Here is a 57,232-nt window from a genome sequence, read left to right as displayed (position 1 = left end):
GACGCCGCCACTTACGGCAGCGGCGCGTGGCTGGCCGCGAACCTGTACGACTCCGCCGCGCGCTGGTGCGTGCCGGTGTTCGTGATGGTCAGCGGCGCCCTGCTGCTGGATCCCGCCCGCCCGCAGGACATCCGCAATTTCTACAGCCGCCGCGTGGCGCGCATCCTGGCGCCGCTGGCCTTCTGGACGCTGTTCTACCTGGCCTGGCGCACCACGCTGGACTGGTGGGACGACGGGCGGCTGGACGTCTCGTTCTGGCCGCGCAAGGTGGCCGAAGGCGCCCCGTACTACCACCTGTGGTACCTGTACATGATCGTGGGCTTGTACCTGTTCGCGCCGCTGGTACGCATTCTGTATGCGCGCAGCAGCGTCCACAGCCGCAGGCTGCTGGTGGTCGGCATCCTGGGCGTGGCCATCCTGGACGCGCTGTACCGGCAGGCGCTGGGCATCAGCAGCGGCTTCTTCCTGACGTGGTCCCTGCCCTACCTGGGTTATTTCATGGCCGGCCGCATGATCTTCGACGGCGAACTGCGCCTGCCCCGTGCCGGCCTGGTGGCGCTGGCTTGCATCGCCGTGACCGCGGCAGGTGTGCACGTGCTGTCGCAGACGGGGGCGCTCAACCTGTACTTCTATGACTACTTCAGCCTGACCGTGCCGCTGATGTCGCTGGCCGCGTTCCAGTGGATCGTGAACTCGCGGCGCATCCCGGCACTGCCCTGGCTGGCGCCGCTGACGTTCGGCGTGTATCTCATCCACCCCGTGTTCCTGGACGTGGCGCAGCGCGCCGGCCTGTATACGGCGGGAACGGCCCAGGCGTGGCAGTTGCCGGTGATGGCCGCGGCGGTGTTCGCGCTGTCGGCGTCGCTCAGTTGGCTGCTGCGCAGGCACGCCGTGACGCGGTCGCTCGTTTGAAAAAACCCTGAAGTTTCATGACACTGTCATGAAATGAGTACGGGCGGCGCCCTCTCAATTCGGGTACACTCTAGGGTTTGGTATCGGCCAGTCCGATTTTTCTTCGCGCCAGGTAAGCAGCACGGCACGGGCGAAGCGAGACATATCTACCAAGATCCTCCCGCTAGACCTCATGGCAAACCCCGGCATCCACGTATCACGTGGCCGAGGGGTTCCATACGCCGCGTCGCGAGACCTGGCTTTTTGATCCGAGCGGAGGGAATCATGACCGACGTTGGTCGGATGGCACATGTCGTGCCAGCTCGCACCCAGCTTCCAGTCAATGCCTACTTTGACGAAGCCCGCTTTGCGCGCGAGCAAGAACTCATCTTCAAGCAGTCCGCCTTGTATGTCGGCCACGAGAAACTCGTGCCCGAAGTGGGCGACTTTCGCACGTTGGTCCAGGAGAATGGAGGCCGCGCGCTGGTTCGCAACCAGCAAGGCGTCGAACTCATCTCAAATGTCTGCCGCCATCGCCAGGCATTGATGCTTGGCGGCGCCGCGGGCAATGTCAGCGGCAACGTGAACACCCACGGCAGCCTGAAGGGCACGGGGGGCAACATCGTCTGCCCCCTGCACCGCTGGACGTACAACGATCGCGGCGAACTGCTGGGCGCGCCGCAGTTCGAGGCCACGCCCTGCATGAATTTGCAGCGCTTCCGCCTGCGCGATTGCCATGGGCTGCTGTTCGAAGGTCCGCGCGACCCCTCGGCCGACCTGGCACCGCTGTTCGCGCGGCCCGAGTTCGACTTCGGCGACTACGTGCTCGACCACGTCGAAGTGCACCAGTGCAACTACAACTGGAAGACGTTCATCGAGGTGTACCTCGAGGACTATCACGTGGGGCCGTTCCACCCGGGCCTGGGCCGCTTCGTCACGTGCGACGACCTGAGCTGGGAATTCGCCGAGCAGTACAGCATGCAGCGCGTGGGCGTGCACCAGGCCCTGGCGCAGCCGGGTTCGGACGTGTACCGCCAGTGGCACGATCGCCTGCTGGACTTCCGCGCGGGCCGCGCGCCGGATTTCGGCGCGGTGTGGGTCACGTATTTCCCGACGCACATGATCGAGCTGTATCCGCACGTGCTGGTGCTGTCGACGCTCTATCCCAAGAGCCCGCAGGAAACGGTGAACGTGGTTGAGTTCTACTACCCCGAGGAAATCGTGGCGTTCGAGCGCGAGTTCGTCGAGGCGCAGCGGGCCGCGTACATGGAAACGGCGATCGAGGATGACGAGATCGCGGAACGCATGGATGCGGGGCGCAGGGCGTTGATGGAACGCGGGACCACCGAGGCGGGGCCGTACCAGTCGCCGATGGAAGACGGGATGCAGCATTTCCACGAGTGGTATCGGGGAGTGATGGGAGAGGACGCTTCCGAGTGACGGCGGACGTTGTGTGTTGACGAATCGTTCGTTGTAGGGCGTCCTTGGCCAGGGGCCGTGCCCGCGCCGGCCAAGTCGGTCGGCTCGGGCGCGCCACCAGGCGCCCGAGCCGAACGACTTGGCCGGCGCGACCCCGCATGACTGCCCGCGGCGGCTCAAGAACTCGAACCACCGCATCACAGAACGAGAAAATGCCCGAGAGGATCAGGACCATCACTAACGTGATACCTCAATCACCTCGGGCATCAACCAACTCCAACGTCAGCCAAGCACGCCAGCTACGGCATTCTCACCAATCGCCAAGCCCACCGTCATCCCGACGCCGGAGTGCATCACCGCCACCGTCGTCTGCGCATCGGCTTGAAGCACCGAGAACGGCGCCGGTCCATGCGCCCCGTACACCCCCTGCCAGCGCTCGACCACCTTCAACCGGCACGCCAGCGCCTGCGAGGCCAGGTCCAGCATCATGTCGTCGACCGCCTCCGCGTTGAACGGCGAGGCGTCCACGCCGTACGCGTGCGAGTCGCCCACGATCAACTCTCCATACGGCGTGGGGCTGATCAGCAGGTGGATGCCGTGCGCGAGCAGCTCGGGATGCCGTTCCTGCAACGTCGCGCGCAGCGCCTGGGCCGACGGCAGGTCCGACCAGGCGCCGTAGTGCACGCACGACAGGCCCGTCAGCAACGGGCGGTCCAGATCGAAGGCATGCGTCTCGAAGCGCACGCGCAGCATCTGCAGGCGCGAGACCTCGAGCGCAAGCGGCGCGAACAACTCGGGATACAGCGTCAGATAGTCGTGGCCGGGGCACACGAAGACGTGCCGGGCGCGCAGCGTGCCGGCCGAGGTGTGGACCTCGCCGCCCGCCGCCGCGCGCGCCAGCGTGGCGGTCTCGAACTGCACGCCCAGGTCGTTGGCCAGGTAGGCCGTAATGGTGGGCAGCGTCTCGCGCGAGTACACCTGCAGGTCGTCCAGGCCGCGCAGCGCGGCGCGGTGATGGCCTAGGCGGCCGCCGAACAGGCCGGCCAGTTCGCGGCCCGTCAGCATCTCGGCGCGATAGCCTTCGGCGTCGTGGCGCGTGGCCATGAACTCCTGCAGCACGTCCTCTTCCTGCGCCGTGCGCGCCACCACCAGGCTGCCGTTGGCGCGCACGTGGAAGCCCGCACGGCCGGCCAGTTGCAGCCACAGCTCGCGCGCCTGGCGGGCGTGCTCGGCCATCAGCCCCGGCGCCTGGCCGGTCACCAGCACCTGGCCGAAATTGCGCACGGTGGCGCCGTGCGCCTGACGGCTGCGTTCCACCACGGCCACCGACAGGCCGCGGCGCGCCGCGGCCCAGGCATGGGCGACGCCGAGAATCCCGGCGCCGACCACCACTACGTCATACGTCTTCATTTTTTCTTGGGCTCGGATTTGCCGTCGTAGCGCTTCGTCCACTCGGCCAGGATCTTGTCGCGGTTGGAGGCCGCCCACACGAAGTCGTTCTTGATCATGCGGCTGCCCAGGTCCGCCGGCAGGTTGGGATTGGAGGTGGCCACCGACGGGATAGCCAGCACGGCGAAGTTGGTCTTGTACAGCTCGTTGGCTTCGCGGCTGGCGGAGAAGTCGGCCAGCTTTCTGGCGGCGTCCATATTCTTCGTGCCCTTGACGATGGCGGTGGCTTCGACTTCCCAGCCCAGTCCTTCGGACGGGAACACGGGCTCGATCGGCGCGCCGTCGGCCTTCAGCTTGGCGGCGCGGTAGTCGAACGACACGCCGATGGGGAACTCGCCGGCGGCGGCCATGTTGCAGGGCTTGGAGCCCGAATGCGTGTAGCTGCCGATGTTCTTGTGCAGGGCGTCCATGAAGGCCCAGCCCTTGTCCTCGCCGAAGATCTGCAGCCAGGCGCTGACATCCAGGAAGCCCGTGCCCGACGAGGCTGGATTAGGCATGACGATCTTGCCGGCGTACACCGGCTTGGTCAGGTCCTGCCACGAGGCGGGCATGGGCAGGTTCTGTTTCTTGGCCTCGATGGTGTTCACGCACACGGCCGCGGCGAAGGCGTCCATGCCGACCCACGACGGCGTGGCGGCCGCGTCGCGCATCTTGGCGTCGATCTGGTCCAGGCCCCTGGGCGCGTAGGGTTCCAGCATGCCTTCCTTGGCCATCAGGCCCAGCGACGTGCCGGCCAGGCCCCAGATGACGTCGGCCTTGGGGTTGTTCTTCTCGGCCAGCAGCTTGGCCGTGACGATGCCGGTGGAGTCGCGCACCCACTGGATCTTGATGTCGGGATTGGCTTTCTCGAAGGCGGTTTGGTAGGCCCTGATCTGGTCGGCTTCCAGCGCGGTGTAGACGGTGAGCGTGGTGTCGGCGGCCGCGGCGCCGCTGAGGCCGGCCAGCGCCAAGGCCGCCAGCGTGAGGGAATATCGCTTCATGAGGTGACTCCTGCGTAGGGTTGTTGTAGGTGCGGCGAAAACGTGTTCAGCCCGTCGGCTTGCGTACCACCGCGCGGCAGGCCGCCGCGCGCGGGCGCCGGGAAGGCATCGCGCCAGTAAGGCGGCCGGTGTCGGCCCGGCCGCCCGGCGTCGATGCGGCCAAAAGACCTCAGCACTGCTGCGGCCGTTCGCCGGCCGCCAGGCGTGCCGCGATCTGCTCCAGCACGGCGGGCAGCTCGGTGACGGTGTCGATCAAGTAGTGCGGCGCGGCGCGCGTCAGCTCGGCGCGGGCACGCAGGCGCGCGGCCTCGTGGCCCGCATCGTCCAGCGCCTGGTATTCGTCCAGCGACAGGCCGGCGGCGTTGCCGGACAGCAGCAGGCCCACGGTCCACATGCCGGCGCGCCGGCCTTCTTCGATGCCGGGCGCGGTGTCGTCGACCTTCACGCAGCCGGCCACGTCGGCCAGGCCCATCAGCACCACGTTGCGCAGCGCCATGCCGGGCGCGGGCCGCGCGCGCGGCACGTCGTCGCTGGCGACCACGCAGTCGGGACGGATGCCTTCGGGTTCGGCGCGCTCGCGCACGTGGCGCATCACGACCTCGGGATAGCCCGAGCAGGAGCCCAGTTTCAGGCCTTGCGCGCGCAGCGTGCGCAGCACGTCGGCCGCGCCGGGAATGGGCGCCGAGTACTGCGCCACCTTGGCCACCTGCATGGGCAGGAAGCGTTCGTAGATGGCGGTGACGTCGTCGTCGGTGGGCGTGCGGCCGAAGCGCTCGCGATACTGGCCGGCGATGCCCGGGTCGTTGCACAGCGTGCGGATGTGGTCCCACTTGCCCATGCCCATGGGGCCGCGCGCTTCCTGCAGCGTGACCGTCATGCCGAATTGGGCGAAGGCGTCGACGAACACGCGGGTGGGCGCGAACGAACCGAAGTCCACCAGGGTGCCGGCCCAGTCGAAGATCACCGCCTCTAGGCGGACGGGCAATTGCGTTTGCGTCATGGTGCGAGACATCCCATCAGGAAAGAGCCGGACGGCGCCAGGCCTGGGTGCGCGCCACCAGCGCGCGGCTGGCCAGGTGCAGCAGCAAGGCGGCCATGGCCGAGGTGGCCATGATCACCGTGCACATGGCGGCGGCCGGTCCGATGAAGCCCGCGTCATCCATGTTCAGCACGGCCACGGAGGCCAGCACGGTTTGCGGGCTGTAGAGAAACACCACGGCCGACACGGTGGTCATGGCCGAGATGAAGAGATAGCGCGCGGTGTCGATCACGGCGGGCAGGCACATCGGCAGCGTCACGCGCAGGAACGTGATGGGCGCGGGCACTTTCAGCGAAGCCGAGGCGGCCTCGAACTCCGGATCGAGCGCGTTCAGCGCGGTGGTCGCCGTCAGGTGCGCGCTGGTGTAGAAGTGCACGATGGAGCAAGCCACCAGCAGCGCCATCGTGCCGTACAGCGGCGCCAGCGGATTGGCCGGATGGTTGAAGAAGAAGATGTAGCCCAGCCCCAGCACCAGGCCGGGTACGGCCATGGGCGTGAGCGCCAGCGCGCGGGTGGCGCCGCGCAGCGCCTGCGCGGGGCGACGGCGCGCGGGCAGCTTCTCCAGCAGCCAGGCGCCCGTGAACACCAGCGCGGTGCCCACCACGGCGGTCCAGCAGGCCAGCCGCACGCTGTTGCGCCATGCCAGCCAACCGCCGCCATCCATGTTGTCGAAGTCGTACGAACGCAGCGCCAACGTCAGGTTGTACGGCCACATCTTCACGAACGAGGCCCACACCGCCACGCCGACGATGCCGACGATGAACAGCGCCAGCACGGCCAGCAGGCCCAGGAAAATCGCGTCGCGGCCGGGATTGCGGCCCGGTGCGTAGGGCTGGGCGCGGCCGCTCAAGGCGGCGCCGGCACGGGTCCGCAGATGGCGGTCGCACAGGAAGGTCAGCGCGGCCGGCACCAGCAACAGGATGCCGATGGCGGCGCCCTTGGCGAAGTTCTGCTGCCCCAACACGGCCTTGTAGGCTTCCATGGCCAGCACGTTGTAGTCGCCGCCCACCACCTTGGGCACGCCGAAGTCGGTGACGGTCAGCGTGAACACCAGGCAGCAGGCCGAGAACACGGCGTAGCGCGTGCCGGGCAGCGTCACCGTCATGAAGGTGCGCAGCGGGCCGGCGCCCATGGCCCGCGCCGCGTCGTACAACCGGCCGTCGGCCAGGCTCAGGCCCGTCAGCAGGATCATCAGCGCGTGCGGGAAGGTGTAGAACGCCTCGCCCACGACGATGCCCCAGAAGCCGTAGATGGTCTGGCCGCCCGACAGCGCCTTCAGCAGGCCTTGGTTGCCCAGCAGGTAGATGAGCGCGATGCCGGGCAGCAGCGACGGCGCCAGCAGCGGAAGCAGCGCCGCCAGCCGCAACGCGCCCTTGCCCGGGATACGCGAGCGCGCCAGGCCATAGGCGTACGCATAGGCGCTGGGCACCACCAGCAGCACGGTGGTGGCGCCCACCGCCAGGCTGCGGCCGACCATGCCCAGGAAAGCGGCGTCGCCGACGATCTTGGCGATCAGCGCCACGCCATCGCCATCGCCGCCGAACGCGCGGACCAGGATCGCGGCCAGCGGCAGGGCCAGGAACAGGACCAGCAGCAGCGCGTAGAGCGACTGCCCTGCGGGCGCGCCCAGGTGCGAGGCCCAGGCGGGCAGCGGACGGCGGGCGGGGATCGCGGGCTGGCCGTGTCCGGGGCCGGCGCCCGAGGAACCGGCGGTGACCGCACGTCTCGCGGGCGATGCAGATGCGTAGCCCGTCGCGGGTGCGGATGCGTGTAGGGACGCGGCCCCGGCTCCCCCTTGCGATTCAAGCGTAGGCACGTAGCGCATCCCGAGGCAGCTCCACCCAGCAACGGCCGGCGGCGTGGGCGCCCAGCAGGGCATCCCCGGTTTCACTGGAAACGATGGACTGCAGGGTCGTGCCCGGCATGCCTTCGGGCTGCAACGACATCCGATAGCCGCGCCCCAGGAACACGCCGTCCAGCACCTCGGCCAGCAGCGCGTTGGCCGCCCCGTCGGGCCGCGCCGTGCTGACGCGCACGGCCTCGGGCCGCAGGAACAGCCGGCCCGCCGCGTCGCCCAGCGGACGGTCGACGGCCAGCACGTGCCGGCCCACGCGGGCCCGGTGCGCCTCGATGCGCTCGTAGGGCAGCCAGTTGGCCTCGCCCACGAAATCGGCGATGAAGGCCGAGGCGGGCGTGCGATAGAGTTCGCGCGGCGTGCCGACCTGCTCGATCACGCCTGCGTTCATCACGGCGATGCGGTCGGCCATCACCATGGCCTCTTCCTGGTCGTGCGTGACCATCAGCGTGGTGATGGACAGGCGGCGCTGCAAGGCGCGCAGCTCGGTGCGCAGGTGGTCCCGCACGCGGGCGTCCAGCGCCGACATGGGTTCGTCCAGCAGCAGCAGCGAGGGCGAAGGGGCCAGCGCGCGGGCCAGCGCCACGCGCTGCTGCTGGCCGCCCGAGATCTGGCCGGGGTACTTCGCGGCGATGCCGGCCAGGCCGACCATCTCGAGCATGTCGGCCACGCGCGCGGCCACCCGGGCGCGCTGGCCCAGTCGGCCGCCCAAGCCGTAGGCCACGTTCTGCGCCACCGTCAGGTTGGGAAACAGCGCGTAGGACTGGAACAGGATGCCGTAGTCGCGCGCCTGCGGCGGCGCGCGGGAGATGTCGCGCCCGCCGAGCACGATGGCGCCGCTGTCCTGCTGCTCGAGCCCCGCGATGGCGCGCAGCAACGTGGTCTTGCCGCAGCCCGACGGCCCCAGCAGGCACACGAGCTCGCCCGCCTGGATGTCCAGCGACACGTCGGACAACGCGCGATGCGGCCCGTAGTGCTTGACGAGATTGCGCACCGAAAGGAACGCCTGCTCGGGAAGTGCCATGGCGTGTCTCCTTCGGGTCTGACCAGGTACCCCGCCAGTATCGGAGGCGCGCATGCACCATTTATTACACTTCTCGAAAATGCAGTAATGAAAACATCAAGGAATTTTGGTGAACTGGCCGGTCCTCGATTTTTCGTGAAGGCGTCGCGTACCGTGCTGGTCGCCGAACTCAAATCCTTCTATGCCGTGGCGCGCTGCGGCACCGTCACCAAGGCCGCCGCCCAGCTGGGCGTCAGCCAACCCACCGTCACCGCCCAGTTGCGCCAGCTGGAATCGCGCTATGGCCTGGAACTGTTCCATCGCCAGGGCCGCGGCCTGCACCTGTCCGAGGCCGGCCGCCGGCTGATGCCCCAGGTCGAGAAGCTGGTGCAGCAGGAAACCGAGATCGAGTTCCGCCTGCGCGATGCCAGCGACCTGCGCGAAGGCCACCTGCGCATCGGCGCCACCGGCCCCTACTACATCATGGAGACCGTGCAGCGCTACAACCAGCGCTATCCGGGCGTGGACCTGGTGCTGACCATCGGCAACTCGCACTCCATGCTGCAGGCGCTGCAGGATTACCGCATCGAAGTGGCCACTTCGTCCTACCTGATGCAGGACGCGCACCTTTACCGCCGCCAGATCGCCAGCGATCCGCTACGCATCGTGATGCACCGCAGCCACCCGCTGGCTGGCCGCGCCCAGGCCAGCCTGCACGACGTCGCGCAATATACCTTGCTGTTACGGGAACCTGGCTCCATGACTCGGCAACTAACGGAACAGGCTTTGCAGGAAGCGGGGGTCGCCCCCAAGCGGGTGCTGGAGATCGGCAGCCGCGAATCCATCCGCCAGGCCGTCCTGTTCAACCTCGGGATCAGCCTGATTCCGAGCCGCGAGATTCCGGCGCATACTGAACTGGCCACTTTGGCCGTGGCGGACGCTGAAATCCTGATGCACGAGTATCTCTATTGCCTGCGCGAGCGGCAGCCCGCGCAGCTGATTGCCCGCTTCCTGGAGATGGCCCCTGCCGCCGCGGGAAGCCCGGGCTGAAAGGAGTGATCATGGCCCTGAGCCTGAGCGACATCGAACGGATTTTCCTCGAGCGCGGCCACCGCGCCTACGACGGCGAGCCGGTCAGCCACCTGCGGCACGCGCTGCAGACGGCAACCCTGGCCGAGCAGAACGGCGCCAGCCCGGAGCTGGTGACGGCCTGTCTGCTGCACGACCTGGGCCACCTGCTGGCCGACCATCCCGCCACGCCCACCCTGGCGGGCATCGACGACAAGCACCAGTATTTCGTGCTGCCGTTCCTGCGCGGACTGTTCGGCGGCGGCGTGCTCGAACCCATCCGCCTGCACGTCGAAGCCAAGCGGTATCTCAGCTTCGTCGAGCCGGGCTACCTGCAGCTGCTGTCCGAGGATTCGCGCCGCAGCCTGGCGCTGCAGGGCGGCAGCTTCGACGCCATGCAGGCGACCGACTTCGCCGCCCTGCCCGGCGCGCCGGACGCCATCCGGCTGCGCCGCTGGGACGACATGGCCAAGTCGCCCACCATGTCCACCGGCTCGCTGGACTACTTCCTGGGCGTGGCCGAAGGCATCTCGCGCGTGGCGGTGGCGTCCCGTTAGGCGCTCAGCCCTTGGCCACCGGCCGGGCGGGATCCGCCACCCACTCGCTCCACGAGCCGGGATACAGGCGCGAACCGCCCAGGCCCGCCATTTCCATGGCCAGCAGATTGTGGCAGGCCGAAATGCCCGAGCCGCACTGGTGCACGATGGATCCGGGCGCGCGGCCGGCCAGCAGGGTCTCGAATTCGACGCGCAGCTGCGCGGGCGCCTTGAACCGGCCGTCGGCCTCCAGGTTCTCGCTGTTGGGACGGTTCAGCGCCCCCGGAATGTGGCCGGCGACTGGATCGATGGGCTCGACCTCGCCGCGATAGCGGTTGGCCGCGCGGGCATCAAGCAGCGAGAAATCGGGCTGCTCGATATTGGCCAGCACGGCCTGCACGTCCACCGCGCCCACCAGTTGACGCCCCGCCTTCGCATCCGGCAACGGCGCCAGCGGCGCGGCGGGACCCGCCTGCACCGGCAGGCCGGCGGCGTTCCAGGCCTGCCATCCGCCATCCAGCACCACCACGTGCTCGTGCCCGATCCAGCGCAGCATCCACCACAGATGCGCGGCGAAGGTGCCGCCGCTGGCGTCATACGCCACTACCAGGGTATCTGGACGCACGCCGTGCGCCGCCATCAGGCCGGCGAATCGATCCCGGTCGGGCAGCGGGTGGCGGCCGTTGCGGCCGGTCTTCGCGGCGCACAGCTCGGTCTCGTGGTCCAGGAAGCGCGCGCCCGGAACGTGGCCGGGTTCGAAGGCGCGGCGGCCGGCGGTGGCGTCCATCAGGTCGTGCCGGACGTCGAAGATGCGCAGTTCGCCGCTGTCGGCGTCGCCGGCCTCTACACGCGCGGCCAGTTCAGTCACCGAGATCAGGGGGGTGGTCATGGAAGTACTCCAAGGAAGGGCTGCCGGAAGCCTGGCGATCAGGCCCGCATGGGAACAGTGTATCCACATCGCGCAGCGGCGCGGTCGCGATCGGCCGATCCGGGACCGCCGCCAAGCCGCCCCGCCGCCTTGCGGGGCAGGCAGCGTCCGAGCCCTTACCGCGCCGAGGCCGGCTCGCGCATCGTGCGCCAGACCGACAGCAGGCCCGCGCAGATGATCATGCCGATGCCCGTCCAGGCGAAGCCGTCGAGCACGTCGCCCCAGAATCCCATGCCGATCAGCGCGGCGAAGATGATAGTGGTGTATTGCAGCGCCGCCGTCAGCAGCGCCGAGCCGTGGCCGAAGGCGCGCGTCAGCGCCAACTGGCCGAACAGGCCCGCGGTGCCCACGCCGATCAGCGAGAGGTAGCCGGTCAGGTCGGCGTGCCCCCAGCCGCCGACGCCCAGGCCGACGAAGCTGCTGACGCACACCCCCACCGAGAAGAACAGCACGGTACGCCACTCGGGCTCGCCGATGCGGCCCAGCTGGCGGATCTGCATCATGGCCACGGCGGACATGGCGCCGGCCACCAGGCCGGCCAGCGCGGCCATCCATTGGTCTTCCCCGATGCTGGGCCGCAGCACGGCGATGACGCCGAAGAACCCCACGGCCACTGCCGCGATGCGCACGGGATCGCGCTGAGCGCCGCCCCACCCCAGCATCCAGCAGGCGATGAACAGGGGCGCGGTGTAGTTCAGGCTGGTGGCGGTGGCCAGCGGCAGGTGGGATACGGCGAAGAAACCCAGCCACATGGACGAGACGCCCGCCACGTTGCGCCACAGGTGCAGGCGCCAACTGGTGGGCAGGATGGACTGGCGACCGGCCCGGGCCCAGATCAGCAGCAGGACCACCGAGGGCAGGCCGCGAAAGAGAATCACCTGGGGCAGCGTGGCGCCGTGGTCGACACCCAGCTTCACGAACGACCCCATGATGGCGAACATCGCGGACGCCAACAACATCCAAAGTGCCTGCATGGGGCCAACCGCCGGGGAATATTGAAATAAGGGAAAGCGATACTATACTCCCCCTCGAAAGGCCAGCCCCTGTACGCCAGGGTTCCGCGGGGAACCCGGCGCCAGGGAGGCCGTCAAACCAGGTCATACCGCTCGCAGAGGAATACAAGAAACATGAAGCGCATTTTCCTGTTCGTCATCACCAACCTCGCAGTCATGGTCGTGCTGTCGGCCACGCTGCGTATCCTGGGGGTCGATCGCTACATCACCGCCCAGGGCATCAACATGCAGGCGCTGCTGGTGTTCTCGGTGGTGGTCGGCTTCACGGGCGCCATCATCTCGCTGCTCATCAGCAAGCCCATGGCCAAGTGGAGCACCGGCGCGCGGGTCATCGATCCCAACGCGCCCGCCAACCACCGCGAGGCCTGGCTGGTGGAAACCGTGCACCAGTTGGCCGACCGCGCCGGCATCGGCCGTCCCGAAGTGGCCATCTACGAGGGCGAGGCCAACGCGTTCGCCACCGGCGCCTTCAAGAACGACTCCCTGGTCGCCGTGTCCACCGGCCTGCTGGACAGCATGACCGAAGAGGAAGTGGCCGCGGTGCTGGGCCACGAGGTCGCCCACATCGCCAACGGCGACATGGTCACGCTCACCCTGATCCAGGGCGTGGTCAACACGTTCGTGGTGTTCCTGGCGCGCCTGGTGGGCTATTTCATCGACAAGGCGGTCTTCAAGAACGAGCGCGGCGTGGGCCCCGGCTACTACATCACCGTGCTGGTCTGTGAAATCATCTTCGGCATCCTGGCCTCGGTCATCGTGGCCTGGTTCTCGCGCCAGCGCGAATACCGCGCCGACGCGGGCTCGGCCCACCTGATGGGTTCGCGCGAACCGATGATCCGCGCGCTGGCCCGCCTTGGCGGGCTGGAGCCGGGCGATCTGCCCAAGTCCTTCCAGGCCTCGGGCATCGCCGGCAAGGGTGGCATCGCCGCGCTGTTCGCGTCGCACCCGCCCATCCAGAACCGCATCGCGGCGCTGCAGGGCCGCATGGGCTGATACGCCCGGCATGCGCTGGCCGCCTGCGCGGCCAGCGCATGCCATCGAAAAGCTTGCTGAAAAAGAACGGGCCGGACTGCGCAACGCAGTCCGGCCCGATGCTTTTGCGGCGCGCTGCAAGCGGCGCGCTGCAAGCGGGCCCGCGGCGGCGCATGCCACCGCCGCGGATCACGCCGTAGGGATCAACCCAGCGTCAGCACGGTGGCGCCGGTGGTCTTGCGCGCGGCCAGCGCGGCCTGCGCGTCGCCCGCCTGCTCCAGCGTGTAACGCTGGTCGATGCGGACCTTGATCTTCTTCTTGGTGACCAGGCCGAACATCTCGTCGGCAGCGGCCTTCAGCTTCTCCGGCGTGTTGACGTGCAGGCCCAGCGACGGGCGCGTCAGGTACAGGCAGCCCTTCTGGTTGAGCTGGCCCACGTTCACGCCCGTGACCGGGCCCGAGGCATTGCCGAAGCTGACCATCAGGCCGCGCGGCTCCAGGCAGTCCAGCGAGGTTTCCCAGGTGTCCTTGCCCACGCCGTCGTACACCACCGGCACTTTCTTGCCCTTGGTCAGCTCCAGCACGCGCTCGACGACGTTTTCGTGCGAATAGTCGATGGTCTCCCAGGCGCCGTTGGCGCGGGCCAGCTCGGCCTTCTCGGGGCTGGACACCGTGCCGATCAGCTTCACGCCCAGCGCCTTCGCCCATTGGCAGGCGATCAGGCCCACGCCGCCGGCGGCCGCGTGGAACAGGATGGTCTCGCCGCCCTGCAGGCGGTAGGTCTGGCGGAACAGGTACTGCACCGTCAGGCCCTTGAGCATCAGCGCCGCGGCATCGTCGAACTCGACGCCGCGCGGCAGCTTGACGACCTGCGCGGCCGGCACGTTGCGGGCCTCGGCATAGGCGCCCAGCGGGCTCTGGCCGTACGCCACGCGATCGCCCACCTTCAGGTGGCCCACCTCGGCGCCGACGGCCTCGACCACGCCGGCGGCCTCGAAGCCCAGGCCGTGCGGCAGCGGATGCGGATACAGGCCGGTGCGGTAGTAGATGTCGATGAAGTTCAGGCCGACCGCGTGCTGGCGGATGGTGACTTCATTGGGCGCCGGCGCCGGCACCTCGACCTCGGCGACCTTCAGGACTTCCGGTCCGCCGTGCTGTTCGATACGGATTGCCTTGACGAGCTTGCTGGCCATGCCGGCCTCCTTTCTTGTTCAATGAGTGTAAGCATCGAAGCGCGCGGCCGGCCCGAGGGGACCACGCGCGAAAAAAACAGACCTAGCCCACGCGCCGGCTGCGGCCCGACAGCACGAGCACGCCGCCCAGCACCAGCACCGTGCCGGCCAACTGCCACAGCGTGATGGGCTCGTCCAGGAACCAGGCCGCCAGGAACAGCACGGACACCGGCCCCAGCATGCCCAGCAGCGCCGCCGTGGGCGCGCCGATGAGCACCACGCCCCACATCAGCATGAACACCGGCACCACCGTGTTGAGGGTGGCGTGGATGATGGAATAGCCGTAGACGCCGGCGGGCTGGGAGAACAGCAGCGAGACGGGATGCACCACCGCGAACTGCACCAGGCAGGCCACGCACGACACCGTCATGGCATAGGCCACCAGCCGGGTGGCGCCGACGCGCTTGACGATCTCGCCCGAGCTGATCAGGTAGACAGCATAGCTGAGGGCCGAGAGGAAAACGAAGAAAGACCCTGTCACGACATCGGACCCGGCGTTCTGGCCCAGGTCGTGCGCGAACACCAGCACCACGCCCAGGTACGACAGCCCCATCGCGATCCACTGGCGCCGCAGCACGGGACGCTTGAACCATGCCGCCGACAGCAGCACCACCATCGAGGGCGACAGGAACAGTATCAGCCGCTCCAGCCCCGCCGACACGTAGCGCAGGCCGATGAAGTCCATGAAGCTGGAGAAGTAGTAGCCCAACAGGCCCAGCAGGCAGATCTTCAGGCGCTCGCGCACGGTCAGCAGCGGCAGCTCGCCGCGCGTGGCCCGGCGCGATTGCCACCACGCGATGGCGGCGAAGAACGGCAGCGCGAACAGCATGCGGAAGGCGATCAACGTGACGGCGTCGATGCCGTAGCGGTAGGTCAGCTTGACGACGATCGCCTTGCCCGCGAACAGGATCGCGCCCAGCGACGCCAGCAGGAAACCCGCCAGCCGCTGCGTGGAAGGGGTGCGCAGGAAGCGGGCGGGCACGGACTCGGCGGATGGATTCATGCGATCATTTTATAGTTTGCCCGCCCGCTCGCCGCGCGCGGGGCGCCATCTTTTCGCCGATGCGGACCATGCGCCGCGCCGCGCGCCGCCTCGCCAAGACAGTCTTCCGCCGCCGCCTCCTCCATGACCGCCCACCGCTCCGCCCTGATCCAGATCCACTTCGCCGCCGTGCTGTTCGGCCTGACCGGCGTGTTCGGCGAATTGATCCACGCCAGCGCCAGCGTCATCACGCTGGGCCGGGCGCTGTTCGCCGTGGTGGCGCTGGCCTTCTTCGCGCGCCTGCAGCGACGCCGGCTGCTCAGCCCGCTGGCGCCGGCGCAACTGACGGGACTGATCCTGGCCGGCCTGCTGCTGGCCGCCCACTGGGTCACGTTCTTCATCTCGGTCAAGGTGGGCGGCATCGCCATCGCCACGCTGGGCTTCGCCAGCTTCCCGGCCTTCATCACGCTGCTGGAGGGCCTGGTGTTCCGCGAAAAGGTGCGCGCGGCGGAATGGGCCGTGCTGGCTCTGGTCACGGCCGGGCTGGTGCTGGTCACGCCCTCGTTCGACCTGGCCGACCAGGGCACGGTGGGCCTGGCCTGGGGCCTGCTGTCCGGCCTGTGCTTCGCCCTGCTGGCCCTGATGAACCGGCGCTCGGCCGCCGGCATCGACGCCATGCAGGTGGCCTGCTGCCAGAACATCGTGGTGGCGCTGGCGCTGCTGCCCGCCGCGGCCGTGCACCTGCCGACCGTCAGCGCCCTGGACTGGATGTGGCTGGCGCTGCTGGGCGTATTCTGCACGGGCCTGTCGCACTATCTGTTCGTGTCCAGCCTGACGCGCCTGAACGCGCGCAGCGCCGGCCTGGTGATCGCGCTGGAACCCGTCTACGCCATCGCCTTCGCCTGGGTGCTGTTCGGCCAGCAGCCCACCGTGCGCATGATCGCGGGCGGCGTGCTGATCGTGGCGGCCATCGTGTGGTCGGGGCTGAGGAAGCCGGCCCACTGACTGCCGGTGTGGCTTGGGGCGCAAACCCCTGCATTTACAGTAGTTGCCTAGTCAGATATATTGGCGACCATCATGACCGAATCCCGCTCCCCTTCCGACGGCGTCCAGCACTACCGCAGCGACAGCCAGAACCTCAGCGACGACAACACCGGCTTTCTCATCAAGCAGGTGTTCCACTCGATGAACCGCATGCTCGACCAGGAAATGGCGCCGCTGGAGCTCACGGCCATGCAATGGCGGCCCCTGGCCCTGCTGTGCAAGGGCCGCGCCGACACGCCGGCCGAGCTGGCCCGCCTCAACGGCGTGGACACCGGCGCCATGACCCGCACGCTTGACCGCCTCGAGGCCAAGGGCCTGGTGCGCCGCACCCGCAGCCTGGAAGACCGGCGCGTCATCCGCATCGAACTGACGGACAGCGGCAAGGAAAAGGGCCGGCAGATTCCCGCCTACATCGCCAAGGTGCTCAATCACCACCTGCGCGGCTTCTCGCCCGAAGAGGTCTGCCAGTTGCGCCATCTGTTGCGGCGCATGCTGGCCAATGGCACCTGACACCCGCAACGGATGACCCTGCCGCCGGTACGGCTGTCAAAGTCATCCGTTTTTTATCAGCATATAGTTGCCTAGGCAATTACAGATCAGTCAAATACTTTCAGCTTTTCGTCAGAATGAAACGCTTACTCCTCACGACTCTGATGCTTGCGCTCGGCGGCTGCGCACTGATGGATCCGGCCGCGCCGCCCGCCGCGCAGCTCGACGGCGCCCGCCTGGGCCTGGTCCAGCAGGACGTCGCCTGGCCCGAGGCCCAATGGTGGCGCCGCTACGGCGACACGCAGCTCGACCAACTGGTCGACGAAGCCCTGGCCAGCAATCCGTCGCTGACGTCCGCCCAGGCGCGGCTGGCGCAGGCCAACGCCGCCGTGTCGCGCTCGCGCGCGCCGCTGCTGCCACGCGTCGACGGCAATTATTCGCTGTCGCGCGAGCACCTGCCCAAGAACTACATCTACCCCGCCCCCATGGGCGGCTCGGTGGTCAGCGACAACCGCCTGGCGCTGGACTTCACCTACGAGCTGGACTTCTGGGGCAAGAACCGCGCCCTGCTGACGTCCGCGGTGTCGCAGCGCGATGCCGCCTCGGCCGACGCCCAGGCCGCGCGCAACGTGCTGTCGCGCGCCGTGGTGCGCAGCTACCTGAACCTGCAGAACGGCTTCGCGCAGCGCGAGGTGCTGCAGCGCACGCTCAAGCAGCGCGCCGACGTGCTGGACATCACGCGTGGCCGCCTGGGCGCGGGCCTGGACACCGAGGTCGAGGTCAAGCAGGCCGAGTCGCTGCTGGCGGCCGCCCGCGTCGAGCTGACCCAGGAAGAGACCACCATCGCCCAATTGCGCAACCAGATCGCCGCGCTGGCCGCGGCCGGCCCGGCGCGCGGGCAATCGGTGCAGCCGGTCAGGCTGACGGCGCCGTCCGGCGTCGTGCCCGCCGCGGTGCCGCTGGACCTGCTGGGCCGCCGTCCCGACGTGGTCGCCGCGCGCTGGCGCGCCGAGGCCGCGCGCAGCCAGATCGATGCGGCCAAGGCGCAGTTCTATCCCAACGTCAACCTGGTGGCCTTCGCCGGATTCCAGGCGCTGGGCACCAACCAGTTGCTGGACGCGGCCTCGCGCACCGCGGGCATCGGCCCGGCCATCACGCTGCCGATCTTCCACGGCGGCGAGCTCAACGCCAACCTGGCGGGCCGCCGCGCCGACGCCGACCTGGCCGTGGCCGACTACAACCAGGCCGTGCTGGACGCCGTGCAGCAGACCGCGGACGCGCTGGACGCGCTGCGCCTGATCGACCGCGAGAAGCAGGAACAGCGCCAGGCGCGCGAGGCCATCGAATCGGCCTACGACATCGCGGTGCAGCGCTACAAGGCCGGCATGGGCAACTACCTGTCCGTGCTCACGGCGCAGACGAGCGTGCTGACGCAAGCGCGCCTGGACACCGACCTGCAGGCCCGGGCCTACCAGCTCGATGCCGACCTGGCCTATGCGCTGGGCGGCGGCTATCGGCCCGACACGGCCCAAGCCGCCGATGCCGGCGCGGCCCAGCCCGAAGCGCCGCAGGCCGGCGCCGCCACTTCCCACTGATACCGAACGACCCGACTCTCCGACGTCATGACTACCGCAACCCCCAATCCCAAGCGCAAGCGCCTGCTGCTGATCGCCGCCGGCGTGTTCATCCTGCTGGCCATCGCCTATGCCGTCTGGTGGGCGATGTTCGGCTCCCACTACGAAAGCACCGACGACGCCTACGTGCACGGCAACCTGGTGCAGATCACGCCGCAGGTGGCCGGCACCGTGGTCGCCATCGAGGCCGACGACACCGACACCGTCAAGGCCGGCCAGCCAATCGTGCGCATCGATCCGGCGGACGCCGACGTGGCGCTGCAGCAGGCCGAGGCCCAACTGGCGCAAAGCGTGCGCCAGACCCGCACCCGCTACGTGCAGAACGACTCGCTGGCGGCCAACGTGGAAGTGCGCCAGGCCGAGATCGAACGCGCCCAGGCGGAACTGAACCGCGCGCAGAGCGACCTGAAGCGCCGCCAGGACCTGGCCCGCTCGGGCGGCGTCAGCGGCGAGGAGATCCTGCACGCGCAGACCACGCTGAAGTCGGCCCAGTCGGGCCTGGCGCAGGCCCGCGCCGCGCTGTCCGCCGCGCAGGCCGAACTGGCCACCAACCAGGCGCTGACGCACGGCACCGACGTGGCCAACCACCCCGACGTGCTGCACGCCGCCGCCGCGGTGCGTCGAGCCTGGCTGGACAAGTCGCGCACGGTGCTGCCCGCGCCGGTGGACGGCATGGTGGCGCGCCGCAGCGTGCAGGTGGGCCAGCGCGTCGCTCCCGGCTCGGTGCTGATGAACGTGGTGCCGCTGGACCAGTTGTGGATCGAAGCCAACTTCAAGGAAGGCCAGTTGCGCAAGATGCGCATCGGCCAGCCCGCCACGCTGACGGCCGACCTGTACGGCGATTCCGTCACGTACCACGGCAGGATCGTGGGCCTGGACGCCGGCACCGGCAGCGCCTTCGCGCTGCTGCCCGCGCAGAACGCCACCGGCAACTGGATCAAGGTGGTGCAGCGCGTCCCCGTGCGCATCCAGCTGGACGCGGCCGAACTGAAGCAGCATCCGCTGCGCGTGGGCCTGTCCATGAACGTCGAGGTCGACATCGCCGACCAGGAGCACGGCCAGGCACTGACCTCGGCCGCGCGCACCGAGCCCGCCTGGTCCACGCGCGCCTTCGAGCCCTCGCACGACGACGCCGACCAGCAGATCGCCAAGATCATCCAGGCCAATCTCCAGTAAGCCAGGCCCTGCCATGAGTGATACCCCCCAGGCTGCCGCCCCCGACGCGGCGCCCAAGCCCGCCGCGCCACCCGCGCCGCGCAGCTACCCGCCGCTGGAGGGTGCCAAGCGCATCCTGGGCTCGGTGGCGCTGTCCACCGCGGTGTTCATGAACGTGCTGGACACGTCCATCGCCAACGTGTCCATCCCCACCATCTCGGGCGACCTGGGCGTCAGTACCAGCCAGGGCACGTGGGTGATCACCTCGTTCGCGGTGGCCAACGCCATCACCGTGCCGCTCACTGGCTGGCTGACGCAGCGTTTCGGCCAGGTGCGCCTTTTCCTGGCGTCCACCCTGCTGTTCGTGCTGGCCTCGTGGCTGTGCGGTTTCTCGCCCTCGCTGGAAGCGCTGATCCTGTTCCGCGTGCTGCAGGGCGCGGTGGCCGGCCCCATGATCCCGCTGTCGCAGACGCTGATGCTGGCCAGCTTCCCCAAGGAAAAGGCCGGCATGGCCCTGGCCATCTGGGCCATGACCACGCTGGTGGCGCCGGTGGCCGGGCCCTTGCTGGGCGGCTGGATCTCCGACAACTACACGTGGCCGTGGATCTTCTACATCAACGTGCCGGTGGGCCTGCTGGCCGCCTGGATCAGCTGGTCCATCTACAAGGACCGCGAATCCGTCACGCACAAGCTGCCCATCGACAAGGTCGGCCTGGTGCTGCTGGTGGTGTGGGTCGGCGCCATGCAGATCATGCTGGACAAGGGCAAGGAGCTGGACTGGTTCGCCAGTTCCACCATCCAGCTGCTGGCACTGATCACGGTGGTTGCCTTCGTGTTCTTCCTGATCTGGGAACTGACCGACGCGCACCCCATCGTCGACCTGCGCCTGTTCAAGCTGCGCAACTTCACGGTGGGCGCGATCACGCTGGCCGTGGCATATGGCGTGTTCTTCGGCAACGTGGTGCTGCTGCCGCTCTGGCTGCAGAGCAACATGGGCTACACGGCCACCTACGCGGGGCTGGTGACGGCGCCGGTGGGCATCCTGGCCATCGTGCTCACGCCCATCGTGGGCAAGCTGCTGGCCACGCGCGATCCGCGCCAGCTGGTCACGGTGTCGTTCATCATCTTCTCCATCGTGTTCTTCATGCGCGCCGGCTTCACCACCGACGTGGACGTGCGCGGGTTGATGATTCCCACCATCATCCAGGGCGCGGCCATGGCGGCCTTCTTCGTGCCGCTGACGTCCATCACCCTGTCGGGGCTGGAGCCCTGGCGCATCCCCGCGGCATCGGGCCTGTCGAACTTCGCGCGCCTCACCGCGGGCGCCTTCGGCACCTCCATCGCCACCACGCTGTGGGAGAACCGCACCACCCTGCACCATGCGCAGCTGACCGAAGTGGCCAAGCCCGGCGAACAGGCCTTCGACCACTTCATGGACGTCTTCCAGCACACGCTGGGCGCCTCGCACGAGCAGGCGCTGGTGATGATCGATCGCCTGATCACCACGCAGGCCGCCACGCTGTCGGCCACCGACGTGTTCCATGCGTCGGCCATCATCTTCCTGTTCCTGACGGTGCTGGTGTGGTTCGCCAAGCCCAAGCTGAGCAAGGGCGGCAAGGACGGCGGCGCGGCGGAGGCGGCGGCGGGCGCGCACTGAACGATGCCCGCCGCGCGGGCCGATGCAGGCAGAAGGCCGTGCCGGGCATTTCCGCACGGCCTTCCGCATACTGCCTGGCGGACACTGGCGCCCCGCATAACCCAGGCAAATACGCCGGATTGAAAACCAGAATTTTACGAATGACGGCGGATGCGGTGACACTGGCGTGAACCCAGACCACGAGGACTACGACATGAGCACCGCGCTCCAGCCGGCGGACACCACCGGCATCACCATCGACGGCCAGCGTCTGTGGCAATCGCTGATGGACCTGGCGAAGATCGGCGCCACCGCCCGCGGCGGGAATTGCCGACTGGCCCTGACCGACCTGGACCGCCAGGGCCGCGACCTCGTGGTGGGCTGGATGCGCGAGGCCGGCCTGGACGTCCGCGTGGACCAGATCGGCAACATCTTCGGCCGCCGCCCCGGCCGCGACGCCGCGCGCCGGGCCGTATGCACCGGCAGCCACATCGACACGCAGCCCACGGGCGGCCGCTTCGACGGCTGTTATGGCGTGATGGCCGGGCTGGAAGTGATGCGCACGCTGCAACAACGCGGCATCCGTACCGAGGCGCCGCTGGAGCTGGCCATCTGGACGAACGAGGAAGGCAGCCGCTTCGCGCCCTTCATGATGGGCTCGGCCGTGTACTGCGGCAAGCTACCGCTGGAGACCGCGCTGCAAACCGCTGATGCCGACGGCAAGCGCGTGGGCGACGAACTGCAGCGCATCGGCTACGCGGGCGACCAACCCATAGGCCATCGCAGCTTCGGCCATTACCTCGAAGCGCACATCGAGCAGGGCCCCATCCTGGAGGCCGAGCGCCGCGTGATCGGCGCGGTGACGGGCTCGCTGGGCAGCTACTGGTACGAGATCACCGTGACCGGCATGGAAGCCCACGCCGGCCCCACGCCCATGCCGCTGCGCCGCGACGCGCTGCATGCCGCCACCTTCATCATGCAGGACGTGGTGCGCATCGCGCTGGAGCACGCACCACATGGCCGCGGCACGGTGGGCGTGGTGCAGGTGCATCCCGGATCGCCCAACGTCATCCCGGGCGCCGTCACGTTCACCGTGGATATCCGCCACGAAGACGCGGACCAGCTGGCCGCGATGAACGCGCGGCTGCACGAGAGCGTGCGGCGCGTGCGGACGGGCGAATGCACCGGGCATGCGATGGAGATCGCGATGAAGCAGACGGCCCATTTTCCGCCCACGCCCTTCGCGCGCGAACTGGTCGACGCCGTGCGCGCGCAGTCGCAGGCACGCGGCTACACGACCATGGACATCGTCACCGGCGCGGGCCACGACGCCGTGCACATCGCTTCGGTGCTGCCGGCGGGCATGATCTTCGTGCCGTGCAAGGACGGCATCAGCCACAACGAGATCGAGGACGCGGACCCGGCGCACCTGGAGGCCGGGGCGAACGTGCTGCTGGGCGCGATGGTGTCGCTGGCCGGATTGGGAAAGTAGCCCGCTAACGCGCGAAGTGCGCGGCAAAGCGGTGTAGGGGTTCGAGCCCCCTCCCTTGCACCGGCATCGCGCGCGCATTGCGCATGGGACGTGCTTCGCCGATGCGGTGCGCACAACGCCCAGCAGGACATCGAAAGCCCTCGCGGGCCTCACGCGATACACTGCCCCGACCGCCGCGGCGGCAGGCGCATCACCGGCGTCCCGCCGCGATCCCGCACTCGCTGCTCCCTCTTGCGAAAAGACATCACGTGAAAATCATCTGCTGCTCCGAGACGCGCAACGTCTGGCCCCAACTGCTGACGGCCGCGTTGCCCGAGGCCGAAGTCGTCGAATGGCGCGACGACCAGCCCGCGCAGGACGCCGACATCGCCGTCGTGTGGCGCCCGCCCGCGCAACTGTTCGAACGCGAGCGCAAGCTGCGCGCGGTGTTCAACCTGGGCGCCGGCGTGGACGGCCTCTTGAAGCTGCCGACGCTGCCGCCCGAGCTGCCGGTGGTACGCCTGGAAGACGCCGGCATGGCGGTGCAGATGTCCGAATACGTGGTGCACTACCTGACCGGCGTCAGCCGCCATTTCGCCGCCTATGCCGCGCAGCAGCGCGCGGCCACGTGGAAGCCGCTGCCCGAGCTGCGCCGCGACGAATGGCCCGTGGGCGTGCTGGGCATGGGCGCGATGGGCGCCCACGTGGCCCGCACGCTGGCCGCGCTGGAGTATCCGGTGGCCGGCTGGTCGCGCAGCGGCAAGGCGCCCGAGGGCGTCGAGGCCTTCGGCGGCGTCGAATCACTGCCCGCCTTCCTGGCCCGCACGCGCGTGCTGGTCAACCTGCTGCCGCTGACGCCCGACACCGAAAGCCTGCTGCGCCGCGAGACGCTGTCGCAACTGCTGCCGGGCGCCTACCTGATCAACCTGGGCCGCGGCCCGCACCTGGTGGAAGAAGACCTGGTCCCGCTGCTGGACAGCGGCCAGCTGGCCGGCGCAGCGCTGGACGTGTTCCGCCAGGAGCCGCTGCCGGCCGACCACCCGTTCTGGACGGACCCGCGCATCGCCATCACGCCGCACGTCGGCGCGACCAGCCTGCAGCGCGAAACCGTGGCGCAGATCACGAAGAAGATCCGCGCCCTGATGCGCGGCGAGGCCGTCACCGGCGTGGTGGGACGCGACCGCGGGTATTGACGCGGCCACGCGGGCACGGGCCGCGCGCAGCGCGTCCGCGCATCCGGACGAAGCGGCCCGCATCCTGGGGCCGCCCCCGAGGCGGGACGGCCGCCGTTTGGCGGATAATGGCGTGAAGAATCCCGCGCGCCGGCTTGCGGCGCGCCTCACACACGCCAGCCCGCCAACCGGATCCCGCGCCATGACTTCGCTCAGCAACGCCCAGCAGCAAGACGTCCAGTACCACCTGCATTCGTACACCAACGCGGTCAAGCACCGCGCGGTCGGCCCGCGCGTGATCGAGCGCGGCGAAGGCATCTACGTCTACGACGACCAGGGCAACCGCTACCTCGAAGCCATGTCCGGCCTGTGGAGCGTGGCGGTGGGCTTCGGCGAGCCGCGCCTGGCCGAGGCCGCGCACCGCCAGCTCAGCAAGCTGCCCTACTACCACACGTTCACGCACAAGTCGCATCCGGCCGTCATCGAGCTGGCCGAACGCCTCATCGGCTACACCGACGGCCGCATGTCCAAGGCCTTCTTCACCAACTCGGGCTCGGAAGCCAACGACACCGTCGTCAAGCTGGTCTGGTTCTACAACAACGCGCTGGGCCGCCGCGACAAGAAGAAGATCATCGCCCGCCAGCGCGGCTACCACGGCGTCACGGTGGCATCGGCCAGCATGACCGGCCTGCCCGGCAACCACAAGGACTTCGATCTGCCGTTGCCGCAGATCCACCACACCGCCTGCCCGCATCACTACCGCAATGCCCTGCCCGGCGAAAGCGAGGAAGACTTCGCCACCCGCCTGGCCGACGAACTGGACGCGCTGATCCAGCGCGAGGGCGCCGACACCGTCGCCGCCTTCATCGGCGAACCCGTCATGGGCGCGGGCGGCGTCATCGTGCCGCCGCGCACGTACTGGGACAAGATCCAGGCCGTGTGCCGCAAGCACGACGTGCTGGTCATCGCCGACGAAGTCATCACGGGCTTCGGCCGCCTGGGCACGCGCTTCGGCTCGGAACGCTTCGGCATCGAGCCCGACATCCTGGTGCTGTCCAAGCAGATCACCTCGTCGTACCAGCCGCTGGGCGCCGTGCTGATCAACGACCGCGTGGCCGGCCCCGTGGCCGAGCACAGCGGCAAGCTGGGCACCTTCGGCCACGGCTATACCGCCAGCGGCCATCCGGTGGCCACGGCCGTGGCGCTGGAGAACCTGAAGATCATCGACGAACGCAACCTGATCCAGAACGCCGCCGAGATGGGCACGCTGATGCACGAGCTGCTGCGCGGCTACGCCGACCATCCGCTGGTGGGCGAAGTGCGCGGCGTGGGCCTCATCGCCGGCGTGGAACTGGTGGCGGACCGCGCCAGCAAGCGGGCGTTCGATCCCGCGGGCAAGGCCGGCGCCTACGCCTACGAACGGGCGCATGACCACGGCCTGATCGTGCGCGGCATCGGCGACACCGTCGCCTTCTGCCCGCCGCTGATCATCGATGAGGCCCAGGTGCGCGACATGGTGGACCGCTTCGGCCGTACGCTGGAAGACACGGCCAGGCACGTGGGCGCGGCGGGCTGAAAGGGAACGGCCTGCAGTCGCGCGCCCGAAGCGCGACGGCAGGCCATGGAAGGATGGGCCTCTAGGCCGGTCCGAATCCGTACAGGCGCGCCGGATTGTCGACCAGCACGCGCCGCCGCGTGGCGTCGTCCGGTATCCAGTCGCCCAGTAGGTCCAGCAGCAGGCCGTCATCCGGCATGTCCCTGGCCTCGTAGTAGTTGATGTGCGGCCAGTCCGTGCCCCAGACGACGCGCCCGCTGTCCGCGGCGAGCAGCGCGGCGGCGTATGGCGCGGCGTCGGCAAACGGCGCTCCCACCGCGGTATTTCGGTCCGCGCCCGAGATCTTCACCCACGCCTGGCCCTCGGCCACCATGCGGCACAGGAACCGGAAGCCGGGATCGTCCACGCCCCGCGCGGCATTCATGCGGCCCATGTGGTCGACCACCAGATCCACCCCCGGCTTCAAGAGTGTCGGCGCCAGATCCGGCAGGTCCGGCGCGTGGATCCAGATCTGCGCATGCATGCCGCGCGCCTTCAGGCGCGGCGCCAGCGTGGCGAAGTCGTCGATGCCGACGCCGTTCCGGTAGACGGTCTTGCCGTCGTGCTGGTAGAGGTTGAAGCGCGCGCCGCGCACGCCTTGCTCGGCCAGGCGGTCGAGTTCCGCGTCGGACAGCGTGGCGCGCATGACGGCGACCGCGCGCAGGCGCTCGGGATAGGCCGCCAGTGCCTGCATCACGTTGCGGTTGTCGGCGCCCTGCGCGCTGGCGGTCACCAGTACGCCCCGCGACAGCCCCAGGCCGTCCAGGTGCGCGATAAAGCACTCGGCGCCGTTCTCCGGCGGGGTATAGCTGCGGTCGGGATCGAGCGGAAACCGCGCATAGGGGCCGAACACGTGCGCGTGCGAATCGCAGGCGCCGGGGGGTACGGCAAAGCGCACCGGCATGCGGTCCGCCAGGGGAGCCAGGCAAGGTCTGGTCATGGTCTCGTGGTGGGTGAGTGGGTCATCGAGGCGAAGGCGGTGCTGGCAGCCAGGCCTGGGCGGTCCACCGCCGGCCCGCCCTGCACCAGGGCCGCGACGTGCCGGCCCAGCGCCATCGACGCGGTCAGGCCCGGCGACTCGATGCCGAACAGATTGATCAATCCCCGCGCCCCGTGCACCGCCTCGGTCTGGACCACGAAGTCGGCCGCGCCCGAATGCAGGGGATCGTCCGGACCCGCCAGGCGCGGGCGGATGCCGGTGTAGCCCGGCTGCAGCGCGCCGTCCGGCAGGCCTGGGTAATAGCGGCGGATGCCCGCGTAGAAATCGGCCTCGGCACGGGGGTCGAAGTGGTAGTCCACCCTGTCGATCCACTGCAGGTCGGGGCCGAACTTGCACTGCCCGCCCAGGTCCAGGGTCACGTGCACGCGCAGGTGCGACACCCGGGACACCGGATAGACCAGATGACGGAATGGCGATCGGCCACTCAGGGTGTAATAGCGGCCGATGGCATAGTGCACGGCCGGCACCGCCGGCCTGGGCACGCCGGCCACGGCGGCCGCGATCTCATGGGCGCGCAGGCCGGCCGCGTTGACCACGTCGCGGCAGAGGATCTCCATCGGCTCGTTGCCGCCGACCCTCAGCACGATGCCGTCGGCCGTGGCCTGGCCGCCCAGCACTGGGCTGTTCAGCGCCAGCATGGCGCCGGCGTTCTCGGCATCGCCCAGGTAGGCCAGCATCAGCCCATGGCTGTCCACGATGCCCGTCGAGGGCGACATCAGCGCCGCCACCGCCTCGACCTCGGGCTCCAGCTCGCGCAGTTCGGCCCGGTCGACCGCGCGCAGATCGTGCACGCCCGCCGCCCTGCCCTGCTCCACGTATTTGTCCAAGCCTGGGATATCCGCTTCGGTGGTGGCCACGATCAGCTTGCCCACCCGGCGATGGCCGATGCCGCGCTCGGCGCAATAGGCGTACAAGGCGTCGCGGCCCTGCACGCACAGCCTGGCCTTGAGCGACCCTGCGGGATAGGAGATCCCGGCGTGGATTACTTCGGAGTTGCGGGCGCTGGTCTGCGTGCCGAAGGCGTTCTCCGCCTCCAGGATGACGACCTCGCGCCCGGCCAGGGCCAGTTCGCGCGCGATGGACAGGCCCACCACACCCGCGCCGATGACCACGCAGTCGATATGCTGCATGTCAGACCTGCCCAGGGCCGATCGGCAGGGGCACCCCCATGCCGCGCTCGCGCGCCCGCTTCAATACCTCGACGCCCGCATACAGGTCCTGCACGGCCATGCCATGCGACTCGAACAGGATGACCTCGTCGTCCGATGCGCGGGCGGGACGGCGGCCGGCCACGATCGCGCCCATCTCGTCCAGGTTTTCCCAATGGATCAGGCCATCCTCGTAGGCGGGCAGCAGGTCGCCGCACTCGCCGCGCGCCACCTCGCGCGAATCCGCCACGATCCGGTCGGCCCGGCGCACGGTCTCGGTATCGATCTCGCGCCGGTTCAGGGCATTGGCGCCCGTGGCCGCCACGAACTGGCCGGGCTCAAGCCAGCGACCGTCGAACAGGGGCTCGACGGCGCGCGTCATGGTCACGATGAGGTCCGATCCACGCACGGTCGCCTCGCGCGATTCGGCGGGTCGCACGGCGGCCGCCACGCACGCGCCCATCTCGTCGCAGAAGGCCCGCACGGCCTGCGCGTCGCGCCCGAACACCTTCACTTCCCGGATGTCGCGCACCGCACAGACGGCCTCCAGCTGCGTGCGCGCATGGCGGCCGTAGCCGAACAGGCCCAGCACCCGGGCGTCCTGCCGTGCCAGGTGACGGGCCGCCACGCCGGTGGCCGCGCCGGTACGCAGCCGTCCCAGCCAGTCCGATTCGATCATGGCCTCGGTGTGGCCCTGCGCGTGGTTCATCAGGTGCAGCAGTGTGTTGAGCGGCTTTCCCGGCTTGTTGTAATAGGCCTTGTAGCCGATGACGCCGATCGGTGGCGCGGCCGCCTGCAGGATGTGCAGGTGCCCGCCCGGCTGCCGGGTCCGCAGGCGCGGCACGTCGAAGGCCTCGCCGCGGCCATGCGCCGCGAAGGCCTGCTCCACCGCCTCGATGGCCAGGGACATGGGCAGCAGTTGCCGCACGTCCGATTCATTCAGGTAAAGCACCATACCGCCTCCTGTCGGGCCCCCGGCCCGGATCAAATACGTACGCCGGCCAGGCCGCGCATCAGCTGTCCGCCCAGCGCCGCGCCCTCGCGCACGCCGATCACCCGCAGCGCATTCCACATCATGGCCGTGGCGCCCGACAGCACCGGCTTGCGCAGGTCGCGCTCCAGCACGTCGATCGCGCCCACCGTCGGCATGCCCACGCCGCTCAGGAACAGCGCCTGGGCGTCTGGGCAATCGACCTGCCGCCCCAGCGCATAGGCGCGTTCGGGCGTTTCGTCATAGATATTGGTCACGCCGGGCAGCATGCCATGGGCCACCACGTCCAGCCCATGGGCCTGCAGCAGCGCCTTTCCCTGCAGCGTGGTCTCTTCGTTATACGGGGTGGCATAGGCCAGGCGTTCGACGCCCAGATGCGCCAGCGCGACCAGCACGCTGCCGAACGTGGTGATGAACGGAATGCCGTGCTTCTGCTCCATGCGGGCGACCAGCTCGGCCTCTGCGTCCTTGCCCAGCGTATAGCTGGTCGCGGTGTGCGCCATGACGATGACGTCGGGCTTGACCATGGCCAGCAACTCGACGTTCTCGGGCAGGTGCGCGATCTGCGTGCGATTGCGATCTTCCTGGCCCGCGTGCGCGCCGGTCATGCCATGCGCCACCATGCGCGTGAAATGCAGGGAAACGCCGGGCGGCGCCAGCAGCGCCATTTCGGGTTCCACGGTCGGGTTGCCCGGAGGTACCAGGAAGCCGATGCGGCCTCGCCATCCCATCATGATGAAATCCTTTCGATAAAACGCAGAGCGATGGCCGCGCACGCATCGGGATGCGTGGCGGCGATGTGATAGGAATCGGCCTGCAGCTCGACCAGTTCCGATCCCGGAATTCGGCTTTGCCAGCGGGACACCTCCGCCACCGACTGGCGCTGGTCGTACGCGCCGGGCCGCGGCGGCTGCACGGCCACGATGACCTGCGTGGGGCAGCGTATGGCTTCCAGGCGCGCCGGTTCGGCTAGGCGCGGCAGCATGCGGAAGCAGGCCTTGACCGTACCGGCCGGCGCCCATCCCATGTAGTCGGTCCACCATGCGGTGCCCTCGGGCGACAGGGCGCTGCCCATGCGGCCCGGCATGGTGGCCTGCGCCCAGCCGCGCACGCCTGCGCGCTCGACCAGGCCGAGCCAGTCCTCGACCCACTTCCCGAGCGCGCCGCCCGGCGAGATCAGCACGCCTGCCAGGGTCAGCGAGGCCATCCACGGCACGCGGCGCTGCGCCAGTTCCAGGGCCACCTGCGCGCCCAGCTTGGCCCCCACCACGTGGATGTCCGCGCCGAACTGGCCGGCCAGCGCGTCGATGTCGTCGGCCAGCGCCTCGATCGACAACGCTTCGTGCTCGTCCACCGGCGTGGACAGGCCGTAGCCGCGCAGGTCGACGCGCACGACGCGGCAGCGCCGCGCCAACTGCGGCACCCAGCCCGCGAAGGCCTCGGCCGACTCGGCGATGCCGTGCAGTAGCATCACGACCGGCGCCTGCCGCCAGCCGTCGGTATGGTCGTCCACCACATAGGCGATGTCGATGCCGGGCGCCACCGTCGCGCGTTCGGCGTGGCGGCGCGCCGCCGCATAGCGTTGGCCGTGCTCGTTGTGCGGATGCATGTCGATGGACCTCATGGGCGCTTGCAGCCTCATTGCTTGTCGATGTTGCCGGCCTTGATGACCGCCGCCCACTTATCGATTTCCTTGTGGATCAAGGCGTCCAGCGCCTTGCCGTCGGCCGCGTGCGGATGGATGGTCTGCTGGGTGATCTTCTGCTTGACCTGCGGATCGTTCACCGCGTCCATGAAGACCTTCTCCAGCTTGGCCCGCACGTCCGGAGGCAGCCCGGCCGGCCCCAGCATGCCGATCCAATAGGACGTCTCGTAGCCCGGATAGCCCAGTTCGGCGATGGTGGGCACGTCGGGCAGCACCGGGTCGCGCTCGGCGCTGGTCACGGCCAGCACCTTCAGCTTGCCTTCCTTGACCATGCCCATCGACGTGGCGTAGGCCTCGATCTTGGTGTCCACTCGGCCGGCGATCAGGTCAGCCTTGGCCGGGCCCGTGCCCTGGTACGGCACATGCACCATCTGCAGGCCGGCCTGGTTGGCCAGCATGGTCATGGCCAGGTGCGGCCAACTGCCGGTGCCCGCCGACGAATACACCACCTTGCCGGGATTGGCGCGGGCATAGGCGATGAATTCCTGGAAGGTGTCGTACGGCTTCTGGTGCTGGGCCAGGAACACGCCCGGATGGTCCGCCAGCAGCGCGATCGACGTGAAATCCTTGATGGTGTCGTAGGGCAATTGTTCGCGCAGCGAGGCGTTGACGGAGAACGCCGTCTGCCCCACCAGCAGGGTGTAGCCGTCGGGCGGCGCCTTGGCGACGAAGTCCGAACCGATGATGCTGCCCGCGCCGCCGCGGTTCTCCACGATGATGTTCTGGCCGAGCAGTTCCTGCGCCTTGGCCACGACGATGCGCGTGACCACGTCGGTGGATCCGCCCGGCGGGAAGGGCACGATAACCCGCACGGGCTTGTCCGGATACCCGGCGGCATGCGCGGCCACGCCGACGACGCACGCGAACAGCCCCGCCATCGCATGGCTGACGAATTTCATGATGTTGTCTCCTGGAGTTTCTAGTTATTCGGCCCGCAACAGGGCCATGAGAGCGCCGACGTGCGGCACGCTTTCCAGCTCGTCCACCATGCGCAGCACGGCGTCAGCGCGGTCTTCGGGCAGATGCGCGGTCAGGCGCCGGAACTTGGCGGCCACCTTGTCGGCGGTCGGCGTCAGGCTGTCCATCTCCAGGCCGCTGGCCTGGTAAGAGGCGCCCGCGCAGGTCACCTCGACGTCCACCCGGCCATCCTGGCCGGCGCCGGGTTCGAGCAGTTCGATCCGCTCGGCCAGCGCCAGCACCTCGGCGTCGTCCACGTTGTCGTAGTAGGCGTATTGGTCGACCGGCCGGCCCAGCAAGGCGGCCGCCACCGTGAAGCGCGCGCTGATGCGGGCCTGCAGGGGCGCCAGGAACGGCGCCACGTTGGTGTAGCCGGGATTGGTAAGCGTCGGCAGCGGCGCGCGTATCGCCACGCGCTCGATGCGCGAGGGCGCCAGGCCGTGGCGCTCACGCAGCGCCAGCGCCAGGTGCACCGGCGTCTGCACGAAGATGCAGACGGGCCGCTCCTTGTAGACCGTCTCGTCGATGAGGAAGCGCTGGCCCAGGCCGCGCGTGGCCTGCGCGGCGTGCTCGACGCCGCGTCCGAAGGCGCGGAAGTATCCCGATTCGCCTTCGAACGCCAATGGGGACGCGGTGGCGCCGGCGGCGGCCAGCTCGGCCGCCGACACGCCGATGCGGCTGGCCCAGCCCACATTCAGCTTGACGTCCATGGTGCCCGACCGGAACCCCTCGCCGAAGCCCGAGGCGAACATGGCCGCGCAGCCCAGCGCGTTCACCAGCCCCGGCCGGTCCAGGTCCAACATCTTGCCGGCCGCGGCGGCCGCGCCGATGGCGCCGGCCACGCCGGTGCCGCGAAACGCCGGCAGCATGCCGGGCGCCCCCAGATAGGCGCGCGCCACGACGTCGTAGCCCAGCACGATGGAGGCCAGCAACGCCGCGCCGCTGCCCGCGTGCGCCTCGCCCATCGCCAGCGCCGCCGGCACCACGACCGCGCCCGGATGCGACTTGGCCAGGAAGTCGTCATGGGTGCAGCCGTTGACCAGAGTGGCATTGACGAACGCCGCATCCCCCGCGGGCAACCGCTCGGGATGGCCGATAACCGATGCCGGCCCTTGCCTGCCCCCCGCGAAGCGGCGCGCCACGGCGGGCACCGGCAGATCGCGGGCGGCCAGCGCCGTCGCCAGCGCGTCCAGCAGGCGCGACTTGGCCCGCGCGATGGTATCGGCGGGCAGGTCGCGCAATGCCGTGCCCTGGATGAAAGCCGCCCATTGTTCGGCCACGGAATCCGGGCGTGCTGGCGTGGCCTCAGGCTGTGCCGCGGCGTGCGGCGTCGCTGTTGCATGCATGCGCGTGTCTCCTTGTTCCTTGCCCCGGTGCGCGACGGGGGCTCGGCCGCGCGGTCATTGCCGCGCTTTGACCAGTTCCGCCTGAACTGTTCCGATTAACGAACCATAGTTCCGTTGATCGAACTATATAATTGTGTCCTGGAAAATGTCAATCTCCCCGCCCGAAATCCGGTGTCCATGAAACGATCAGAATCGCCCCCGCCCGCCGCGGATGCCGACAACGGCACCGTGAACCGGGTCCTGCGCATCCTTGCGCGTTTCGCGGAGAAGGACCGCTGGGGGTTGAACGAGTTGGCGCGCAGCCTGAACCTGCCGCGCGGCACCACGCATCGGCTGTTGAATCTGTGCAAGCCGCTGAACTTCGTCACGCAGGACGAGGAAGGCCAGTACATGCCGGGCATCGAGCTGCACCGGCTGGCCGGACGGCTGGCGGCCGAGATCCCCATCAACCAGATCGGCGACCCCATCCTGCAGGCCTTGCGCGACCAGACCGATGAAACGGTGCTGTTGACCTTGCTGGTGCGCAACGAGCTGAAGATGTTCTTCACGGGATCGGCGTCGCCCGCGCATCCGCTGCGCTACCGCATCGAGAAAAACCAACTGGCGACGCTGGCATGGGGCTCGGCGGGACGTTCGCTGCTGGCTTTCCTCAGCGAGGAAGAGATCGACGTGGTGGTGCAGCGCGCCGAGCCCTCGCCGCTGGACCAGCGGCCCCTGGACAAGGACGAACTGCTGTCGGCGCTGCGGGCCATCCGCGAGCGAGGCTACGCGGCCAGCTTTTCCGAGCGCGCGCCGGGCGCCTTCGGGCTGTCGGTGCCCTTCTTCGACAGGCAAGGCGAAATACGCGGCAATCTGACGCTGACGATTCCCGACTTCCGCTACGACCCGGCCAAGCAGGAGGCACTGATCGCCCTGCTGCGCGACGCAGCGGCGACGTTGACACGGCAGCTGGGTTGGTCGTGAACGGCGGGCGCCAGGTGCCCGCCCGATGGCGGTGGCCCGTCTAGCGCCGCCGCGATCCCAGCAACGACCCCAGCACCCCGCGCACCAGTTCGCGCGCCACCGAGCGCGCGGTGCTCTTGGCCACCGACTGCACCACGCCGTCGCGGCGCCCGCCGCGCGGGCCCACCGAGCCGAACAGCACTTCGTTCACGCTCTTCATCAGGCCGCCCTCTTCTTCCTTCGGCGCGGCCGTCGTGGGCGCCGTCCTGCCCGTGGGCGCCCTGCCAGCGCTGCTGCCGACAGGCGCGTCCGACGCCGCTCGCGCCGTCAGCACCTCGTACGCCGACTCCCGGTCGACCGCCTGCTCGTACTTCGCGGCCAATGCATTGCCCTGGCGCAGCGCCTGGCGCTCGGCGTCGGTGGCGGGACCGATGCGGCTGCCCGGCGGCATGATCCAGGCACGCTCGGTCGGCATCGGCCGGCCCTTCTCGTCCAGCAGCGACACCAGCGCCTCGCCCACGCCCAGCTCGGTGATCGCGGCCTCGATGTCCAGGCCCGGATTCGGCCGCATGGTCTGCGCGGCCGTGCGCACGGCCTTCTGGTCGCGCGGCGTGAAGGCGCGCAGCGCATGCTGCACGCGGTTGCCCAGCTGGCCCAGCACGGTGTCCGGGATGTCCAGCGGGTTCTGCGTGACGAAATACACGCCCACGCCCTTGGAGCGCACCAGCCGCACCACCTGCTCGATCTTCTCCAGCAAGGCCTGCGGGGCGTCCTTGAACAGCAGGTGCGCCTCGTCGAAGAAGAACACCAGCTTCGGCTGGGCCACGTCGCCCACCTCGGGCAGCTTCTCGAACAGCTCGGCCAGCAGCCACAGCAGAAACACGCCGTACAGGCGCGGCGCCTGCATCAGCTGGTCGGCCGCCAGGATGTTGACGATGCCGCGGCCCTGCGCATCGGTGCGCATCAGGTCGGCCACTTCCAGCATGGGCTCGCCGAAGAACCGGTCGGCGCCCTGCGACTCCAGGCGCAGCAGGCTGCGCTGGATCGCGCCCACCGAGGCGGACGACACGTTGCCGTAGCGCGTCTTCAGGGCCGCGGCGCGGTCGGCCACGTCCTGCAGCATCGCGCGCAGGTCCTTCAGGTCCAGCAGCAGCTGGCCTTCGTCGTCGGCCACCCGGAACACCAGCGTCAGCACGCCTTCCTGCGTGTCGTTCAATTCCAGCATGCGCGACAGCAGCAGCGGCCCCATGTCGGACACGGTGGCGCGCACCGGCAGCCCCTGCTTGCCGAACACGTCCCACAGCGCCACGGGGCTGGCGCCCCAGGCCGGCTCGGGCAGTCCCAGCTTCTGCAGCCGCTCCTGCAGCTTGGGCGAACCGGCGCCCGCCTGCGAGATCCCGGTCAGGTCTCCCTTGACGTCGGCCATGAAGACCGGCGTGCCCTGGCGCGAGAACTGCTCGGCCAGCACCTGCAGCGTGACCGTCTTGCCGGTGCCGGTGGCGCCGGTGATGCAGCCGTGGCGGTTGGCCAGGGCGGGCAGCAGCGCCAGCTCGGCCTGGGCGTTGCGGGCGACGACGAGGGGGGCGTTCATGGGCGTTCACTCCATAGGGGCGGCAACGGTGGCGCAAGTGTAGACCCGGCGGGCGTGGCGCGCGCGACACACTCCGGACGGCGTTGCAGGGTCGGGCAGGCTAAAATAACGTTCTTTGACACCATTATTAGATAAGAGTAACCATGGCCGGACATAGCAAATGGGCCAATATCCAGCACCGCAAGGGCCGCCAGGACGCCAAGCGGGGCAAGCTCTGGACCAAGATCATCCGTGAGATCACCGTCGCCGCCCGTGCCGGCGGCCCCGATCCGGACAGCAATCCGCGCCTGCGCCTGGCCTGGGACAAGGCCACCGACGCCAACATGCCCAAGGACAACGTCCAGCGCGCCATCCAGCGCGGCGCGGGCGGCGCCGACGGCACCAATTACGAGGAAGTCCGCTACGAAGGCTACGGCGTGGGCGGCGCGGCCGTCATCGTCGAATGCATGACGGACAACCGCACCCGCACCGTGGCCGAAGTGCGCCACGCATTCGCCAAGAACGGCGGCAACCTGGGCCAGGAAGGCTCGGTCGCGTTCATGTTCAAGCATTGCGGCCAGTTCGTGTTCGCCCCCGGCACCTCCGAGGATCAGGTCATGGAGACTGCCCTCGAAGCTGGCGCCGAGGACGTCGCCACCGACGACGAAGGCGTCATCGAAGTGCTGTGCGCCCCGGCCGACTATGCCGCGGTACGCCAGGCCTTCGACGCCGCCGGCCTGAAGGCCGAGGTCGACGGCATCGTCATGAAGGCGTTGAACGAAACGGAACTGGCCGGCGAGGACGCCGTGAAGATGCAGAAACTGCTCGACGCCCTGGAAGGCCTGGACGACGTGCAGGACGTCTACACCAACGTCGTGTTCGACGAAGCGCAATGAAGCGGGCGGCGCTGCGGCGGCTAGGGGTGCCGCGCAACGCTGGCGGACCAGCCCGGCCGGCGAAGACCGGCCAGGCGACTATTCCACTGCGGGCCGAAGTGGCAACCTCACGCATCACCACATTATTCTCATGAAACTCCTGGTTATCGGCTCGGGCGGCCGCGAACACGCCCTCGCCTGGCGGCTCGCACGTTCGCCCCGCGTCCACAAGGTCTATGTCGCTCCCGGCAATGGCGGCACCGAACAGGGCGACCTGCTCGAGAACGTGGCTCTCGCCAGCCCCGAGGAACTGGCCGACTTCGTCCAGCAGAACGGCGTCTCGCTCACCGTGGTGGGCCCCGAGGCGCCGCTGGCCGCCGGCGTGGTCGACGTGTTCCGCGCGCGCGGCCTGAAGATCTTCGGCCCCACGCGCGCCGCCGCCCAGCTGGAAAGCTCGAAGGACTACGCCAAGGCCTTCATGATCCGCCATGGCATTCCCACGGCCGCGTACGCCACCTTCACCGATCCGGCAGAGGCGCACGCCTACGTCGACCAGCAGGGCGCGCCCATCGTCATCAAGGCCGACGGCCTGGCCGCCGGCAAGGGCGTGGTGGTCGCCATGACTGCCGACGAAGCCCACGACGCCATCGACGCCATGCTGGGCGACGGCTCGCTGGGCGCCGCGGGCGCCCGCGTGGTCATCGAGGAATTCCTCACCGGCGAGGAAGCCAGCTTCATCGTCATGTGCGACGGCCGCCACGTGCTGGCCCTGGCCACCAGTCAGGACCACAAGCGCCTGCAGGACGGCGACGCCGGCCCCAACACGGGCGGCATGGGCGCCTATTCGCCCGCGCCCATCGTCACGCCGGAACTGCACCACCGCATCATGCGCGAGATCATCCTGCCGACCGTGCAGGGCATGGCGCGCGACGGCATCCCGTACACCGGCTTCCTGTACGCGGGCCTGATGATCGCCCCCGGCGACAGCCCCGACCGTACCATCAAGACGCTGGAATTCAACTGCCGCATGGGCGACCCGGAAACCCAGCCCATCATGATGCGCATCAAGAGCGACCTGCTGGACGCGCTCGAGCACGCGGTGGATGGCACGCTGGACCAGGCCGATATCGTCTGGGACCGCCGCACCGCCCTGGGCGTGGTGCTGGCCGCGCACAACTACCCGGGCACGCCGCGCACGGGCGACGTCATCAACGGCCTGCCCGCCGATGCCGACGACCGCATGGTCTTCCACGCGGCCACCAAGCGCGAGAACGGCCAGGTGCAGACGTCGGGCGGCCGCGTGCTGTGCGTCACCGCGCTGGGCGACTCGATCCGCATCGCGCGCGACCGCGCCTACGAAACCGTGTCGGGCATCCATTTCGATGGACGCCAGTACCGCGGCGACATCGGTTGGCGCGCCCTGAAGCCCTCGCAGCAGAAGCCGCGCTAGCCGTTCCCGTCGCCGCTCCATGACCGAAGCCGTTTCCGCCACCGACGTCCGCGACTACTTCACCGGCCTGCAGACCCGCATCGTGCAGGCGCTCGAGCAGGCGGGCGGCGAGCCCTTCCGCGCCGACGAGTGGCAGCGCCCGGAGGGCGGCGGCGGCATCTCGCGGCTGATCGAGGGCGGCCAGTTGCTCGAGCGCGGCGGCGTGCTGTTCAGCCACGTCATGGGCACGCGGCTGCCGCCGTCGGCCAGCGCGCACCGGCCCGAGCTGGCCGGCCGCCCCTGGCAGGCCATGGGCGTGTCCATGGTGCTGCATCCGCGCAATCCGCACGTGCCCACCACCCACATGAACGTGCGCATGTTCCTGGCCGCGGCGCGCCCCGGCCACGACGAGCGCGACGTGTTCTGGTTCGGCGGCGGGCTCGACCTCACGCCCTACTATCCGCGCGCCGAAGACGCCCGGCATTTCCACCGGGCCTGCCGCGACGCGCTGGCCCCGCATGGCACCGACTACTATCCGCGCTACAAGCGCTGGTGCGACGAGTACTTCTTCCTGAAGCACCGCAACGAGACGCGCGGCATCGGCGGCATCTTCTTCGACGATCTCAACGAACCGGGCTTCGACGCCTCGTTCGCGCTGGTGCGCTCGGTGGGCGACAGTTTCCTGGGGGCCTACCTGCCCATCGTCGAGCGCCGCCGCGACCTGCCCTACGGCGAACGCGAGCGCGACTTCCAGGCCTACCGGCGCGGCCGCTACGTCGAGTTCAACCTGGTCTACGACCGCGGCACGCTGTTCGGCCTGCAGTCCGGCGGCCGCACGGAATCCATCCTGCTGTCCATGCCGCCCATCGCCAGCTGGCGCTACGACTGGCAGCCGCAGGCCGGCACCCCCGAAGGCGAACTGGCCGCGTACCTGACGCCACGGGATTGGGCATGAGCCAGCGCCCCCGACACGCGTGCGGATCGACACCGCGCCGCGCCTGGGCCGCGGCATGAACCCCGTGGGCGCATCCCTCGGCCCGTCGCGCGAAGACGCCCCAGCGGGCCGCATCGGCCTGCTGGGCGGCAGCTTCGATCCCGTGCACGATGCGCACGTCGCGCTGGCCGAGGCTGCCATCCGGTCGCTGGGGCTGGCCGAAGTCCAGCTGATCCCCGCAGCCAATCCCTGGCAGCGCGCCCCCCTGAAGGCCGCGCCCGAGCACCGCCTGCGCATGCTCGAGCTGGCCATCGCGGGCCATCCGGGCCTGGTGGCAAACCCCATCGAGATCGCGCGCGGCGGCGCCACCTACACCATCGACACGCTGCGTGCCCTGCCGCCTGGCCGCTACGTCTGGCTGCTGGGCGCCGACCAACTGGCCAATTTCTGCACGTGGCGCGCCTGGCAGGACATCGCCGCAACGGTCGACCTGGCCGTCGCCGTGCGTCCCGGCACCGCGCTGCACGTGCCCGACGAACTGGCCCGCTGGCTGCGGGGCCATGGACACGTGCTGCAGGAACTGCCGTTCTCGCCCATGGACGTGTCGGCCTCCCACATCCGCGAGCAGCTGGCGCAGGGCGCCGCTGCGTCCGGCATCCACCCCGCCGTCGCCGGCTACATCGCCCGGCACGGCCTCTACCACTGAAGTCGCCCCCCCAACGGCGGATGCCAGCGTCCTCCGTGCGGGTTATATTTGGAACACATGGATATTCAAAAACTACAGCGCGCCGTCATCGACGCCCTCGAAGACGTCAAGGCGCAAGACATCAAGGTCTTCAATACCACGCACCTCACCAGCCTGTTCGATCGCGTGGTGATGGCCAGCGCGACCTCCAACCGGCAGACCCGTGCGCTGGCCGCCAGCGTGGCCGACTGTGGCCGCGCCCTGAAGCTCACGGGCATCACCATCGAAGGCGAGGACACCGGCGAGTGGGTCGTGGTCGACCTGGGCGACATCGTGGTCCACATCATGCAGCCCGCCATCCGCCAGTACTACAACCTGGAAGAGATCTGGGGCGACAAGCCGGTGCGCGTCAAGCTGCTGCCCGACTCGTTGGCCCGCCCGGCCATGTTCAGCAGCGACGACGAACCGGCCTGACGCCGGCCCGCCCATGAAACTTTTCGTACTGGCCGTCGGCACCCGCATGCCCGGCTGGGTCGAGACCGCCTGGGACGACTACGCCAAGCGCCTGCCGTCCGATTGCGCGCTGGAACTGCGCGAGATCAAGCCCGAGCCCCGCACCACCGGCAAGACGCCGGTCCAGATGATGGCCGCCGAGGCGCGCCGCATCGAGGCCGCGCTGCCATCCGGCGCGCTGCGCCTTGCGCTGGACGAGCGCGGCCGCGATCTCACCACCATGGCGTTGTCGCAGCAGCTGGAACAATGGCGTTCCGGCGGCCGCGACGTCGCCTTCCTGGTGGGCGGTCCGGACGGGCTCGATGCCGCGCTGAAGGCCTCGTGCGACGGCCTGCTGCGCCTGTCCTCGCTCACCCTGCCGCATCCCATGGTGCGCGTGCTGCTGGCCGAGCAGCTCTACCGCGCCTGGGCGATCATGACCAATCACCCGTATCATCGCGCCTGACGCGGTCTGTCGGACTGCGGCGCCATGCACCGCAGGCCTGGCCACAGGTCGCGGCGCCGTGCAGCTTCGGCTGCTTGCCCGACGCCCGAACGGCCGCCCCGCGGCCCGGCCGCCGTGGCCGCGACACGACTCCACCCGCTTTCACGCCTACCGCCATGTCCGACGCCGCCACGCCCGCTTACGCCCCCCGCCTGTACCTCGCCTCCGCCAGCCCGCGCCGCCGCGAACTGCTGCAGCAGATCGGCCTGTCGCACGAGGTGCTGCGCGTGCCCGCCCCGCCCGGCGAGGACGAGCCGCAGTTGGCGGGCGAAAGCGCCGCGGACTACGTGCGGCGCACCGCGCGCGACAAGGCACAGCGCGCCGTGGCCTGGCTGCGCGAGCAGCCGCTGGCCGCGCTGCCCATCCTGGCCGCCGACACCACCGTCATCCTGGACGGCGCCGTGCTGGGCAAGCCCGCCGACCGCGCGGACGCGCTGCGCATCCTGCAGGCACTGTCCGATGCCGAGCACGAGGTGCACACCGCCGTGGTGCTGGCCGTCGACGGCCGCCTGCGCGAGGCCCTGTCCGTCACGCGCGTACGCATGCGCGCCATCACGGCCGCCGAACGCGAGCGCTATTGCGACAGCGGCGAACCGTTCGGCAAGGCCGGCGCGTACGGCATCCAGGGCCTGGCCAGCGCCTTCATCGCCCACATCGCCGGCAGCTACAGCGGCGTGATGGGACTGCCATTGTTCGAGACCGCGGCGCTGCTGGCCGAAGCCGGCATCCAGATCCCCTGAGGGTCCCCACGCCGGGCCATCGGCTTGCTGCCCGAGGGAGCGCCCTTGCCTCGGGCGCCACGCCGCGCCTTCTGCTTTGTGACCCTGGGGGAACCCGTCCTGCCTCGGGCATCCCAAGGCAAAAAAGATGGGCCGGTCATCCCGGCCCATCTGCTTCCCGCCGCCTCGTGAGCAGCGGGACCTTGCTCTTTGCGAATCCACTTGGGCCGTGAATCAGCCCGGCTGGTGCGCCGGCGTGCCGGCGTGATGCACGGGTGCGGCGGGCTCGTCCAGCGGCAGCGCGTTGCCCGCCATGGCGGCGTCCAGGCGCTCCTTGTCCAGTTCGCCCTCCCAACGCGCCACCACGACGGCGGCCGTGGCATTGCCGACCAGGTTGGTCAATGCGCGGCATTCCGACATGAAGCGGTCCACGCCCAGGATCAGCGCCATCGCGGCCACCGGAATGGTCGGCACCACGGACAGCGTGGCGGCCAGCGTGATGAAGCCCGCGCCAGTGACGCCCGCCGCGCCCTTCGAGCTCAGCATCGCCACCAGCAGCAGCAGGATCTGGTCACCCAGCGACAGCGGGATGTCGCAGGCCTGCGCGATGAACAGCGCGGCCATCGTCATGTAGATGTTGGTGCCGTCCAGGTTGAACGAGTAGCCGGTCGGCACGACCAGGCCCACCACCGACTTGGCGCAGCCGGCGCGTTCCATCTTCTGCATCAGCGTGGGCAACGCGGCCTCGGACGAGCTCGTGCCCAGCACCAGCAGCAGTTCCTCGCGGATGTAGCGGATCAGCTTCAGGATCGAGAAGCCGTTGTAGCGCGCCACCGCGCCCAGCACGAATACCACGAACAGCACCGAGGTCAGGTAGAACGTGCCTACCAGCATGGCCAGATTGACCACCGAGCCGATGCCGTATTTGCCGATGGTGAAGGCCATGGCGCCGAACGCGCCGATGGGCGCCGCGCGCATCAGGATGGCGACCAGCTTGAACACCGGCGTGGCCAGGGCCTGCAGGAAGGCCGTGACCGGACGGCCGCGTTCGCCCACGATGGCCAGCGCGATGCCGAACAGCACCGCCACGAACAGCACCTGAAGGATGTCGCCCGACACGAACGGGCTGACCATCGTGTTGGGGATGATGTTCAGCAGGAAGCCCGTGATGGTGGAGTCGTGCGCCTTGGTGACGTAGTCCTGCACCGACTTCGAATCCAGCGTCTTGGGATCGATGTGCAGGCCCGCGCCCGGCTGCACCACGTGGCTGACGACCATGCCGACGATCAGCGCCAGCGTGGAGAAGATCAGGAAGTAGATCATCGCCTTGCCCACCACGCGGCCGACCTTCTTCAGGTCGCTCATGGCGGCGATGCCCGTGGTCACCGTCAGGAAGATCACCGGTGCGATGATCATCTTGACCAGCTTGATGAAGCCGTCGCCCAGCGGCTTCATCGCTTCGCCCCACTGCGCGTGATAGTGGCCCAGCAGGATGCCCACCACGATGGCGAACAGCACCTGCACGTACAGGATCTGATAGAACTTCTGCTTGCGAACGGGCGCGGCGTCGCCCTGGTTGACGTCTAGCATCGGGAGTGTCCCCACCAAAAGCCGGGTCCGCCTGTATGGCAGGCTTGTGATCCGGATGTTTTTTTCAAAAGTCCTTGCCGCACGGCGGGCGCGGCATCGCGAATGCTTACGCAAGTGGCATGCCAACTGGCTTGTGCACCGCAGCAGTGCGGTAAGCCCTTGAAAGGTGCAGATTTTTTCTGGCGGTCCCGCGCGCCAGCTGGCCCAGGATGGCGGGATCCCGCACACCGCCGCGGTAGAATGTGCGGAAATCCACACACCCGCGCGAACCCTCGCGCACGCCATGCAACAACCTTCATCGGACTCCGATCCCGCCCGCGACCGCGAGCAGGCCGCGGCATCGTCCGCACCGTCCATGCCGCCGCTGCCCGCCCAGTACCGCCTGCGCACCGCCCTGCTGCTGCTGGCCGTGCTGGCGCTGGCGGCGTGGCTGGTGCATCGGGCCGGCGTGTGGGGCGCCGACCGCGCGGTCCAGGAACTGGCCACGCACGCCCGGGCATCGGCGCAGCTGAACACCGTGGCCCTGCGCAGCAGCCTGGACAAGTTCCGCGCGGTGCCCTACGTCCTGGCGCAGGATCCGGAAGTGCGCGCCACGCTGCTGGGGCCCGTCCCAGAGCGCATCCTGGAACTGGACGACAAACTTGCCGCCCTGAGCCGGGGCGTCGGGGCATCCGCGATCTACCTACTGGACATGACAGGCCTGGCCATCGCGGCCAGCAACTGGAACGAGCCCGCCACCTTCGTCGGCGTCGACTATCAGTTCCGGCCCTACTTCCGCCGTGCCGTCAGCGACGGAGAAGCCGAATATTTCGCCCTGGGCACCATCAGCCACGAACCCGGCCTGTACCTGTCGCGCCGCATCGCCGACGCCGCCGGCAAGCTGCTGGGCGTGATCGTGCTGAAAATGGACTTCGTCGCGCTCGAGCGCAACTGGGACGCCCTGGAAGACGCCCTGTTCATCACCGACCGCAACGGCGTGGTGTTGATGGGCAACGTGCCCGAATGGCGGTTCCGCGCCTCGGGGCCGCTGGCGCAAGCCACCGCCCAGGCCATGCGCGCCGACCAGCAGTTCGGCGACGCGCCCTTCGCGCCGCTGCCGGTGGCGCTGCCCGCGGGGTCGCGGGATGCCGGCACGCTGGTGCGCGCGGGCGAGGCCCTGCGCCGGCAGCCCGCCGGCGCCCGCCTGTTGCATACCGCGTATCCCGTGCAAGGGTCGGATCAGTGGACGCTGCACACGCTGTCGCCGGTGCAGCCCGCCATCGACCGCGCGGCCGCCAATGCCCAGCTTGCCACGCTGCTGGCCCTGACGGCCTGCGGGCTGGCCGCGGGCCTCTACCTTTACCTGCGCGGCCGCGCGCGCCACCGCACGCATGCACAGGCGGTGGTGCGCGCCGAACTGGAACACCAGGTGCAGCAGCGCACTGGCGAGCTGCGGCGCGCCAATACCGAACTGCAGTCGCTCATCCAGCAACGCGAGCATGCCGAGGCCCGGCTGCACCAGATGCAGGACGAACTGGTGCAGGCCAACAAACTGGCGCTGCTGGGCCAGGTGGCAGCGGGCGTCGCGCACGAGATCAATCAGCCCGCGGCCGCCATCCGCGCCTACGCGGACAACACCGCCGAGTTCGCGCGTCGCGGCCAGCACGCCGCCGTGCTGGAGAACCTGGGCACCATCGCCGCGCTGACCGAGCGCATCGGCGGCATCACCGGCGAGCTGCGCGCCTTTTCGCGCAAGGCCGCCGCCAGCGTGGCCCCCATCGCGCTGGACGATGCGCTGGAGGGCGCGCTGCTGCTGGTGGGGCCGCGCCTGGCACGCCAGCGCGTGCTGCTGACCCACCCCGGCCACCGGCCGCGCCTGACGGTGCTGGCCGATCGCATGCGACTGGAACAGGTGTTCGTGAACCTGCTGCAGAACGCGATGGATGCGCTGCAGGACAGCCCCGACCCGCGCATCGACATCCTCATCGAGACGCCGTCAGGGGCGGCAGAGACGCCCCGTCCGCCCGTCGCGGCGGCAGCCCGCGCCCAGGGCCCGCAGCCGTTGTCCGATGCGGCGGACAAGCATGCCAAAGACCCGCAACCCACATCCGGTACAACGCCCGCCCACGCCAAAGACCCGAGACTCACGTCCGATACAACGGCAGCCCGCGCCGCCGCCCAACAGCCCGCATCCGGCGCGACGCGAATCCACGCAGACGCCGCCCCGTCGGGCCAGGTCCGCATCCACATCCGAGACAACGGCCCCGGCCTGGCCCCGCAACTGCGCGAACGCCTGTTCACGCCCTTCCAGACCACCAAGCCCGAAGGCCTGGGACTGGGCCTGATCATCTCGCGCGACATCCTCACCGAATTCGGCGGCAGCCTGCATGCCGCCGACGCCACGCCGCACGGCGCCATCTTCACCGTCACGCTGGCCGCGCCGGCCACCGAACGCGCATGAGCCCTCGCCGAGGCCCACCATCGGCCCGCCGGACCGCTCCAGCGGCGGGGCCCGGCATGCGGCCCGAAGGTACATCGATGACTTCCCCTGATTTCTCCACCGATCCCCGCGCCGCGTCCTGTCCCGTGATGCTCGTCGACGACGATGCCGACCTGCGGCGCGCCACCGCCCAGACCCTCGCGCTGCACGGCTACGACGTGCGCCCGCACGCCGATGCCGAGGCCGCGCTGGCGGAACTGGACGACAGCTATCCGGGCGTGGTCGTCACCGACGTGCGCATGCCCGGCATGGACGGCCTGGAGTTCTTTCAGCACATGCGCAGGCTGGACGCCGACATCCCCGTCATCCTGATCACCGGCCATGGCGACATCGCGATGGCCGTGCAGGCCATGCGCGACGGCGCGTACGATTTCCTGGCCAAGCCCTACCCTTCCGACATGCTGCTGGCCGCCATCGGCCGCGCCGCCGAGAAGCGCCGCCTGCTGCTGGAGAACCGGCGGCTGCGCCAGGCCGCGCTGGAAACCGACTTCGACGACCTGGCCTTCATCGGCGCCACGCCCGCCATGCAGCGCATCAAGGACACGCTGCGCCACGTCGCCGGCGCCGACGTGGACGTGCTGATCGAAGGCGAGACCGGCACCGGCAAGGAAGTCGTGGCCACCGTGCTGCACCGCCTGAGCGAGCGGCGCGACCGGCCGCTGGTGGCCATCAACTGCGGCGCGCTGCCGGAGACGGTGATCGAAAGCGAACTGTTCGGCCACGAGCCCGGCGCCTTCACCGGCGCGCAGAAAAAGCGCATCGGCCGCATCGAGCACGCCGGCGGCGGCACGCTGTTCCTGGATGAGATCGAGAGCATGCCGCCCGCCGTGCAGGTGAAGCTGCTGCGCGTGCTGGAAAGCCGGCAGGTCGCGCCGCTGGGCACCAACGAGGTGCGCGACGTGGACCTGCGCGTGGTGGCCGCCGCCAAGGTCGACCTGGGCGACGCGGCGGTGCGCGCGCGTTTCCAGTTCCGCGATGACCTGTACTACCGGCTGAACGTCGTCACCGTGCACCTGCCGCCGCTGCGCGAACGCCGCGAAGACATCCCGCTGCTGTTCGCGCACTACGTGGGCCTGGCCGCGCGGCGCTTCCGCCGCGACGTACCCACGCTGTCGAGCGCCGTGCGCGCCCATCTGGCGCAGTACGAATGGCCGGGCAACATCCGCGAACTGGCGCATTACGCCGAACGCTTCGTGCTGGGCGTGCTGCCGCCCGCCCCGCAGGCCGGCACGGACGCGCCCGCCGCCGACCTGCCCACGCTGCACCAGCGCGTCGAACGCCACGAGGCGTACCTGATCCGCCAGGCCCTGGCCGAACATGGCGGCGACGTGCGCGGCACGCTGCAGGCCCTGGGCCTGCCCCGCAAGACTTTCTACGACAAGCTGCGCAAGCACGGCATCGACCGCCAGTCGTACGCCGGCGCCACGACGCCGCGCGACGAGCCGTAGCGACGTCCACGGCGCGCCATCCCCTCGGTGCGCATCGCGGCCCCCCCGTATTTTCACTAATACATCCCGTCCCCGACCGCGCCGCCGCGTGTCGCGGCCGGGCCCGCCGCTCGCTTGCCGTCCAACCGGCATGACGTGGACAAGCATTTGATCTATAAAGAAAATCGGTGGAGCCATCTGGCTCGCGACGACGCCACCGCGCGTGCCCGGCCTGCACCCACATAATCCAGGCAAATGCGAAGAATAAATATTTAGAATTTTTCTTATAGCTCGAGCCAGACGTATAAAAGCAGCCGGCCACCCCGCAATCCCGCCGGCCGCACGACACCGCATTGCATCGAGAGAGAGAAAAAATGAAGGGGAATTCCACCACGGCGAAGCACCAGCCGGTACGCGCCTCCGTCGCCGCGTTCGTCGGCACCATGATCGAGTGGTACGACTTCTACATCTACGCCACCGCCGCGGCGCTGGTGTTCGGCAAACTGTTCTTCCCGTCGGCCGACGGCTTCTACGGCACGCTGGCCGCGTTCGGCACCTTCGCCGTCGGCTTCTTCGCCCGGCCGCTGGGCGGCGCGCTGTTCGGCCATGTCGGCGACCGCATCGGCCGCAAGAAATCGCTGGTCATCACCCTGCTGATGATGGGCACCGTGACCGTGCTGATCGGCCTGCTGCCCACCTACGCCGCCATCGGCGTCTGGGCGCCCGTCCTGCTGGTGCTGCTGCGCCTGGTGCAGGGCATCGCGGTCGGCGGCGAATGGGGCGGCGCCGTGCTGATGGCGGGCGAGCATTCGCCCGACCAGAGCAAACGCACGTTCTTCGCCTCGTTCGCGCAACTGGGCAGCCCGGCTGGCCTGATCCTGTCGATGCTCATGTTCAAGCTGGTGACCTCGCTGGACGACGCGCAGTTCATGGCGTGGGGCTGGCGCGTGCCGTTCCTGTTCAGCGCCGTGCTGCTGATCGTGGGCTTCGCCATCCGCATGAGCGTGCAGGAATCCCCCGACTTCCTGGCCGAGCAGGAAGCCCGCGCCAGGCGCGCCGCCGCGAAGGAAGAAGAAAAGGTGCCGCTGATCGAAGTGCTGCGCGGCGCGCCGGGCATGCTGGCCCTGGCCGTGGGCGCCAACGTGCTGGGCATCGCGGGCTTCTACTTCACCAACACTTTCATGCTGGCCTACACCACGCAGTACGTGGGTCTGTCGCGCGCCGTCATCCTGGACTGCCTGCTGCTGGTCTCGGTGATGCAGTTCATCATCACGCCGCTGTCGGCCTACATCGCGTCGCGCATCGGCAACCGCCGCTTCCTGCTGATCACCTCGTTCATCTCGTTGTTCACGCCCTACGCCATGTTCAACCTGGTCGACCAGGGCAACCTGCTGTCCCTGACCCTGGGCGTGGGCGTGGCCGTGATGTTCATGGGCGCCTATTACGCCGTCATCGCCGGCTACGTCAGCGACAGTTTCCCCACCCGCATCCGCTACACCGGCATCTCCATGGCCTACCAGCTGTCCGGCGCCATCTTCGGCGGCCTGACGCCGCTGCTGGGCACCGTGCTGGCCCAGAAGTTCTCGGGCCAGTGGTGGCCGCTGGCCCTGCTGTTCAGCGCCATCTCGCTGCTGTCGATGCTGTCGGTGGCCTTCCTGGCCGAGCGCAAGCCCGGCGCGCACCCCTCTCATTCCGCTGTCCGCACATGAAGACGTTCTACCATCCCGACCAGAAGCTGCACCATCCGCAGACCTATTTTTCGCGCGGCATGATGCGCAAGCCCCAGGAAGTGCCGTCCCGGCTGGACGCGCTGGTCGAGGGGGTGCGCAAGTTGAAGTTCGACATCATCGAGCCGCCCGACTCAGGCGCGGCCGCCATCGGCGCCGTGCACGCGCTGGATTACCTGCGCTTCCTGCAGGACGCCCATCCGCGCTGGAAGCAGCTGCCCGACGACTGGGGCGACGAAGTCGTCTCCAACATCTTCGTGCGCGAGCCCAACGCGCTGCGCGGCGTGCTGGCCCAGGCGGCGCGCTACCTGGCCGACGGCAGCTGCCCGATCGGGCCAAACACCTGGCGCTCGGCCTACTGGGCCGCGCAATGCGCCATCAGCAGCGCCCAGGCGCTGCTGAACGGCGACCGCGAGGCCTATGCCCTGTGCCGCCCGCCCGGCCACCATGCCCGCCGCGACGCGGCAGGCGGCTTCTGCTACCTGAACAACGCGGCCATCGCCGCGCAGATGCTCACCGCGAAGTACAAGCGCGTGGCCATCCTGGACACCGACATGCATCATGGCCAGGGCATCCAGGAGATCTTCTACGAGCGCAACGACGTGCTCTACGTCTCCATCCATGGCGACCCGGAGAACTTCTATCCGGTGGTGGCGGGCTTCGAGGACGAGCGCGGCGCGGGCGAAGGCTACGGCTACAACATCAACCTGCCGATGCCGCACGGCTCGGCAGAACCGGTGTTCTTCGATCGCCTGGACCAGGCGCGCCGCGCCATCGAGCTCTTCCAGCCCGACGCGCTGGTGCTGTCGCTGGGCTTCGACGTCTTCGAGAAAGACCCGCAGGCCATGGTCGCGGTCAGCGCCGACGGCTTCGAGCGCCTGGGCCGCGCGGTCGGCGGGTTCGGCGTGCCGACCGTCATCGTGCAGGAGGGCGGCTACTATATCGAGGGCCTGGAGGACAACGCCGAACGGTTCTTCAACGGACTGGCCGGCGCCTGACCGGATCCGCCGCGCGTATTGGAACGAGGCCGCCTCCACGCGGCACCGCCTGCGCAGACGGCGCCGTGATCCCCGAGGCGCCCCGCCCTTTCTCTCGCTCGCCATGTCTCATCCTGCCGCGCCCAGCAAGACCGCCTCACCGCTCGCTCCGGAACGCCTGGACTGGAACCTGCTGCGCACCTTCATGTTCGTGGTGCAGGAACGCGGCATCAGCCGCGCGGCCACCGCGCTGCATCTCAGCCAGCCCGCGGTCAGCCAGGCCCTCAAGCGCCTGGAAGACGCGGTGGGCGGCACGCTGCTGTACCGCCGCAACGGCGAATTCCGGCTGACCGCGCTGGGCGAGGCGCTCTACCGCATCGCGCGCGACATGTACGGCATGGTGGCGCGCATCGACGAAGCCACGGCGCAGGACGAAGGCGAGATCGCCGGCACGCTGCGCCTGATGCTGATGAGCAAGATCCAGAGCGCGGCGTACGACGATTTCCTGATGCAGTTCCATCGCCGCCATCCCCGCATCGAGTTCTACGTGGACGTCATGCAGAGCGCATTCATCCTGGACGCGCTCAGCAAGCGGGTTCCGGCGCTGGGCATCTGCCTGTGCCGCAAGGCCATCGACAGCCTGGAAAGGCGGCTGTTCATGCGCCACCGCTACGTCACCGTGTGCGGCCGCAACCATCCGCTGTTCTCGCGCCGCAGCGTCCAGGTGGAAGACCTGCTGGACCAGAACTTCGTCAGTTTCGCCAGCGACCAGTTGGGCGACACGCTGTCGCCCTTGACCATCTTCCGCGACCAGCAGGGCTTCACCGGCCGCATCGTCGGCACCTCGCCCAACGTCGAGGAGATCCGCCGCATGGTCATTGCCGGCATGGGCCTGAGCTGCCTGCCCGAGCACATGATCCGCCAGGACCTGCAGGCTGGCGACCTGCGGCGCATGCCGCCCGACGACGTCATCGCCGAACTGGACGTGTTCCTCACCTGGCACAAGCAGCGCAAGCTGACGCTGGTGGAGCAGACCTTCCTGGACGCGTTCGAACGCTTCCTGGACCGCACGCCGCTGGAGATGCGGGCAGGCTAGCCGCCAGGACCGCGTCCCGACGCCGCCCCGCAGGCTCACCACAGTCGTTTCACCCACGCGCCGCCGCCATGGCCGCACGTCCCCCACGTCGAACCCGTGGCGGCCGACGTGATGCCGCCGCATATGTCACGCCCGTGACGCGTGCCTGTACACCGCCCCGTGCGGCCGCCTCCGCCCTGCGCGGACACCCCTCTCCCAGCACCATTCTGTCTGGAATCTGAACGTTATCTGATGACCCCATGAACGCAAGCTGAGGGGTCGTTGAACCCTTTGTTTCAACGCCGCCAAGCTGACTCGAATCGGTCATGTCCCAGCCACTCGGCCATGCGTGAATGGCGGGCTTTCACAAAACCCTGGCGATTCCATCGCCGTGCCCTGCGGCCTGCCGCTGCACGGCAATCGGCAGTGGACCGCCTCAAAACACTCTCTGTACAACACGGGCAGAACATGGACCGTCGCAATTTCATCAAGTGGGGAAGCTTCCTCACCGTTTCCGTTGCCATGACCGGCACGCTCACCGCTTGCGGCAGCGATCACGACAGTGACGATGACGAAGCCGGCAACGGCGGCGGCGGCAACGACACCCCGCCGCGCAAGCTAGCCTTCGCGCAAGGCATCGCATCGGGAGACCCGCGCCCCGACAGCATCATCCTGTGGACCCGCATCGACGGGGCGGACGGCACCCATCCCGTCAACGTCCGTGTGCAACTGGCCAGCGACCAGGCATTCGCGCATCTGCTGGTCGACGAACCCGTCCAGGCCGATGCGGCATGGGACTACACGGTGCGCCACAAGGTCACAGGCCTGAACCCCGCCACCACGTATTTCTACCGCTTCGTCGCCGGCGACGCCACCAGCACGGCCGGCCGCACCAAGACCGCGCCCGCCGCGGGTGCCTCCGTCGCGCAACTCAAGTTCGCCTTCATCTCCTGTCAGGACTGGAACGCGAACCACTGGGGCGCGTTCGACGAGATGCTGAAGGAGGACCTTGATTTCGTGGTCCACCTGGGCGACTACATCTACGAAAGCCTGCCCGCCCACGTGCCGGTGGGCCTGGCCGAGGCGGCCCACGCCCCGCTAGCGCTGCCCGACGGCACCAGGCAGGCCGATGGCTCGATCTACGCCACCACCGTCGCCGACTACCGCGCCCTGTACAAGCAGTACCGCGCGGACCCGCGCCTGCAGGCCCTGCACGCGCGCTTCCCCATGATCGCCATCTGGGACGACCACGAGTTCTCCGATGACGCCTGGCAGGATCACCAGACCTACGCCGCGGACGACGACAGGAACCACCAGACGCAGCGCCGCCGCAGCGCCAGCCAGGCCTGGTTCGAGTTCATGCCCGCCGACGTCAGCTTCGACGCCAAGAACCCCGCGTTCGACAACATCCAGATCTACCGCTCCTTCCAGTTCGGCTCGCTGGCCACGCTGGTCATGACCGACGAGCGCCTGTACCGGGCCGACCACGTCATCCCCGAAGCCGCCGCGGGCGGCTTCCTGGGCAGCCGCTACCTGGTTCCCCAGAAGACCCTGGCCGACGCCGAAGCCGCCAAGATCGCCGGCGCCGGCAACGCGCTCACCCCGGTCTCGATGCTGGGCGACACGCAGCGCACGTGGTGGCAGAAGGAGATGCTGTCCAGCCAGGGCAAGACGGCATGGCGCCTGTGGGGCAACGAAGTCTCGCTGTTGCGCATGCAGGTCGACGGCCAGGAAGCCACGGTCCAGCTGCTCGCGGACGCCATCGTCGCCACCTCGCCCGATGACCTGCAGCCGGTACGCGACACGCTGATCGTGCCGGCCGTGCGCAGAGACGTGGCCGCGCTGAAAGCCTCGGGCACGCTGCCCGCGGCGTTCACCAACGTGCACGCCCTGTTCGACCCGATCTTCGGCAAGCCCACGGTCGACGCCGCGGTGGCCGCGCTCAACACCCAGCTGCCCCCCCTGTCGTTCCTGAACAAGATGCTGATCAACGCCGACCAGTGGGACGGCTACAACGGCGAACGCAAGGCGCTGATGGGCTTCCTGAAGGACAACGGCATCAAGAACGTCGTGTCGCTGACGGGCGATATCCACGCGTTCTTCGCCGGGCAGGTCATGGACGACTACGACGCCGCGACGCCCGTGCCCGTCATGGTCGACCTGGTGACCGCCGGCGTGTCGAGCTCCTCTCTGTTCCGCTTCTTCGTCGACCAGGTGCACACCGAGGCGCTGGCCAGCCTGGCGCCGCTGGTCTACCAGAACATCACCAACAAGCTCAACGGCACGCTGGGCAGCAACAACGCGTGGCTCAAGCACGTCGATACCGACGCGCACGGCTACACGGTCGTCACGCTGAAGGCCGAGTCGCTGGTGTGCGACTTCAAGAGCGTGAAGCCGCTGGTCAACGGCGCCCTGCCCGCGGCGCCGCTGCTGGCTGGCACCTACACCGTGACGGTCCCGTCCGGCGCGCCCACCGTGCAACTGCCCCAGTCCACCTGATTCCTGCCCATCCCACTCATGTCCGCAGGCCGCTCGCGGCCTGCCTTAATCAGAGAGAAACACCATGACCCTGGCAACATCCGTCCGCGCGGCGCACCGCGCTCCGCTGTACGCCATGACGGCGCTGGCCGCGGCGCTGACCCTGGCCGCCTGTAACGGCGGCAGCGACGACAACGACTCCTCCACGCCTCCGGCCGGCGACACGCCCGCCGCGATGACCACCCTGCACGGCAAGGTCACGGGCTCGGCCTACAAGGCCGGCAGCAGCACCAACCCCACCATCGAAGCCGCCTACCTCGGCGGCGCGCGCGTCTGCGCCGATGCCGACGAGAACGGCAAGTGCGACCCGTCCGAAACCTCCGCCGTCGCGGACGGCAACGGGGCATTCACCATCACCGTGCCGGAAGGCTCCTCGCTGCTGGCCGACGTGGGCACCGACGCCATCAACACCGCCAGCAAGGCCCACGTCGCCAGCCGCATGGCGCTGCGCGTGTCCGCCGCCCAGATCAAGGACCAGGGCGCCGACAAAATCGTCATCAGCCCCATGTCCAGCGAGATCCAGCGCATGGTCGAGGACGACAACAGCGACTACGCCACCGAGAAGGCCAACCTGGCCACGCGCGTGAAGGTGAAGCCGGCCGACGTGATCGGCGACGTGCACGCCGCCACCGGCGCCACGCAGGCCTCGCTGCTGTTCGAAGCCAACCAGCTGGCCAACCGCTACACGTACGCCACCACCAAGCTGGACCGCGGCGATCTGTACCCCGACGCCCTGGCCGTGGAAGGCGGCAATCCCGAGCTGACCAACATGTTCAACGTGACGCCGGAAACCGCCGTCACGCGCGACACCCGCGCCCCGATCACCTTCAAGCAGGCCCAGCAGGCCGCCTTCAACATCGAAGGCATCCCGCGCTACGACCACCTGTTCGTGCTGTTCCTCGAGAACAAGGGCTCGAACACCATCCTGAACCAGCCCTACGCGCCCAAGATCTCGAAGTACCTGAAAGACTACAACCAGCTGTCGAACTACTTCTCGACCGGCCAGCCCAGCGAGCCGAACTACACGGCCGTGGGCGGCGGCGACGACTTCGGCATCACCGACGACTCGCAATGGAACTGCGGCGCCACCGGCGCCAACGCGCCGAAGGATTCCATCCCGGACAACACCAAGCCCGGCCTGGGCGCCTCGCCGTTCAACCCAAGCACCAACTGCGGCGGCGGCACCAACCACAACATCTCGGGCCCCAACCTGTTCACCCTGCTGGAGAAGTCCGGCATGAACTGGCGCGTCTACAACGAAAGCGTCAACCCCGGCCAGGACATCCGTACCGACAGCGTCGGCGATCCCACCGTGATGGGTGAGGACAACGTCTACCCCAACGGCATCGGCGACAGCCCCACCCCTGTGGGCACGCCCGGCGCCGTGCCGATGCCTGGTGGCCTGTACAAGACCAAGCACAGTCCTCCGATGGCCTTCCAGGACGCGCGCCTGTTGCCCGACTTCACCTTCAGCAACCGCACCATGGGCGGCGGTCAGTTCGACGCCAGCCTGAAGAACGGCAGCAAATACCAGGTGCCGGCCAACTATGAAGTCGACCAGTTGGGCAAGGACCTGGAATCCGGCGACGTGGGCACGCTGAACTTCCTGATCCCCGACCAGTGCGACGACATGCATTCGACCACCGTCAAGCGCGCCGACGGCGCCCTGGCCAGCGACTGCAGCGGCGCGGCCATCCTGACGCGCGGCGACAACTACGTCGACTACATGATCAAGAAGATCCAGGCCTCGACGCTGTGGAAGAACGCCCAGAAGCGTTCCGCCATCGTGATCATGTTCGACGAAGGCACGGCCAGCAGCGGCTTCAACTCCTGCTGCGGCTGGAACGTCAGCAACAGCACCGTATCGCAGTCCCTGAAGCAGAACGATGACGGCACCTTCTCGGCCGATCCGTCCATCGTCAACTACACCGAAGGCAACCACGGCCACGGCAACTCGATCTTCCTGATCGTGAGCAACCAGCCGCGCGCGCCCCGAGGCGTGGTCGACAGCGACGCCTACAGCCACTTCTCGTTCGTGCGCACCATGCAGGACATGTTCCAGATCGCCGACCCGATGGTCGACGGCAGCTACCTGAACCGCGCCCGCTACACCGAGAAGTTCATCGCGCAGCACCTGGACCTCTTGCCCGAGTACGCCAACAGCGGCGACACGCACTTCGACGCGGTTCGTCCCATGAACCACGCGTACGTGATCCCGAAGGACTACCACCAGAAGCAGGCCACGCAGGATGCCGCGCTGCCGCCGCAGGTGGGCCCGGACAAGACCCAACGCAGCGTGTGGGCCGTCAAGTAAGCGAATGCCGATGATCTCCAGAAAGCAGTTGCACACGGCGAGCACCCTGCTCGCGGCAACGGCGGCGGTCATCGTGGTGTCGGCCGTCGTCCGCGGAACCCCCGCGGCCGGCGCGCCGGCTGCCGCGCAGCCCACTGCCGCGACGTGGAACAACCCAGTCATACACCAGAAGCCCCTGAGCCTGGCCGCGCAGGTGGGTCAGAAGCTGTTCTTCGACCGTACGCTCTCGGGTTCCGGCACGATGGCCTGCGCCACCTGCCACGACCCCCGCTTCGCCTACGGCCCGCCCAACGACCTGGCCGTCCAGGTAGGCGGCGCCAACATGGACGAGCGCGGCCTGCGGGCCGTGCCGTCGCTGCGCTACAAGGACAAGACGCCCGCCTATTCCGACCTTCTGGACAACCCCGACGCGATCAGCGTGCCGGGCCCCGGCGGCGGCTTCGACTGGGACGGCAGGATGGCCAGTCATGCCGACCAGGCGAAAGGCCCGCTGCTGGATCCCTTGGAAATGGCCAACGACTCCGCGCAGTCCGTGGTCCGCAAGGTGCAGGCAGCCGACTATGCGCCCCTGTTCCGCCAGGCGTTCGGCGAACACGCGTTCGACGACGGCGCCCAGGCCTTCGAATCCATCACGGCGGCGCTGCAGGCCTTCCAGCTGGAGGACGTCAGCTTCCGTCCGTACAACAGCAAGTTCGACCTGTACACCTCGAACAAGAAAGGCGGTCAGCTGACGGCGGCCGAACTGCGCGGCATGCGCGTGTTCACCGATCCGGCCACCGGCAACTGCGCCTCGTGCCACTACCAGGGCGCCGGCTTCCGCGGCAGCAGCGGCCTGTTCACCGACTTCTCGTACGAAGCCATCGGCGTGCCGCGCAACACCGCCCACGCCACCTCGCCCAACGCCAACGGCAACAGCATTCCTGCAGACGACCGGGATCCGCAGCGCCACGACATCGGCCTGTGCGGTCCGCAGCGCACCGACCACACGCTGCGAGGCGAGAACGGCAAGCCCAGCACTTTCTGCGGCATGTTCAAGGCCCCCACGCTGCGCAACGTGGCCCTGCGCCAGGCGTTCTTCCACAACGGCGTCATCCATACGCTCGAGCAGGCGATCCGCTTCTACAACACGCGCGATACCAACCCCGAGCTGTGGTATCCCACCGCCGGCGGCAGGGTTCTCGAGCCGGGCGACGCGGGCTACGACCCCAACTACCCCACCTACGGCCTGATCACCACGCAATACGCCAAGGGCACGGGCACGGTCCAGAAGTTCAACGACCTGCCCAAGGAATACTGGGCCAACATCGACACCCAGATGCCGCTGGACGGCCGGCCTGCGGGCTCCAAGACCCCCATGTCCGAAGGCGACGTGCATGACCTGATCTGCTTCCTCGGTACGCTGACCGACGACTACCGGCCCGGCGAAAACACGCCCGCCCAGCGGGCCTGCGTGGATTGAGGACCGTCATGGATCCAGGCTCGCCGGGTTAACGGCGGCGGCCATCGTGCTGCCCTGCCACGACCGCGGTCTCATGCAAAAAAGGCCATCCGCGAGGATGGCCTTTTACCTGGATTCACTCTCTGGACTCGCAGCGACTGCCGCCGGAATATTCCGGCCGCGCCGGATAGACACATCAAGACCTCTAGATCAATGATGCAACCCGCCCGATCTCGACGCTGCGGCAACGAACCGCGCCGCCCGCGCCCGAATCCGGATCGATCTCCACCGCGACGGAGCCGTCCGCGGAGCGGCTCACATCAAGCTGGTCGATGACGTTCAGGTCATTGAAGTCGTACAAGGCAAGGTGCTGGATGTCGCGCAACACCAACTCGATCAGCACGTTGTGCGTGGCCGCCGCGTTCGCACCCGCAGAGACAGCTTTTCCGTGGTGCAGCCGGACATGCACGCAAAGCGTCGCGGTCGTGGCCTCGGACTGCGCCGGCAGCGAGCGGGACACGGCAAAGGAGATCAGCTCGGCGCCTTCGAAAGAAGGCCAGCACCCGAGCACGTCGATCACGCGCTCCGCGCCTTGGATCAGATCCTCGATGTCCATGATTCCGATCTCCAAGAGATACGCGCCATGTTGGCGCGTTGAACTGCCGCATTCGGCGACCATTTCATTGCTGCAAAAGCAAAACCCCGCAGACGTTGAGTCTACGGGGTTTTGGGGATAAGAGCCTGACGATGACCTACTTTCACAGATGTACATCCACTATCATCGGCGCGAAGGCGTTTCACGGTCCT

General features: G+C 68.8%; 48 protein-coding genes (1 of these 48 cut by a window edge). 29 read left to right on the top strand and 19 right to left on the bottom strand.

The genetic code is table 11. From position 1 onward, the window contains the following. A protein-coding gene (locus FS845_RS11590) for an acyltransferase (RefSeq protein WP_144634757.1) crosses the window boundary here: on the top strand, positions 1 to 912 show its 3' portion. Its footprint begins 99 nt before the window's first position; 912 of the gene's 1,011 nt are visible here — the last part of the coding sequence; its start codon lies beyond the left edge, outside the window; its stop codon occupies positions 910 to 912. 264 nt (positions 913 to 1,176) lie between these two features. Further along, positions 1,177 to 2,331, top strand: coding sequence for an aromatic ring-hydroxylating oxygenase subunit alpha (locus FS845_RS11585; protein ID WP_144634754.1), 1,155 nt, complete (start codon positions 1,177 to 1,179; stop codon positions 2,329 to 2,331). A gap of 261 nt (positions 2,332 to 2,592) precedes the next feature. Here the strand turns inward: FS845_RS11585 and FS845_RS11580 are convergent, their stop codons facing one another. From FS845_RS11580 to FS845_RS11560, 5 genes are all read right to left on the bottom strand, one after another. Next, positions 2,593 to 3,720 carry a TIGR03364 family FAD-dependent oxidoreductase gene (locus FS845_RS11580; RefSeq protein WP_144634751.1) on the bottom strand — a complete coding sequence of 376 codons (1,128 nt, stop codon included), beginning with the start codon at positions 3,718 to 3,720 and terminating at the stop codon, positions 2,593 to 2,595. Next, positions 3,717 to 4,739: a putative 2-aminoethylphosphonate ABC transporter substrate-binding protein gene (locus FS845_RS11575; RefSeq protein ID WP_144634747.1), complete on the bottom strand. Its 1,023-nt coding sequence runs from the start codon at positions 4,737 to 4,739 to the stop codon at positions 3,717 to 3,719. Before FS845_RS11575 ends, FS845_RS11580 begins: the two co-directional genes overlap by 4 nt. 169 nt (positions 4,740 to 4,908) lie before the next feature. Continuing rightward, positions 4,909 to 5,739, bottom strand: a complete 831-nt coding sequence (gene phnX / locus FS845_RS11570; RefSeq protein ID WP_144634744.1) for a phosphonoacetaldehyde hydrolase — start codon at positions 5,737 to 5,739, stop codon at positions 4,909 to 4,911. Between the two features lie 16 nt (positions 5,740 to 5,755). After that, a complete protein-coding gene (locus tag FS845_RS11565; protein ID WP_144634741.1) occupies positions 5,756 to 7,603 on the bottom strand; it encodes a putative 2-aminoethylphosphonate ABC transporter permease subunit in 1,848 nt (615 codons plus the stop codon). Beyond that, positions 7,581 to 8,657, bottom strand: coding sequence for a putative 2-aminoethylphosphonate ABC transporter ATP-binding protein (locus tag FS845_RS11560; protein ID WP_144634738.1), 1,077 nt, complete (start codon positions 8,655 to 8,657; stop codon positions 7,581 to 7,583). The genes FS845_RS11565 and FS845_RS11560 overlap by 23 nt, the downstream gene beginning before the upstream one ends. A 153-nt stretch (positions 8,658 to 8,810) precedes the next feature. Between FS845_RS11560 and FS845_RS11555 the strand changes: the two genes are divergently transcribed. Both FS845_RS11555 and FS845_RS11550 read left to right on the top strand, forming a co-directional pair. Next, a complete protein-coding gene (locus FS845_RS11555; protein ID WP_186332270.1) occupies positions 8,811 to 9,686 on the top strand; it encodes a LysR family transcriptional regulator in 876 nt (291 codons plus the stop codon). 11 nt (positions 9,687 to 9,697) lie between these two features. Beyond that, complete coding sequence (locus tag FS845_RS11550) at positions 9,698 to 10,261, top strand: phosphonate degradation HD-domain oxygenase (protein WP_144634732.1); 564 nt, start codon at positions 9,698 to 9,700, stop codon at positions 10,259 to 10,261. Positions 10,262 to 10,265: 4 nt separating this feature from the next. On the opposite strand, the gene FS845_RS11545 is transcribed toward FS845_RS11550, so the two are convergent. Both FS845_RS11545 and FS845_RS11540 read right to left on the bottom strand, forming a co-directional pair. Then, positions 10,266 to 11,129, bottom strand: coding sequence for a sulfurtransferase (locus FS845_RS11545; RefSeq protein WP_144634729.1), 864 nt, complete (start codon positions 11,127 to 11,129; stop codon positions 10,266 to 10,268). Positions 11,130 to 11,284: 155 nt separating this feature from the next. Continuing rightward, positions 11,285 to 12,142: a DMT family transporter gene (locus tag FS845_RS11540; RefSeq protein ID WP_144634726.1), complete on the bottom strand. Its 858-nt coding sequence runs from the start codon at positions 12,140 to 12,142 to the stop codon at positions 11,285 to 11,287. 153 nt (positions 12,143 to 12,295) lie between these two features. On the opposite strand from FS845_RS11540, the gene htpX reads away from it, so the two are divergent. After that, positions 12,296 to 13,174 carry a protease HtpX gene (gene htpX, locus FS845_RS11535; protein WP_144634723.1) on the top strand — a complete coding sequence of 293 codons (879 nt, stop codon included), beginning with the start codon at positions 12,296 to 12,298 and terminating at the stop codon, positions 13,172 to 13,174. A 182-nt stretch (positions 13,175 to 13,356) separates the two neighbouring features. On the opposite strand, the gene FS845_RS11530 is transcribed toward htpX, so the two are convergent. Further along, entirely contained in the window at positions 13,357 to 14,346 is a 990-nt protein-coding gene (locus FS845_RS11530) for a quinone oxidoreductase family protein (protein WP_144634721.1), read from the bottom strand. An 82-nt stretch (positions 14,347 to 14,428) separates the two neighbouring features. Continuing rightward, entirely contained in the window at positions 14,429 to 15,388 is a 960-nt protein-coding gene (locus tag FS845_RS11525; protein WP_144634718.1) for a DMT family transporter, read from the bottom strand. Positions 15,389 to 15,511: 123 nt separating this feature from the next. On the opposite strand from FS845_RS11525, the gene FS845_RS11520 reads away from it, so the two are divergent. The 8 genes from FS845_RS11520 to FS845_RS11485 all read left to right on the top strand — a co-directional run bounded on the left by FS845_RS11520 (position 15,512) and on the right by FS845_RS11485 (position 25,544). Continuing rightward, on the top strand, positions 15,512 to 16,372 hold the full coding sequence (locus tag FS845_RS11520) for a DMT family transporter (protein ID WP_144634715.1): 861 nt from the start codon (positions 15,512 to 15,514) through the stop codon (positions 16,370 to 16,372). Positions 16,373 to 16,444: 72 nt separating this feature from the next. Beyond that, positions 16,445 to 16,921, top strand: a complete 477-nt coding sequence (locus FS845_RS11515) for a MarR family winged helix-turn-helix transcriptional regulator (RefSeq protein WP_144634712.1) — start codon at positions 16,445 to 16,447, stop codon at positions 16,919 to 16,921. Positions 16,922 to 17,037: 116 nt separating this feature from the next. After that, positions 17,038 to 18,495, top strand: coding sequence for an efflux transporter outer membrane subunit (locus FS845_RS11510; protein ID WP_144634710.1), 1,458 nt, complete (start codon positions 17,038 to 17,040; stop codon positions 18,493 to 18,495). Between the two features lie 27 nt (positions 18,496 to 18,522). Beyond that, entirely contained in the window at positions 18,523 to 19,710 is a 1,188-nt protein-coding gene (locus FS845_RS11505) for an HlyD family efflux transporter periplasmic adaptor subunit (RefSeq protein ID WP_144634708.1), read from the top strand. A 13-nt stretch (positions 19,711 to 19,723) separates the two neighbouring features. Next, positions 19,724 to 21,346 carry a DHA2 family efflux MFS transporter permease subunit gene (locus FS845_RS11500; RefSeq protein ID WP_144634706.1) on the top strand — a complete coding sequence of 541 codons (1,623 nt, stop codon included), beginning with the start codon at positions 19,724 to 19,726 and terminating at the stop codon, positions 21,344 to 21,346. Between the two features lie 193 nt (positions 21,347 to 21,539). Beyond that, positions 21,540 to 22,817 carry a Zn-dependent hydrolase gene (locus FS845_RS11495; RefSeq protein ID WP_144634704.1) on the top strand — a complete coding sequence of 426 codons (1,278 nt, stop codon included), beginning with the start codon at positions 21,540 to 21,542 and terminating at the stop codon, positions 22,815 to 22,817. A gap of 248 nt (positions 22,818 to 23,065) precedes the next feature. After that, positions 23,066 to 23,989, top strand: a complete 924-nt coding sequence (locus FS845_RS11490) for a 2-hydroxyacid dehydrogenase (protein ID WP_260986256.1) — start codon at positions 23,066 to 23,068, stop codon at positions 23,987 to 23,989. A gap of 181 nt (positions 23,990 to 24,170) precedes the next feature. Beyond that, positions 24,171 to 25,544 (top strand): aspartate aminotransferase family protein, encoded by a 1,374-nt coding sequence (locus FS845_RS11485; RefSeq protein WP_144634700.1) that lies wholly within the window; start codon positions 24,171 to 24,173, stop codon positions 25,542 to 25,544. 61 nt (positions 25,545 to 25,605) lie between these two features. On the opposite strand, the gene FS845_RS11480 is transcribed toward FS845_RS11485, so the two are convergent. From FS845_RS11480 to FS845_RS11450, 7 genes are read right to left on the bottom strand one after another with little or no spacing between them, the layout of a single operon-like run. Further along, on the bottom strand, positions 25,606 to 26,502 hold the full coding sequence (locus FS845_RS11480; protein ID WP_144634698.1) for an amidohydrolase family protein: 897 nt from the start codon (positions 26,500 to 26,502) through the stop codon (positions 25,606 to 25,608). Beyond that, complete coding sequence (locus tag FS845_RS11475; protein WP_144634696.1) at positions 26,499 to 27,692, bottom strand: NAD(P)/FAD-dependent oxidoreductase; 1,194 nt, start codon at positions 27,690 to 27,692, stop codon at positions 26,499 to 26,501. The genes FS845_RS11480 and FS845_RS11475 overlap by 4 nt, the downstream gene beginning before the upstream one ends. 1 nt (position 27,693) lies before the next feature. Further along, positions 27,694 to 28,665 (bottom strand): ornithine cyclodeaminase family protein, encoded by a 972-nt coding sequence (locus tag FS845_RS11470; protein ID WP_144634693.1) that lies wholly within the window; start codon positions 28,663 to 28,665, stop codon positions 27,694 to 27,696. Positions 28,666 to 28,694: 29 nt separating this feature from the next. Then, positions 28,695 to 29,435, bottom strand: coding sequence for a hypothetical protein (locus tag FS845_RS11465; RefSeq protein ID WP_144634691.1), 741 nt, complete (start codon positions 29,433 to 29,435; stop codon positions 28,695 to 28,697). Continuing rightward, positions 29,432 to 30,325, bottom strand: a complete 894-nt coding sequence (locus FS845_RS11460; RefSeq protein ID WP_186332249.1) for an alpha/beta fold hydrolase — start codon at positions 30,323 to 30,325, stop codon at positions 29,432 to 29,434. Before FS845_RS11460 ends, FS845_RS11465 begins: the two co-directional genes overlap by 4 nt. A 14-nt stretch (positions 30,326 to 30,339) precedes the next feature. Continuing rightward, on the bottom strand, positions 30,340 to 31,305 hold the full coding sequence (locus FS845_RS11455; protein ID WP_144634687.1) for a Bug family tripartite tricarboxylate transporter substrate binding protein: 966 nt from the start codon (positions 31,303 to 31,305) through the stop codon (positions 30,340 to 30,342). Between the two features lie 24 nt (positions 31,306 to 31,329). Next, a complete protein-coding gene (locus FS845_RS11450) occupies positions 31,330 to 32,709 on the bottom strand; it encodes an MmgE/PrpD family protein (RefSeq protein ID WP_144634685.1) in 1,380 nt (459 codons plus the stop codon). A gap of 177 nt (positions 32,710 to 32,886) precedes the next feature. On the opposite strand from FS845_RS11450, the gene FS845_RS11445 reads away from it, so the two are divergent. Beyond that, on the top strand, positions 32,887 to 33,672 hold the full coding sequence (locus FS845_RS11445) for an IclR family transcriptional regulator (protein WP_144634683.1): 786 nt from the start codon (positions 32,887 to 32,889) through the stop codon (positions 33,670 to 33,672). Between the two features lie 40 nt (positions 33,673 to 33,712). Here FS845_RS11445 and FS845_RS11440 read toward each other — a convergent pair whose 3' ends face one another. Beyond that, positions 33,713 to 35,242, bottom strand: a complete 1,530-nt coding sequence (locus FS845_RS11440) for a helicase HerA-like domain-containing protein (RefSeq protein WP_144634681.1) — start codon at positions 35,240 to 35,242, stop codon at positions 33,713 to 33,715. 143 nt (positions 35,243 to 35,385) lie between these two features. Between FS845_RS11440 and FS845_RS11435 the strand changes: the two genes are divergently transcribed. The 7 genes from FS845_RS11435 (at position 35,386) to FS845_RS11405 (ending at position 40,881) form a co-directional block, all read left to right on the top strand. After that, positions 35,386 to 36,117: a YebC/PmpR family DNA-binding transcriptional regulator gene (locus FS845_RS11435; RefSeq protein WP_144634678.1), complete on the top strand. Its 732-nt coding sequence runs from the start codon at positions 35,386 to 35,388 to the stop codon at positions 36,115 to 36,117. Positions 36,118 to 36,247: 130 nt separating this feature from the next. Further along, the gene (purD, locus tag FS845_RS11430; protein WP_144634675.1) at positions 36,248 to 37,546 is read left to right on the top strand and encodes a phosphoribosylamine--glycine ligase; all 1,299 of its coding nucleotides are present in this window, start codon (positions 36,248 to 36,250) and stop codon (positions 37,544 to 37,546) included. Between the two features lie 19 nt (positions 37,547 to 37,565). Further along, positions 37,566 to 38,480 carry an oxygen-dependent coproporphyrinogen oxidase gene (gene hemF / locus FS845_RS11425; RefSeq protein WP_144634672.1) on the top strand — a complete coding sequence of 305 codons (915 nt, stop codon included), beginning with the start codon at positions 37,566 to 37,568 and terminating at the stop codon, positions 38,478 to 38,480. A gap of 55 nt (positions 38,481 to 38,535) precedes the next feature. Further along, entirely contained in the window at positions 38,536 to 39,165 is a 630-nt protein-coding gene (gene nadD / locus FS845_RS11420; protein ID WP_144635765.1) for a nicotinate (nicotinamide) nucleotide adenylyltransferase, read from the top strand. A 57-nt stretch (positions 39,166 to 39,222) separates the two neighbouring features. Further along, a complete protein-coding gene (gene rsfS / locus FS845_RS11415; protein ID WP_144634669.1) occupies positions 39,223 to 39,618 on the top strand; it encodes a ribosome silencing factor in 396 nt (131 codons plus the stop codon). A gap of 13 nt (positions 39,619 to 39,631) precedes the next feature. Continuing rightward, a complete protein-coding gene (gene rlmH / locus FS845_RS11410; protein WP_144634666.1) occupies positions 39,632 to 40,102 on the top strand; it encodes a 23S rRNA (pseudouridine(1915)-N(3))-methyltransferase RlmH in 471 nt (156 codons plus the stop codon). Between the two features lie 155 nt (positions 40,103 to 40,257). Beyond that, on the top strand, positions 40,258 to 40,881 hold the full coding sequence (locus FS845_RS11405) for a Maf family protein (RefSeq protein ID WP_144634664.1): 624 nt from the start codon (positions 40,258 to 40,260) through the stop codon (positions 40,879 to 40,881). Between the two features lie 213 nt (positions 40,882 to 41,094). Here FS845_RS11405 and FS845_RS11400 read toward each other — a convergent pair whose 3' ends face one another. Then, complete coding sequence (locus FS845_RS11400; RefSeq protein ID WP_144634661.1) at positions 41,095 to 42,450, bottom strand: dicarboxylate/amino acid:cation symporter; 1,356 nt, start codon at positions 42,448 to 42,450, stop codon at positions 41,095 to 41,097. Between the two features lie 283 nt (positions 42,451 to 42,733). Between FS845_RS11400 and FS845_RS11395 the strand changes: the two genes are divergently transcribed. From FS845_RS11395 to FS845_RS11360, 8 genes are all read left to right on the top strand, one after another. Next, on the top strand, positions 42,734 to 44,890 hold the full coding sequence (locus FS845_RS11395) for an ATP-binding protein (RefSeq protein ID WP_144634658.1): 2,157 nt from the start codon (positions 42,734 to 42,736) through the stop codon (positions 44,888 to 44,890). A gap of 77 nt (positions 44,891 to 44,967) precedes the next feature. Next, positions 44,968 to 46,377 carry a sigma-54-dependent transcriptional regulator gene (locus FS845_RS11390; protein ID WP_144634655.1) on the top strand — a complete coding sequence of 470 codons (1,410 nt, stop codon included), beginning with the start codon at positions 44,968 to 44,970 and terminating at the stop codon, positions 46,375 to 46,377. Positions 46,378 to 46,730: 353 nt separating this feature from the next. Then, positions 46,731 to 48,065: an MFS transporter gene (locus tag FS845_RS11385; RefSeq protein WP_144634652.1), complete on the top strand. Its 1,335-nt coding sequence runs from the start codon at positions 46,731 to 46,733 to the stop codon at positions 48,063 to 48,065. Beyond that, positions 48,062 to 49,081: a histone deacetylase family protein gene (locus tag FS845_RS11380; protein WP_144634650.1), complete on the top strand. Its 1,020-nt coding sequence runs from the start codon at positions 48,062 to 48,064 to the stop codon at positions 49,079 to 49,081. The genes FS845_RS11385 and FS845_RS11380 overlap by 4 nt, the downstream gene beginning before the upstream one ends. 103 nt (positions 49,082 to 49,184) lie before the next feature. Continuing rightward, positions 49,185 to 50,156 (top strand): LysR family transcriptional regulator, encoded by a 972-nt coding sequence (locus FS845_RS11375; protein WP_144634647.1) that lies wholly within the window; start codon positions 49,185 to 49,187, stop codon positions 50,154 to 50,156. A gap of 447 nt (positions 50,157 to 50,603) precedes the next feature. Further along, complete coding sequence (locus FS845_RS11370) at positions 50,604 to 52,634, top strand: alkaline phosphatase D family protein (RefSeq protein WP_144634644.1); 2,031 nt, start codon at positions 50,604 to 50,606, stop codon at positions 52,632 to 52,634. Positions 52,635 to 52,698: 64 nt separating this feature from the next. Further along, entirely contained in the window at positions 52,699 to 54,987 is a 2,289-nt protein-coding gene (locus FS845_RS11365) for an alkaline phosphatase family protein (protein ID WP_144634641.1), read from the top strand. A gap of 10 nt (positions 54,988 to 54,997) precedes the next feature. Then, a complete protein-coding gene (locus FS845_RS11360; RefSeq protein WP_260986255.1) occupies positions 54,998 to 56,446 on the top strand; it encodes a cytochrome-c peroxidase in 1,449 nt (482 codons plus the stop codon). A 184-nt stretch (positions 56,447 to 56,630) separates the two neighbouring features. On the opposite strand, the gene FS845_RS11355 is transcribed toward FS845_RS11360, so the two are convergent. Continuing rightward, positions 56,631 to 57,041: an Imm50 family immunity protein gene (locus FS845_RS11355; RefSeq protein ID WP_186332248.1), complete on the bottom strand. Its 411-nt coding sequence runs from the start codon at positions 57,039 to 57,041 to the stop codon at positions 56,631 to 56,633. Between the last annotated feature and the right edge of the window lie 191 nt (positions 57,042 to 57,232).

Source organism: Bordetella genomosp. 13 (assembly GCF_007679965.1).
GTDB lineage: Bacteria > Pseudomonadota > Gammaproteobacteria > Burkholderiales > Burkholderiaceae_B > Bordetella.
This window is presented reverse-complemented; position numbering and strand designations above follow the sequence as displayed.

Excerpts from the sequence above, each read along its gene's own strand:
- FS845_RS11585 (WP_144634754.1), top strand. The coding sequence starts at position 1,177 with ATGACCGACGTTGGTCGGATGGCACATGTCGTGCCAGCTCGCACCCAG.
- FS845_RS11580 (WP_144634751.1), bottom strand. The coding sequence starts at position 3,720 with ATGAAGACGTATGACGTAGTGGTGGTCGGCGCCGGGATTCTCGGCGTC.
- FS845_RS11575 (WP_144634747.1), bottom strand. The coding sequence starts at position 4,739 with ATGAAGCGATATTCCCTCACGCTGGCGGCCTTGGCGCTGGCCGGCCTC.
- phnX (WP_144634744.1), bottom strand. The coding sequence starts at position 5,739 with ATGACGCAAACGCAATTGCCCGTCCGCCTAGAGGCGGTGATCTTCGAC.
- FS845_RS11565 (WP_144634741.1), bottom strand. The coding sequence starts at position 7,603 with ATGCGCTACGTGCCTACGCTTGAATCGCAAGGGGGAGCCGGGGCCGCG.
- FS845_RS11560 (WP_144634738.1), bottom strand. The coding sequence starts at position 8,657 with ATGGCACTTCCCGAGCAGGCGTTCCTTTCGGTGCGCAATCTCGTCAAG.
- FS845_RS11550 (WP_144634732.1), top strand. The coding sequence starts at position 9,698 with ATGGCCCTGAGCCTGAGCGACATCGAACGGATTTTCCTCGAGCGCGGC.
- FS845_RS11545 (WP_144634729.1), bottom strand. The coding sequence starts at position 11,129 with ATGACCACCCCCCTGATCTCGGTGACTGAACTGGCCGCGCGTGTAGAG.
- FS845_RS11540 (WP_144634726.1), bottom strand. The coding sequence starts at position 12,142 with ATGCAGGCACTTTGGATGTTGTTGGCGTCCGCGATGTTCGCCATCATG.
- htpX (WP_144634723.1), top strand. The coding sequence starts at position 12,296 with ATGAAGCGCATTTTCCTGTTCGTCATCACCAACCTCGCAGTCATGGTC.
- FS845_RS11530 (WP_144634721.1), bottom strand. The coding sequence starts at position 14,346 with ATGGCCAGCAAGCTCGTCAAGGCAATCCGTATCGAACAGCACGGCGGA.
- FS845_RS11525 (WP_144634718.1), bottom strand. The coding sequence starts at position 15,388 with ATGAATCCATCCGCCGAGTCCGTGCCCGCCCGCTTCCTGCGCACCCCT.
- FS845_RS11520 (WP_144634715.1), top strand. The coding sequence starts at position 15,512 with ATGACCGCCCACCGCTCCGCCCTGATCCAGATCCACTTCGCCGCCGTG.
- FS845_RS11515 (WP_144634712.1), top strand. The coding sequence starts at position 16,445 with ATGACCGAATCCCGCTCCCCTTCCGACGGCGTCCAGCACTACCGCAGC.
- FS845_RS11510 (WP_144634710.1), top strand. The coding sequence starts at position 17,038 with ATGAAACGCTTACTCCTCACGACTCTGATGCTTGCGCTCGGCGGCTGC.
- FS845_RS11505 (WP_144634708.1), top strand. The coding sequence starts at position 18,523 with ATGACTACCGCAACCCCCAATCCCAAGCGCAAGCGCCTGCTGCTGATC.
- FS845_RS11500 (WP_144634706.1), top strand. The coding sequence starts at position 19,724 with ATGAGTGATACCCCCCAGGCTGCCGCCCCCGACGCGGCGCCCAAGCCC.
- FS845_RS11495 (WP_144634704.1), top strand. The coding sequence starts at position 21,540 with ATGAGCACCGCGCTCCAGCCGGCGGACACCACCGGCATCACCATCGAC.
- FS845_RS11485 (WP_144634700.1), top strand. The coding sequence starts at position 24,171 with ATGACTTCGCTCAGCAACGCCCAGCAGCAAGACGTCCAGTACCACCTG.
- FS845_RS11480 (WP_144634698.1), bottom strand. The coding sequence starts at position 26,502 with ATGACCAGACCTTGCCTGGCTCCCCTGGCGGACCGCATGCCGGTGCGC.
- FS845_RS11475 (WP_144634696.1), bottom strand. The coding sequence starts at position 27,692 with ATGCAGCATATCGACTGCGTGGTCATCGGCGCGGGTGTGGTGGGCCTG.
- FS845_RS11470 (WP_144634693.1), bottom strand. The coding sequence starts at position 28,665 with ATGGTGCTTTACCTGAATGAATCGGACGTGCGGCAACTGCTGCCCATG.
- FS845_RS11465 (WP_144634691.1), bottom strand. The coding sequence starts at position 29,435 with ATGATGGGATGGCGAGGCCGCATCGGCTTCCTGGTACCTCCGGGCAAC.
- FS845_RS11460 (WP_186332249.1), bottom strand. The coding sequence starts at position 30,325 with ATGAGGTCCATCGACATGCATCCGCACAACGAGCACGGCCAACGCTAT.
- FS845_RS11455 (WP_144634687.1), bottom strand. The coding sequence starts at position 31,305 with ATGAAATTCGTCAGCCATGCGATGGCGGGGCTGTTCGCGTGCGTCGTC.
- FS845_RS11450 (WP_144634685.1), bottom strand. The coding sequence starts at position 32,709 with ATGCATGCAACAGCGACGCCGCACGCCGCGGCACAGCCTGAGGCCACG.
- FS845_RS11445 (WP_144634683.1), top strand. The coding sequence starts at position 32,887 with ATGAAACGATCAGAATCGCCCCCGCCCGCCGCGGATGCCGACAACGGC.
- FS845_RS11440 (WP_144634681.1), bottom strand. The coding sequence starts at position 35,242 with ATGAACGCCCCCCTCGTCGTCGCCCGCAACGCCCAGGCCGAGCTGGCG.
- FS845_RS11435 (WP_144634678.1), top strand. The coding sequence starts at position 35,386 with ATGGCCGGACATAGCAAATGGGCCAATATCCAGCACCGCAAGGGCCGC.
- purD (WP_144634675.1), top strand. The coding sequence starts at position 36,248 with ATGAAACTCCTGGTTATCGGCTCGGGCGGCCGCGAACACGCCCTCGCC.
- hemF (WP_144634672.1), top strand. The coding sequence starts at position 37,566 with ATGACCGAAGCCGTTTCCGCCACCGACGTCCGCGACTACTTCACCGGC.
- nadD (WP_144635765.1), top strand. The coding sequence starts at position 38,536 with ATGAACCCCGTGGGCGCATCCCTCGGCCCGTCGCGCGAAGACGCCCCA.
- rsfS (WP_144634669.1), top strand. The coding sequence starts at position 39,223 with ATGGATATTCAAAAACTACAGCGCGCCGTCATCGACGCCCTCGAAGAC.
- rlmH (WP_144634666.1), top strand. The coding sequence starts at position 39,632 with ATGAAACTTTTCGTACTGGCCGTCGGCACCCGCATGCCCGGCTGGGTC.
- FS845_RS11405 (WP_144634664.1), top strand. The coding sequence starts at position 40,258 with ATGTCCGACGCCGCCACGCCCGCTTACGCCCCCCGCCTGTACCTCGCC.
- FS845_RS11400 (WP_144634661.1), bottom strand. The coding sequence starts at position 42,450 with ATGCTAGACGTCAACCAGGGCGACGCCGCGCCCGTTCGCAAGCAGAAG.
- FS845_RS11395 (WP_144634658.1), top strand. The coding sequence starts at position 42,734 with ATGCAACAACCTTCATCGGACTCCGATCCCGCCCGCGACCGCGAGCAG.
- FS845_RS11390 (WP_144634655.1), top strand. The coding sequence starts at position 44,968 with ATGACTTCCCCTGATTTCTCCACCGATCCCCGCGCCGCGTCCTGTCCC.
- FS845_RS11385 (WP_144634652.1), top strand. The coding sequence starts at position 46,731 with ATGAAGGGGAATTCCACCACGGCGAAGCACCAGCCGGTACGCGCCTCC.
- FS845_RS11380 (WP_144634650.1), top strand. The coding sequence starts at position 48,062 with ATGAAGACGTTCTACCATCCCGACCAGAAGCTGCACCATCCGCAGACC.
- FS845_RS11375 (WP_144634647.1), top strand. The coding sequence starts at position 49,185 with ATGTCTCATCCTGCCGCGCCCAGCAAGACCGCCTCACCGCTCGCTCCG.
- FS845_RS11370 (WP_144634644.1), top strand. The coding sequence starts at position 50,604 with ATGGACCGTCGCAATTTCATCAAGTGGGGAAGCTTCCTCACCGTTTCC.
- FS845_RS11365 (WP_144634641.1), top strand. The coding sequence starts at position 52,699 with ATGACCCTGGCAACATCCGTCCGCGCGGCGCACCGCGCTCCGCTGTAC.
- FS845_RS11360 (WP_260986255.1), top strand. The coding sequence starts at position 54,998 with ATGATCTCCAGAAAGCAGTTGCACACGGCGAGCACCCTGCTCGCGGCA.
- FS845_RS11355 (WP_186332248.1), bottom strand. The coding sequence starts at position 57,041 with ATGGACATCGAGGATCTGATCCAAGGCGCGGAGCGCGTGATCGACGTG.